46 protein-coding genes (1 of these 46 only partly in view) are annotated in these 56,871 nt (G+C 71.7%); 22 read left to right on the top strand and 24 right to left on the bottom strand.

Features of this window, described 5'->3' with window-relative positions; genetic code table 11:
* A protein-coding gene (locus VGL85_RS07995) for a type I secretion system permease/ATPase (protein WP_331587832.1) crosses the window boundary here: on the bottom strand, positions 1-610 show its 5' portion. 1,079 nt of this gene lie to the left of the window's left edge; 610 of the gene's 1,689 nt are visible here — the first part of the coding sequence; its start codon is at positions 608-610; its stop codon lies off the left edge, out of view.
* A 274-nt stretch (positions 611-884) separates the two neighbouring features.
* Between VGL85_RS07995 and VGL85_RS07990 the strand changes: the two genes are divergently transcribed.
* Entirely contained in the window at positions 885-1,676 is a 792-nt protein-coding gene (locus VGL85_RS07990; RefSeq protein WP_331587830.1) for a DUF6270 domain-containing protein, read from the top strand.
* Here the strand turns inward: VGL85_RS07990 and VGL85_RS07985 are convergent.
* From VGL85_RS07985 to VGL85_RS07975, 3 genes are all read right to left on the bottom strand, one after another.
* Complete coding sequence (locus tag VGL85_RS07985) at positions 1,673-2,914, bottom strand: hypothetical protein (protein WP_331587828.1); 1,242 nt, start codon at positions 2,912-2,914, stop codon at positions 1,673-1,675. The genes VGL85_RS07990 and VGL85_RS07985 overlap by 4 nt on opposite strands.
* 62 nt (positions 2,915-2,976) lie before the next feature.
* The gene (locus VGL85_RS07980) at positions 2,977-4,011 is read right to left on the bottom strand and encodes a hypothetical protein (RefSeq protein ID WP_331587826.1); all 1,035 of its coding nucleotides are present in this window, start codon (positions 4,009-4,011) and stop codon (positions 2,977-2,979) included.
* Positions 4,008-5,990, bottom strand: a complete 1,983-nt coding sequence (locus VGL85_RS07975) for a hypothetical protein (RefSeq protein WP_331587824.1) — start codon at positions 5,988-5,990, stop codon at positions 4,008-4,010. The genes VGL85_RS07980 and VGL85_RS07975 overlap by 4 nt, the downstream gene beginning before the upstream one ends.
* Before the next feature lie 148 nt (positions 5,991-6,138).
* On the opposite strand from VGL85_RS07975, the gene VGL85_RS07970 reads away from it, so the two are divergent.
* The 3 genes from VGL85_RS07970 to VGL85_RS07960 are packed head-to-tail and all read left to right on the top strand — an operon-like array spanning position 6,139 to position 10,453.
* Complete coding sequence (locus tag VGL85_RS07970) at positions 6,139-7,191, top strand: hypothetical protein (RefSeq protein WP_331587822.1); 1,053 nt, start codon at positions 6,139-6,141, stop codon at positions 7,189-7,191.
* 11 nt (positions 7,192-7,202) lie between these two features.
* Positions 7,203-9,311 (top strand): glycoside hydrolase family 99-like domain-containing protein, encoded by a 2,109-nt coding sequence (locus tag VGL85_RS07965; RefSeq protein WP_331587820.1) that lies wholly within the window; start codon positions 7,203-7,205, stop codon positions 9,309-9,311.
* Positions 9,308-10,453 (top strand): glycosyltransferase family 4 protein, encoded by a 1,146-nt coding sequence (locus tag VGL85_RS07960; protein WP_331587818.1) that lies wholly within the window; start codon positions 9,308-9,310, stop codon positions 10,451-10,453. The genes VGL85_RS07965 and VGL85_RS07960 overlap by 4 nt, the downstream gene beginning before the upstream one ends.
* On the opposite strand, the gene VGL85_RS07955 is transcribed toward VGL85_RS07960, so the two are convergent.
* A complete protein-coding gene (locus tag VGL85_RS07955; protein ID WP_331587816.1) occupies positions 10,450-11,838 on the bottom strand; it encodes a hypothetical protein in 1,389 nt (462 codons plus the stop codon). The genes VGL85_RS07960 and VGL85_RS07955 overlap by 4 nt on opposite strands.
* A 136-nt stretch (positions 11,839-11,974) precedes the next feature.
* Here VGL85_RS07955 and VGL85_RS07950 point away from each other — a divergent pair, with 136 nt between their 5' ends.
* Entirely contained in the window at positions 11,975-12,772 is a 798-nt protein-coding gene (locus tag VGL85_RS07950) for a class I SAM-dependent methyltransferase (protein ID WP_331587814.1), read from the top strand.
* On the opposite strand, the gene VGL85_RS07945 is transcribed toward VGL85_RS07950, so the two are convergent.
* Positions 12,661-14,196 carry a hypothetical protein gene (locus tag VGL85_RS07945; protein ID WP_331587812.1) on the bottom strand — a complete coding sequence of 512 codons (1,536 nt, stop codon included), beginning with the start codon at positions 14,194-14,196 and terminating at the stop codon, positions 12,661-12,663. The genes VGL85_RS07950 and VGL85_RS07945 overlap by 112 nt on opposite strands.
* 91 nt (positions 14,197-14,287) lie before the next feature.
* On the opposite strand from VGL85_RS07945, the gene VGL85_RS07940 reads away from it, so the two are divergent.
* On the top strand, positions 14,288-15,154 hold the full coding sequence (locus VGL85_RS07940) for a GNAT family N-acetyltransferase (protein WP_331587810.1): 867 nt from the start codon (positions 14,288-14,290) through the stop codon (positions 15,152-15,154).
* Positions 15,154-15,912 carry a hypothetical protein gene (locus VGL85_RS07935; RefSeq protein WP_331587808.1) on the top strand — a complete coding sequence of 253 codons (759 nt, stop codon included), beginning with the start codon at positions 15,154-15,156 and terminating at the stop codon, positions 15,910-15,912. Before VGL85_RS07940 ends, VGL85_RS07935 begins: the two co-directional genes overlap by 1 nt.
* Here the strand turns inward: VGL85_RS07935 and VGL85_RS07930 are convergent.
* Both VGL85_RS07930 and VGL85_RS07925 read right to left on the bottom strand, forming a co-directional pair.
* Positions 15,881-16,264, bottom strand: a complete 384-nt coding sequence (locus VGL85_RS07930; RefSeq protein ID WP_331587805.1) for a hypothetical protein — start codon at positions 16,262-16,264, stop codon at positions 15,881-15,883. The genes VGL85_RS07935 and VGL85_RS07930 overlap by 32 nt on opposite strands.
* Positions 16,261-17,334, bottom strand: a complete 1,074-nt coding sequence (locus VGL85_RS07925) for a glycosyltransferase family 2 protein (RefSeq protein WP_331587803.1) — start codon at positions 17,332-17,334, stop codon at positions 16,261-16,263. Before VGL85_RS07925 ends, VGL85_RS07930 begins: the two co-directional genes overlap by 4 nt.
* A 178-nt stretch (positions 17,335-17,512) precedes the next feature.
* Between VGL85_RS07925 and VGL85_RS07920 the strand changes: the two genes are divergently transcribed.
* The 4 genes from VGL85_RS07920 to VGL85_RS07905 are packed head-to-tail and all read left to right on the top strand — an operon-like array spanning position 17,513 to position 22,606.
* On the top strand, positions 17,513-18,349 hold the full coding sequence (locus tag VGL85_RS07920; RefSeq protein ID WP_331587801.1) for an ABC transporter permease: 837 nt from the start codon (positions 17,513-17,515) through the stop codon (positions 18,347-18,349).
* A 13-nt stretch (positions 18,350-18,362) separates the two neighbouring features.
* The gene (locus tag VGL85_RS07915) at positions 18,363-19,106 is read left to right on the top strand and encodes an ABC transporter ATP-binding protein (protein ID WP_331587799.1); all 744 of its coding nucleotides are present in this window, start codon (positions 18,363-18,365) and stop codon (positions 19,104-19,106) included.
* Positions 19,107-19,149: 43 nt separating this feature from the next.
* Complete coding sequence (locus VGL85_RS07910) at positions 19,150-21,381, top strand: hypothetical protein (protein WP_331587797.1); 2,232 nt, start codon at positions 19,150-19,152, stop codon at positions 21,379-21,381.
* Positions 21,382-21,388: 7 nt separating this feature from the next.
* A complete protein-coding gene (locus VGL85_RS07905; RefSeq protein WP_331587795.1) occupies positions 21,389-22,606 on the top strand; it encodes a glycosyltransferase in 1,218 nt (405 codons plus the stop codon).
* Here VGL85_RS07905 and VGL85_RS07900 read toward each other — a convergent pair.
* The 5 genes from VGL85_RS07900 to VGL85_RS07880 form a co-directional block, all read right to left on the bottom strand.
* Entirely contained in the window at positions 22,603-23,808 is a 1,206-nt protein-coding gene (locus tag VGL85_RS07900; RefSeq protein WP_331587793.1) for an MFS transporter, read from the bottom strand. The genes VGL85_RS07905 and VGL85_RS07900 overlap by 4 nt on opposite strands.
* Before the next feature lies 1 nt (position 23,809).
* A complete protein-coding gene (locus VGL85_RS07895) occupies positions 23,810-24,007 on the bottom strand; it encodes a hypothetical protein (RefSeq protein WP_331587791.1) in 198 nt (65 codons plus the stop codon).
* A 50-nt stretch (positions 24,008-24,057) separates the two neighbouring features.
* Entirely contained in the window at positions 24,058-24,573 is a 516-nt protein-coding gene (locus VGL85_RS07890) for a hypothetical protein (protein ID WP_331587788.1), read from the bottom strand.
* 3 nt (positions 24,574-24,576) lie between these two features.
* The gene (locus tag VGL85_RS07885; RefSeq protein WP_331587786.1) at positions 24,577-24,984 is read right to left on the bottom strand and encodes a glycine zipper 2TM domain-containing protein; all 408 of its coding nucleotides are present in this window, start codon (positions 24,982-24,984) and stop codon (positions 24,577-24,579) included.
* Between the two features lie 75 nt (positions 24,985-25,059).
* Entirely contained in the window at positions 25,060-26,724 is a 1,665-nt protein-coding gene (locus tag VGL85_RS07880; protein ID WP_331587784.1) for a glycosyltransferase family 4 protein, read from the bottom strand.
* A 142-nt stretch (positions 26,725-26,866) separates the two neighbouring features.
* Here VGL85_RS07880 and VGL85_RS07875 point away from each other — a divergent pair, with 142 nt between their 5' ends.
* Positions 26,867-28,087 (top strand): hypothetical protein, encoded by a 1,221-nt coding sequence (locus VGL85_RS07875; RefSeq protein WP_331587782.1) that lies wholly within the window; start codon positions 26,867-26,869, stop codon positions 28,085-28,087.
* Here the strand turns inward: VGL85_RS07875 and VGL85_RS07870 are convergent.
* Complete coding sequence (locus tag VGL85_RS07870) at positions 28,058-29,530, bottom strand: pyridoxal phosphate-dependent decarboxylase family protein (protein ID WP_331587780.1); 1,473 nt, start codon at positions 29,528-29,530, stop codon at positions 28,058-28,060. The two genes, VGL85_RS07875 and VGL85_RS07870, sit on opposite strands and share 30 nt — an antisense overlap.
* Before the next feature lie 201 nt (positions 29,531-29,731).
* On the opposite strand from VGL85_RS07870, the gene VGL85_RS07865 reads away from it, so the two are divergent.
* Complete coding sequence (locus VGL85_RS07865) at positions 29,732-31,246, top strand: tetratricopeptide repeat protein (RefSeq protein ID WP_331587778.1); 1,515 nt, start codon at positions 29,732-29,734, stop codon at positions 31,244-31,246.
* A gap of 16 nt (positions 31,247-31,262) precedes the next feature.
* Here VGL85_RS07865 and VGL85_RS07860 read toward each other — a convergent pair whose 3' ends face one another.
* The 4 genes from VGL85_RS07860 to VGL85_RS07845 form a co-directional block, all read right to left on the bottom strand.
* Positions 31,263-31,625, bottom strand: a complete 363-nt coding sequence (locus VGL85_RS07860) for an STAS/SEC14 domain-containing protein (protein WP_331587776.1) — start codon at positions 31,623-31,625, stop codon at positions 31,263-31,265.
* An 81-nt stretch (positions 31,626-31,706) separates the two neighbouring features.
* On the bottom strand, positions 31,707-33,098 hold the full coding sequence (locus tag VGL85_RS07855; RefSeq protein WP_331587774.1) for a sulfatase-like hydrolase/transferase: 1,392 nt from the start codon (positions 33,096-33,098) through the stop codon (positions 31,707-31,709).
* A gap of 70 nt (positions 33,099-33,168) precedes the next feature.
* Positions 33,169-34,104: an alginate O-acetyltransferase AlgX-related protein gene (locus tag VGL85_RS07850; RefSeq protein WP_331587772.1), complete on the bottom strand. Its 936-nt coding sequence runs from the start codon at positions 34,102-34,104 to the stop codon at positions 33,169-33,171.
* A gap of 57 nt (positions 34,105-34,161) precedes the next feature.
* Complete coding sequence (locus VGL85_RS07845) at positions 34,162-35,292, bottom strand: phosphatidylinositol-specific phospholipase C1-like protein (RefSeq protein WP_331587770.1); 1,131 nt, start codon at positions 35,290-35,292, stop codon at positions 34,162-34,164.
* A 140-nt stretch (positions 35,293-35,432) separates the two neighbouring features.
* Between VGL85_RS07845 and VGL85_RS07840 the strand changes: the two genes are divergently transcribed.
* From VGL85_RS07840 to pbpC, 4 genes are all read left to right on the top strand, one after another.
* Positions 35,433-36,269 carry a hypothetical protein gene (locus VGL85_RS07840; protein ID WP_331587768.1) on the top strand — a complete coding sequence of 279 codons (837 nt, stop codon included), beginning with the start codon at positions 35,433-35,435 and terminating at the stop codon, positions 36,267-36,269.
* A gap of 369 nt (positions 36,270-36,638) precedes the next feature.
* On the top strand, positions 36,639-37,070 hold the full coding sequence (locus tag VGL85_RS07835; protein ID WP_331587766.1) for a hypothetical protein: 432 nt from the start codon (positions 36,639-36,641) through the stop codon (positions 37,068-37,070).
* Positions 37,071-37,368: 298 nt separating this feature from the next.
* Positions 37,369-42,234, top strand: coding sequence for an alpha-2-macroglobulin (locus VGL85_RS07830; protein WP_331587764.1), 4,866 nt, complete (start codon positions 37,369-37,371; stop codon positions 42,232-42,234).
* Positions 42,231-44,264 carry a penicillin-binding protein 1C gene (gene pbpC / locus VGL85_RS07825; protein WP_331587762.1) on the top strand — a complete coding sequence of 678 codons (2,034 nt, stop codon included), beginning with the start codon at positions 42,231-42,233 and terminating at the stop codon, positions 44,262-44,264. The genes VGL85_RS07830 and pbpC overlap by 4 nt, the downstream gene beginning before the upstream one ends.
* On the opposite strand, the gene VGL85_RS07820 is transcribed toward pbpC, so the two are convergent.
* A complete protein-coding gene (locus VGL85_RS07820) occupies positions 44,261-45,355 on the bottom strand; it encodes a hypothetical protein (RefSeq protein ID WP_331587760.1) in 1,095 nt (364 codons plus the stop codon). The two genes, pbpC and VGL85_RS07820, sit on opposite strands and share 4 nt — an antisense overlap.
* Before the next feature lie 101 nt (positions 45,356-45,456).
* Here VGL85_RS07820 and VGL85_RS07815 point away from each other — a divergent pair, with 101 nt between their 5' ends.
* Positions 45,457-46,044: a GDSL-type esterase/lipase family protein gene (locus VGL85_RS07815; RefSeq protein WP_331587758.1), complete on the top strand. Its 588-nt coding sequence runs from the start codon at positions 45,457-45,459 to the stop codon at positions 46,042-46,044.
* 54 nt (positions 46,045-46,098) lie between these two features.
* Here VGL85_RS07815 and VGL85_RS07810 read toward each other — a convergent pair whose 3' ends face one another.
* The 3 genes from VGL85_RS07810 to VGL85_RS07800 form a co-directional block, all read right to left on the bottom strand.
* Entirely contained in the window at positions 46,099-46,641 is a 543-nt protein-coding gene (locus VGL85_RS07810) for a hypothetical protein (RefSeq protein WP_331587755.1), read from the bottom strand.
* A 43-nt stretch (positions 46,642-46,684) separates the two neighbouring features.
* The gene (locus VGL85_RS07805) at positions 46,685-47,689 is read right to left on the bottom strand and encodes a dipeptide epimerase (RefSeq protein ID WP_331587753.1); all 1,005 of its coding nucleotides are present in this window, start codon (positions 47,687-47,689) and stop codon (positions 46,685-46,687) included.
* A gap of 144 nt (positions 47,690-47,833) precedes the next feature.
* Positions 47,834-48,529 carry an XRE family transcriptional regulator gene (locus tag VGL85_RS07800; RefSeq protein WP_331587751.1) on the bottom strand — a complete coding sequence of 232 codons (696 nt, stop codon included), beginning with the start codon at positions 48,527-48,529 and terminating at the stop codon, positions 47,834-47,836.
* Between the two features lie 171 nt (positions 48,530-48,700).
* Between VGL85_RS07800 and VGL85_RS07795 the strand changes: the two genes are divergently transcribed.
* The gene (locus tag VGL85_RS07795; protein ID WP_331587749.1) at positions 48,701-49,822 is read left to right on the top strand and encodes a hypothetical protein; all 1,122 of its coding nucleotides are present in this window, start codon (positions 48,701-48,703) and stop codon (positions 49,820-49,822) included.
* On the opposite strand, the gene VGL85_RS07790 is transcribed toward VGL85_RS07795, so the two are convergent.
* Both VGL85_RS07790 and VGL85_RS07785 read right to left on the bottom strand, forming a co-directional pair.
* Complete coding sequence (locus tag VGL85_RS07790) at positions 49,819-51,411, bottom strand: serine hydrolase (protein WP_331587747.1); 1,593 nt, start codon at positions 51,409-51,411, stop codon at positions 49,819-49,821. The genes VGL85_RS07795 and VGL85_RS07790 overlap by 4 nt on opposite strands.
* Before the next feature lie 2 nt (positions 51,412-51,413).
* On the bottom strand, positions 51,414-53,435 hold the full coding sequence (locus tag VGL85_RS07785; protein ID WP_331587745.1) for a serine hydrolase domain-containing protein: 2,022 nt from the start codon (positions 53,433-53,435) through the stop codon (positions 51,414-51,416).
* 144 nt (positions 53,436-53,579) lie between these two features.
* Between VGL85_RS07785 and VGL85_RS07780 the strand changes: the two genes are divergently transcribed.
* From VGL85_RS07780 to VGL85_RS07770, 3 genes are all read left to right on the top strand, one after another.
* Positions 53,580-54,293: an XRE family transcriptional regulator gene (locus VGL85_RS07780; protein ID WP_331587743.1), complete on the top strand. Its 714-nt coding sequence runs from the start codon at positions 53,580-53,582 to the stop codon at positions 54,291-54,293.
* Positions 54,294-54,357: 64 nt separating this feature from the next.
* Positions 54,358-55,701 carry an MFS transporter gene (locus tag VGL85_RS07775; RefSeq protein WP_331587741.1) on the top strand — a complete coding sequence of 448 codons (1,344 nt, stop codon included), beginning with the start codon at positions 54,358-54,360 and terminating at the stop codon, positions 55,699-55,701.
* 131 nt (positions 55,702-55,832) lie between these two features.
* Positions 55,833-56,871: TonB-dependent receptor plug domain-containing protein (locus tag VGL85_RS07770; protein WP_331587739.1), on the top strand; the 1,039-nt coding region annotated here is incomplete at its 3' end.

Here is a 56,871-nt window from a genome sequence, read left to right as displayed (position 1 = left end):
GCATGCCCATGGCGCGGACCACCTCGCCGTTGCGGAGCGCCGCCTCGGTGAAGGCGTAGCTGCGCAGCTGGGCGTCGCCCGCCTCGCGCTGGGCGGGCCGCATGAGCTGCTCCTGCCAGAGCGCCAGGCCGAGCAGGGCGAACGCGCCCACGGTCGCCAGGATGCCCACGGCCGGGTCGATGACGTAGAGGGCGATGATGAACACCGGGATCCAGGGCACGTCGAAGAACACCGCCGCCGCCGCGCCGGTGAGCGTCTGGCGGAAGGTGTCGAGGTCGCGCAGCGCCTGGGAGCGCGCGCCCTGCTCGCCACGCAGCGAGGCGTCGAACAGGGCCGAGAACAGCTTGCCGGACACCCGCTGGTCCAGCATCACCCCGTAGTTGATCAGGATCTTCGCCCGGAAGTCGTCGATGGCGCTGGAGACCGCGAAGGTGAACAGGCAGATGGCGGTCAGGACCACGAGGGTCGGCACGCTCTGGCTCACCAGCACCCGGCCGTAGACCTGGTAGGTGTAGAGCGGCAACGCCAGGTAGAGCAGGTTCGAGAAGAAGCTGAAGCCTGCGGCCACGGCGAACGGATGCTTGGCGTCGTTCAGCGAACGCGTCAGCACGTTGTCCGGCTGATTCGAGAGAAAGGTGAATAATTTCATGCGCGCCGAGCCGTGCCGTCCGTTCGTGCAGCCAGTATAGTTGAGGGTGGCCTAAAAGGGTGAACGCGGATCGACTGGCGCCGATCGGCATTCGCTGCGACCGGGTTCGCCGGAGCGCGCGGAGAGATGATCGGCGCCCCGGCCCGTGTCAATGCGGCTCTGGCGCGCGCTTGTCCGGCGCATGCTAGAAACCGCGACCTGAGGCAGGTTTGCACCGCCCTGGCCGGGAGTTGGGATGACACGGGTCGCCATAGTGGGCAGCTGCATAAGCCGCGATCTGTGGCGGTTCCGTGGCGCAGGCGACACAGAGCCGGTCGCGGAACTGCTCTACGTCTCGCGCACCAGCCTGCCGAGCCTTTTTGCCACACCTCTGCCCGCCTTCCGCCCGGCCGCCCGGCCGCCGGCGACCCTGCGCCCCCAACCGCACCGGGCGGTCCTGGCCGACCTGCAGAAGACCGCGCTGGCCGCGCTTGTGGCCTTTCGCCCCACCCACCTGATCTTCGACTTCATCGACGAGCGGTTCGACCTGCTCTCGGCCGGGGCGACCCTGGTCACCGACAGCTGGGAGCTGGAGGCCAGCGGCTACCGGCGCCAGGCTGCGTTCAAGGGCGCGCGGGCGGTCCCCAGGCTCTCGGCGGCCTGCGAGCGGCTGTGGCTGGAGGCGGCCGGGCGGATGGCCGCCTTCGTGCGGGCGACCCCGCTCGGCGAGGCGCGCCTGATCCTGCACGCGGCCCGCTGGGCCGAGCGGCGGCGCACGGCCGGCGGGCGCATCGCGGCCCTGGACCGCATGGAGCTCCTGCCCGGCCGGCCCGCCGATATCGCCGCCCACAACGCCCTGCTCGCCCGCTATGAGGCGGCGTTCACCGCCCTGATGCCGCCGATGGACCGGATCGCCGCGCCGTCCCATCGCCTGGCCGACGACAACCACCTGTGGGGCCTCAGCCCCTTCCACTATGTGCCGGCCTACTACGAGGCGGTCTGGGGCCAGTTGGAGGCCCTGGGCGTGCGGCCGCGGGCGGCCGCCTAGGCGCCAGGCTGGGCGCGGGCGGCCTGGCGCGCCCAATGCTCCAGCGGCGTCATGCCCTGCGCCACCAGCTCCGGGCTCTGGGCCAGGTAGGCGGCGGTGGGGAAGCCCGGCCGCGCCTCGGTCACCGCCCAGGCGCCGCCCTGCAGATAGTCGGTCAGCGGGTTGATCGCCGGGTCGAGGGCCTCGCCGCGGGCGGCGATGTGATGGGCGGTGTCGAACCAGGGGCTGGGCGCGCGGCCCTCGGCGGCGCCGCCGGTCAGGAAGTGGGTCAGCGGCTCGGTCCCGGCCTCGACCACGTCCGGGTTCTGCTCCAGGTACCAGCGGGCGTCGAACAGGGGGTGCGGCGACAGCCCCATGCGCCAGCCCTGGGCCAGGTAGTGGACCAGCGGCGGGACCTCGGCGTCCTCGCGCGGCGCCTGGCGGCGATACCAGGCCGGGTCGAACAGGGGATGCGGCGAAAGCCCGTCGCGCCAGCCTTTGCGGACGTAGTGCGACGCCGGATCCTCGCCCGCGGCGAGGTCCGGCTGCTGGGCGGCGTAATACAGCACATCGAACGCCGGGTGCGGGTTGCGGCCCTGGGCGGCGCCGACCTTCACGAAGTGCTCCAGCGGCGAGACCAGGGCGCCGCCGAGCTCGGCGGCGTTGCGCTGCTGGTAGTAGGCCGGCAGGACCAGCGGATGAGGGCTGAGGCCGGCCGGCGCGCCATAGGCCAGATAGTGCGCCAGCGGCGCGAGGCCGGACGCGGCCGCCTCGGGATAGGTCGCCAGGTACCAGGCCTGATCGAAAAGCGCCGCCGGCTGGGCCAGGGGATCGGCGCGGCGCCTCACATAAGCCTGCATGGCCGCCATGTCGTTTCCACGCCAGACACCGGCGTCGGCGATGACCCGCGCCTGTCCCGTCGGACCCAGGCGCATCAGCAGCTTTTCGAGGCCGCGGGTGAGGCGGTCGCGGCGGCGCAGGGGCTGGGCGCGCGCCTGGTCGAGATAGCGGCGCCCGGCGGCTTGGCGCAGGGCCGCCTCCGCCTCGGCGCGGGCCTTCATCGCCGCGCCCAGCGCCAGGGTGAGTTCGGTGCGCGCCAGGGCCTCGCGCACCTGGGCCTGGTGGGTCAGCTCGTGGGCGGAGGCCAGGTCGGCCCGCAGGCCCGCGACCTTGCGCGCCACAGCCTGCGCCTTGCGCGCGATATCGGGGCCGCGCGCCGCCACGGCGGATTCGGCAGAGGGCGTGGCGGACTTGGCCATGGCGGTTGTCTCGGGTGCGGGCTCCCCCCTGTCAAGCAGGGGTCTGTCAAGCCGCCGCGCCGCTAAAGCCCTTCGCGCTCCAGCCACTGGCTATAGCCACCCTCGCCCGCCTGGAAGGGATTGGGGAAGCCGGACTGCAGGTCGGCGCGCTGGCGATAGAGCACCCGGTGCGCCTTCTCGATCGGCAGGCCGTCGGAATAGGTCCCATAGGCCCACCAGCGCTCGGGGATCGAGGGCTCGCTGGCGGCCGCCACCTGGCGCTTGTACCAGCCCCAGACCTCGTAGACCGGGAAGTTCTCGGCCCCGTACTTCTTGGTCATGGCGTCGCCCATGGGGCCGAGCTTGGTGAAGTGCCAGAAGCGCAAGGGAGCGCCGTTCACCAGGATCGCGCCGTCCTTCTGGACGGAAAGCTTGCGGGTCGAGAGGTTCCAGCTGGCGACATTGTAGCCGGGGTCGCGGACCACCTTGACCTTGTCGAACAGGGCCGGGACGTGGTCGCACCAGCGCTGGTCGACGAACAGGCCCGAGGGCATGTCGTCGTAGCACCAGTCGAGCAGCCGATCGTTCCACCACCTGGCGAACCGGGCGCCCTCGCCGGTGGTGCGGATCGCCACGAAGCCCAGGTTGAAGATGCCGGTGCGCGAGGCCGACAGGTCGTTGTCGGCGATGGCGTCCGCGGTGTCGTTCGGGTCGATCAGGTGCGGGGTGAGCAGGATGTCGTGGTCTTCCAGCCAGCCCAGCAGCGGATCGAGCTTGGAGAACAGGGCGGTGTCCGGATCGAGGTAGATCACCACGTCGGCGTCGCCGAACGTCCCTTCGCAGGCCTGGTGGATGAAGGGCCCCTTCACCGCCGTGCAGACCTCGACGATGTCGTGCTTGAACAGCCAGGCCGGGAATTCGGGAATGCCCAGGTCCTCGGCCCACACCACCCGGTCGAAGGGCTCGGTTTCCGGGTCGAAGCGCAGGCCGGCCGGCGGCCGGTCGGTGATCAGGGCGACCAGCGCCCAGTCCGGATGGAAGCGGCGCAGGGTCTGGAACAGCACGCGCGCGCGGTTCAGGTAGGAGAAGGTGAAGCTGGAATAGCAGAGGACCTTCATCCCACACCCTCCAGCAGGTCCACCGTGAGGCCGCTGAAGGCGAGGTCGTAGACCTGGGGCTTGCGCGCCGCGCGCGACAGCTCAGCGATCTCGCCGCTGGCGAAGGCGCGCGAAAGCGCCGCCTCGTCCGCCAGCACCTGCCCGTGACCGCCATCGGCGACGAAGGCGGCGATGTTGCCGCTGTCCGGCCCGGTGACCACCGCCGCGCCCGCCGCCACCGCCTCATAGGCCGCGAAGGAGAAGGTCTCGCGGCACAGCGGCCACATCACCACCAGGTCGGCCTCGTGCCTGATCAGTGCGTCGCGCATGGCCAGCGGGCTGGCCTCGGTGACCGTCACCTTGTGGAACTCGATCTTCGAGCCGGCCGGCGCGCGGCCGCCCAGGTGCAGGAAGTGGTAGCGCGGGTCGGTGGCGTGCGCCTCGGCCAGGGCGTGGAAGATCTCCCAGCCCTTGTGCGCGGCCGGCATGCCGGCGAAGGCGACGCGCAGCGGCCGCTCGGCCGGCGGGACGAACGCCGCGCCCTTGGGGACCAGGCGGGCGTGCGGCAGCACCACCGTAGCCGCCGCCGGATAGGCCGAGCGCGCCGCCCAGAGGTCCAGGGTCGGGCGCGCCGGGCTCACCACCGTCAGCGACAGGCGCTCGAACAGGCGCGCGTGCTCGGCCTCGTGCCGCGCGCGCCAGGGGCCGTAGACGCAGACCCCGCAGGCCTGGCTGTCGGCCGGCGGGGCGGCGCAGTCCTCCACGTCGTTGCGCATCAGGTGGAAGCCGGCGCAGAGGCTGGCGAAGTCGTGCAGCCAGAAGTAGCCGGCCGAAAGGCCCGCGGCGGCCAGGATGTCGGCGGTCTCGCCGGCCGCGTGGCCCAGCAGGCTGTGGATCGCGAAGCTGCGCTTGCCCGGCTTCACGGCGCCCGCCGCCTTGCCCAGCGCCTGGGCGACGGTCTTCGGCGCATAGGCCCCCAGCGCCTTGCCGTTCAGCAGCACGCCGAGCTGGCCGACGTCGGCCTTGGTCCGCACCACCGGCCAGGGCTTGGCCGGGAACAGGTGCAGGTGGTCGCGCCCCAGGGCGGCGATCCGCGCGTCCTCGCGCTGCAGGCAGAGCTGAACGCCCCCGGTGTTGGCGACGTAGTCGTCGTGGCTGAAGGTGATGTGCAGGTCGGAAAGGCCGGTCCGCGCCGCGGCCAGGCCCTTGGCGAGCTGCGCGCCCGCGCCGAGCTTCAGGCGCGCGGAGGCCCGGATCACCGCCGCCACCCGTGCGTCCGGCGGGACCAGAGCCTTCAGGATGTCATAGCGGAAGCCGAGGTCGGTCTTGCCGCTGCGCCCCTCGGCGCGGCCGGCGCTCAGGAAGTGGACGAAGGGGTTCACCTCGGCGGCGGCGATGTCCGGATAGCTCTCCAGGTAGTCCTTCACCGAGAAGGTCGCGCTGGGGTCGCGCCCCTCGCGCCAGCCGGTGGAGAGGAAGTGATCCAGCGGGTCGGAGCCGCCCTTCGCCACGTCCGGGTTGGCCGCGAGGTAGAAGGCCGTGTCGAACTCCGGCTGGGTCAGCCGCCGTTCGCGCATCCGGGTCTCCGTCTCGTCGGCGACCGCCTCGCCGGTCTGGCCGCCGCCGACCAGCGCCCCAAAGCTCCAGGCCGGCGCCTCGCCGCGCCGGGCGCGGCGCAGCAGGTAGTCGTCGGCATGGGGCGAGCGGGCGACCTCGCGCCCCTCGTAGCGGCCCCGGGTCAGGTAGTGGTGGAAGGGGTTCCAGCCGGCCTTCACCAGCTCCGGATAGGCTGCGGCGTAGGCGGCGGTGCAGAACCAGGGCGCGGGGTCGCGGCCCTCGCGCCAGCCGCTCTCCGCGTAGTGGCGGACGATGTCGAGGCCGCCGGGCAGGTCGACGTTCAGCGTGCGGTAGAAGTCGCCGTCGAGGGCGGTGGCGATGACCGCGCGCACCTCGGACGGGTCGGCTCGGGCCAGGGTCAGAACGGGGGCCGAGGCGGCCATGCGGCGCGAATTCCTGTGCGAGAGCAACGGCTCTGTGCAACAGAAGGGGGCAGCGATCAACCGGCCCCCTTGGTTGAACGGGGGCCTTGCGGGCCCCTGCCCGCGCCCTTAGAGCCAGGACGTCTGCGAAAGGCCCTTCGACCCGTCCATGCCCCGCGCCAAGGCCAGCTCCGCCCGATCCGAAACCGGCCGCACGGCCTATCTCGTGCTCGGCATGCACCGCTCGGGCACCTCGGCGGTGACCCAGGTGCTGGCGCTGGGCGGCTGCGACTTGCCGCAGAACCTGATGGGCGGCGACGAGCACAACGCCAAGGGCTATTTCGAGCCGTGGAAGATCGCCCTGCTGAACGACGGGCGCCTGCGGGCCGGCGACACGGCCTGGGACGACATCTTCGCCTTTCCCTATCGCCCGCTGGCCGCCAAGCCGGAGCGCCAGTGGCTGAACCGGGCGCTGGGCCTGTTCGAGGAGGAGTATGGCGAGGCGCAGCACCCGCTGCTGAAGGATCCGCGGATCACGGTGCTGATGCCTTTCTGGCGCCAGGTGCTGGCCGACCTCGATGTCGCCGCGCGCTGCGTGATCGCTGTGCGCCATCCACTGGCGGTGGCCGGCTCGCTGTCGCGCCGCAACGGCTTCCCGGCCGAGAAGTCGGTGCTGGTCTGGACCGCCTACATGCTGGCCGCCGAGGCCTACACCCGCGACCTGCCGCGCGCCTTTGTCAGCTTCGACGGCCTGCTTTCCGACTGGCGCAAGGAAGTGAAGGCGATCGAGGCCGCCCACGGCGCGCCGCTGCCGAACCTGACGCCGGAGGCCGGCGCGGCGATCGGCCGGTTCCTGACGGCGGAGCTGCGCCACAACGAGGCCCAGGGCGACCTGGCCGCGCTGGGCTGGGCCGGCGCGCTCGCCGCCCAGGTGCTGGCCTGGTTCGAAGCCGCCGCGGCCGGCAAGCCGCCGCCGCCCGCCGCCCTGGACAAGGCCGCCCGCGAACTGGCCCGGCGCGCCGCCGACATCGGCGCCCTGGTCTCGCCGGCCACCCGCGACCTCGACGCGGCCCGCGCCGAACTGCTGGACCTGCGCCAGCGGCTGGCCTTCGAGCAGAAGCGCGCCAAGGGGCTGGAGGCCGAGATCGAGGCCCTGCGCCGCGACGCCGCCGAGGCGGCCGAGGCCGCCGTCCGCCTCGACGCCATCCTGGCCGAAGGCTGAGCCCGACCGGCGTGCCCGCGAACGCCTCCGATCCCGCCGCGATCCTGGCCCGCCGCCGCGCCCTGCGCGACGAAGAGATCCGGCTGGGCGAGAATCGCTGGAAGCGGTTCCAGGCCGCCGCCCGCGCCCGCTATGGCGGCCGCGAGGCGCGCCGGCTTTCGCCGGGGCTCGCCAGGCTGTTCGCCCGCGCCAAGACGCCCGGCCGGGTGCTGCTGCTCAGGGCCTCCGGACTCTGGGAGGACGGCCTGGAGGTCGCCCTGGGCTCGACGCCCGGCCCGACCATGCCGCTGGCCGCCTATGTGGCCGCCGGCCCCGACCCCGCCGCCCAGCCCGCCGCCCTTTTCGACCAGAGCTGGTACCTGGAAACCGCCCCGGCGCTGGCCGGCAGCCGCTGGCCGCCGCTGGCCCACTACCTGGTAGTGGGCGACAGTCACAACCTGAGCCCGCACCCGCTGTTCGACGGCCCCGCCTACCGCGCTCGCCATGGGGCGGAGATGGCGGCGCGCCGGCTGACCGGGCTAGAGCACTTCCTGTTCGAGGGCGCGGCCAAGGGCGCCCAGCCGCACCCGCTATTCGACACCCGCCACTATGTCGGCCAGTCGGACGAGCTGGCGGAAACCGGCGAGAACCCGCTGATCCACTATCTGCGCGCCGGCTGGCGCGAGGGGCTGGAGCCGCATCCGCTGTTCGCCGGGAGCTGGTACCTGGACCGCTATCCGCAGGCCGCGGCGGCCGGGGTCGCGCCGCTCACGCACTATGTCACCGCCGGCGCCGCCGAGGGCCTCGACCCGCATCCGCTGTTCGACACCGCCCACTATCGCCGCCAGCGCTATGGATCGGCCCGCGGGATCGCGTTGATCGACTACCTGGCCGGCGGCGCCCGGGCGCGGCGGAGCCCCAGCCCGCACTTCCAGCCGAACCACTACCTGGAGCAGGCCGGCGACCGGCCGCAGGCCTACGCCAACCCGCTGCAGCACTATCTGACGATCGGCGCCTTCGAGGGCCTGTGGCCGGCGCCCGACTTCGACGAAGCGGCCTATTTCGCGGCCCATCCGGCGGCGGCGGAGACCGGCGTCTCGGGCCTGGAGCACTGGGCGCGGACCCGCAGCGAGCGCCCAGCCCCGGGCGTGGCGGCCGGCGCTGCGATCTCCGCCGAGGCCCTGTTCGCCGAACTGCGCCGCGCCGCCGATCCGGACCCGGCGGCCTATGACAACGCCGCCTACGAGGCCCTGCGGCCGGCCGGACGCAAGCCGGGCCGGGCCGCGCCGGTCCAGGTGGTGGCGTTCCGCCGCGCCGCTGCGCCCGACTGGGCCGCCGTCGCGGCCGCCCTGCCCAGCTACCGCGGCCACCTGCAGCCGCGCCTGCCGAGCGATGGCTTCGCCGACCCGGCCGATCCGGCCGCCCTGGCGCGCGACATCGCGCTGGCCCGGCGCTATGGCCTGGCCGGCTTCTGCCACGAGGCCGCGAGCGCCGCGCAGCTTCAGGCCGTGACCGCCCAGGACTTCGCCTTCTGCCTCGCCTGGACCGGCGCGGCGGGGGCCAAGGCGGTGCTGGCGGCCCTGGCCAGGCCTCAGGCGCTGCGCGTCGATGGCCGGCCCATCCTGGTGTTGCCGGCGGAGGCCGACGTGGCCGCCTGGCGCAAGGCGGGCGCGCTGTTCCTGGTCCAGCGCGGCGGCGCGCCGGCCGCGGGTTTCGACGCCCGCCTGCCCGACCTGGAGACCGCCCGCCCGCCCGAGGGCCCGCCGGGCGCGGTGATCAACCCGGGCTTCCGCGGCCTGGTCCACGACCACCTGAGGCTGGTCGCCGAACGCCTGGCCGAGCCGCTGGCCGAGGACGCCTTTCCCTTGGTGGTCGCCGCCCACGACACCACGCCGCGCTCGCAGGACGCACCGGCCGTCTGGCAGGGCGCGAGCCCCGGCGCGCTGCAGGCCTGGCTGGAAGCCGCGAGCGAGGCGGCGCGCGGCCGTCCGGCCGACCGGCGGCTGGTTTTAGTCCACGCCTGGAACGACTGGGAGACAGGCGCGGCGATCAGCCCTGACCGGCGCTTCGGCCACGGCTGGCTGGAGGCGGTGGCCAACGCCGCCGACGCCGACCTGCTGGCGCCCAAGGCGTCTGCGTGAGCGCCGAGCTCACCATCGTCGGCTATCCCTTCCAGCCGACCGGCATGGCCGAGCACGCGCGCTCGATGTTCCGCGCCTTCGCGAGCCAGGGCGTGACGCCGCGCCTGCTGGACGCCGCCGCCGCCGCCAACCGGGCCTACGACCCCGACCTCGAGCGCGACTTCGCCCCGCACCTGGTCACCACCCTGGGCGAGGGCGTCAACCTGTTCGGGGTCAATGGCGACGAGGCCGGCCGGGTGATCGACCAGTTCGGCGAGGCCGCTTTCGCCCGCGGCTACAACATCGCCTATCCCGCCTGGGAGCTGGCCCGCTATCCGGCGGAGTGGGCCAGGGTGCTGGCCCGTTTCGACGAGGTCTGGGCGCCCTCCACCTTCGTGCAGCAGGCGCTGCAGGACGCGCTCGGCAAGCCTGTCCAGCACATGCCCCTGCCGGTGGACCTCAAGCTGTCGTGCTTCCTGGGCCGGCGGCATTTCGCCATCCCGGAGGACGCCTTCGTGGCGGTGTTCTTCTTCGACTTCGCCTCCTTCGCCGAGCGCAAGAACCCGCAGGCCGTGCTCGAGGCCTTCGAGCGGCTGGTCGCGCGCCGGCCGCAGGCGGACCTGTTCTGCCTGATCAAGTCGCGCGGGGGGCACGACACCGAGGACGCCCAGGCGGCGCTGGAGGACCGGCTGGCCGCGCTGGGCGGCCGCGCCCAGGCGATCTGCGGCGACCTGTCGGACAATGAGATCAAGAACCTGGTCCGCTGCGGCGACGTCTTCGTCTCCCTGCACCGGTCCGAGGGCTTCGGGCGCGGCATGGCCGAGGCCATGGCCATGGGCCGCCCGGCCATCGCCACCGGTTGGTCGGGCAACCTCGACTTCATGGTCCCGGGAACCGGCCTTCTGGTGGATCACGAACTGGTCCCGGTGGCGGACGGCGCCTATCCGCACGGCGAGGGCCAGGTCTGGGCCGAGGCCTCGGCCGAGCACGCCTCGCGGCTCATGGAACAGCTCTTGGATGATCCCGCCGAGGCCCGGGCCATGGGCGCGCGCGGCCGCGCCTTCATCGCCGAGCACTATTCCGTGGAGGCCGTCGGGCGACGGGCGCTGGCCCGCTTGCAGGCGATCCCGGCCTTCGCCGGGATGAACGGAATCCGGGCCTAGGCCTTGCGCCACCTCGGCGGATCGAGGGCCACATAGAGCGCCCCGGTCATGGCCGCGACGTCCAGCAGGTAGAGGTAGCGGTAGTCGCAGGCGACCGAGATCACGAAGAAGCTGGCGGTGAACACCAGCGCCCCGCCCATCAGCCCGATCATCGCCCAGTCCGCCGGATCACGGCGGCGCAGCAGCCAGCCGATCATCGCCGCCGCCACGATCGCCCAGGTCAGGTGCGAGAAGACCGGCGTGTCGTAGAAGGCCCGCGCGTACTTGGCCACGCCGACGTCCTGCGGATCGACGCCGGTCAGCATGTCGAGGTCCTGCAGCATCCCGGCCGGGCCGGTGACGCCCACGGTGACCGGCAGGCAGCGCTGCAGGTCCGGCGTCAGGAAGGTCCAGTGGAACACGCCAAGCCGGTGGCGCAGGTAGGCCGCCGGATAGTGCAGGATGATCCGCCGCCACTGGGCGTTCATCGCCGCGTCCGGCACGTGCCACAGGGTGCGGCGGTAGGCGTCGTTGGCGTCGAGCGTGTCGACCCGCTGGGCGGAATAGACGCCGGCGGCCTGATCCTCCAGCAGGGCGGCGGCGGCCGGGTCGGCCTTGGCGATCTCCTTGAACCTAAGCCGCGGCGAGCGGACCTTGGCGCCGACGACGTCGTAGTGCTCCAGGATCAGGGCCGCGGAATTCAGCCGCAGCTTGGCCGGGACCTCCGGCGGCTGGGCCGCGCGGTTGAGGCCGAACGCCAGCAGGCCGATGGCGGCGAGCGCGCCCAGGCCCCAGGCGGCGGCGGCGCGCCAGTCGCCGCGCCCGTCTGCGCGACAATAGGCCGTCCAGGCCAGCACCCCGGCGGCGGCCACGGCCAGCACCGCGCCGTTCTGGCGGGTGATCGTCGCCAGGGCCAGGCAGACGACCGCGCCGGTCACCGGCAGCCAGCGCCGCCCGTCGCGCCAGCCCTGGGCGGCGTGGGCGATCATCACGAAGCCGGCGATGGCGAGGTTCGCGAACAGCACGTCGCGCCAGACGATGCCCTGGTAGATCAGCAGTTGCGGGGTGAGGATCAGGGCGACGCCCAGGACCGGCGCCCACCACCGCGACCGCGGCCGCAGCCGCGCCAGCGACATCAGGCTGAGGAACAGCAGCGCCGCCGAGGCGGTGATGTAGAGCCCAGTCCCCGCCACCAGGTGGTCGAAGGGCTTCAGCAGCCAGGAGGCGGCGGCCGGCGCCCAGGTCTGGCGAACCCCGGTGCGCGCTTCGGTGAGCGCCACGACCGAATCGACCGAGAGCTGGCCCGGGACGTTGGCCGCCAGGCTGAGCAGCAGGCCGGCGAACATCACCCAGCGGAAGACGGCGCCCGCCTTGGCTTGGGATGTGGGCTGGATCGCCTCGCTCAACCGTCGAACCCCGCTTGCTCCTGCAAAGGCCCTGAGTAGAAGCCCGCCCGTGCGATGGGAAGCGGCAAAAGCCCTAGGGCCGGACCCCACGGCTTGCTAAGCCTCGCGGCTCGAAGCGGACGGAGGGATTTCTGGGATGAGCGGCGCGCGCGACCTTGCGGCCTTGCTCGCCCGATTCCCCAAGACGCGCCCGGCGCTGCCGCCGAAGCTGGCGGCGATCTACACCCGCCAGTACCTGGAAAACCGTGGCGGCGAGACGCCGGCCGCCTCGCTGTCGCAGCGGCTGGAGCGCTGGCTGCACCACCAGGTGGCGGTCGACGTGAAGGGGGCTGTCCGCCCGCCGCCGACGCTGGAGCTGGGGGCCGGCACGCTGAACCAACTCGCCTACGAGCCCGGCGGCGGCCTGTACGACATCGTCGAGCCGTTCGGCGAACTGTTCGCCGGCTCGCCCCTGATCGGCGGCGTGCGCGACGCCTTCGGCGACATCCGCCAGATCCCGGCCGACCGCCGCTACGAACGGGTCACCAGCGTCGCGTCGCTGGAGCACATCTGCGACCTGCCCTTCGTCCTGGCCCGGGCCGCGCGCCTGCTGACCCCGGACGGGACCCTGCGCGCCGCCATCCCCAGCGAAGGCGGCCTGCTCTGGCGGCTGGGCTGGAGCCTGACCACCGGCCTGGAGTTCCGCCTGCGTCACGGCCTCGACTACGGCCTGCTGATGGCCCACGAGCACGTCAACGACGCCCATGAGGTCGAGACCCTGGTCCGCGCCCTGTTCGCGGAGGTGCAGGTGAAGAGCTTCGGCCTCGGCCGGCAGCTGTCGCTCTACCGGTTCCTCTGCGCCCGCCGGCCGCGGCTGGACGTCGCCGCCGCCTGGGAGGCGCGCTTCGGCCAGGATGTCCTGCGCCAGGGCAGCGGCGGGTCGACCGCGGCGTAGATCAGGCCGGCGATCGCCGCCAGGTCGGTGAAGTAGAGATAGCGATAGTCACAGGCGATCGAGATGATGAAGAAGCTCGCCGCGAAGGCCACCCCGGCCAGCTGCAGCGCCGCCAGGATAAGGTCGCCCGGCTGTCGTCGCCACAGCAACAGCCCCGCCAGCACCAGGCAGATCGCCGTATAGAACAGGTGCGAATAGACCGGCGTGTCGAGGAACCAGCTCGAATAGTTGGCCAGCATCACGTCGGACTGGACGTAGCGATGGGCGAGCCCCAGCGGGGCCATCTTGTCGCCCGGCGCGTCGACGCCGACGTAGATCGGCAGGCACCAGTCGATCACCGGCGGGGCGACCAGCCAGCGGAAGTCCTCCCAGCGGATGCGGAGATAGAGCGCCGGATGCTTCAGGACCAGGTCGAGCCACTGTTCGTTGAAGGCCGCGTCGGTGATGTCGTTCATCGCGTCCTGGATCGCCAGGTCGCGATCGAGGAAGTCCACGCGACGGCCGGAATAGTCGAGCTTGGCGCGTTGATGCAGGATCACGTTGGCGGGGTAGTTGGCGACGTCGAGGACGTCGGTGCGGTAGTGGGGATCGAGCGCGACGGCGCCCAGGATGTCGTAGGTCTGGACGATGCGGATGCCGGTGGCGAGCGCGGTCTCCTTCGGCGCCTTGGGCGGCTCGGACAGCACCGTCTCGGCCTGGCCGACCAGCACCACCGCCACCAGGGCGCCCAGCGCCCAGACCGCGCCGCGCCGGAGGCTGCCGCGCCCGGGATTGGCGACTCCGGGATTGGCGACTCCGGGATTGGCGCCGGCGGCGATGACGCCCAGGGCGAGCGCGGCGAAAGCGCCGGCGATCAGGCCGTTCTGGCGCACCTGGTCGCCCGCCGCCATCAGCACCAGGGCCGCGATCAGCAAGGCCCAGCGCCGCCAAGGCCGGTCCCAGACCCGTGCCGCGTGGGCGATCAGGACGAAGCCGGCCACCGCGCAGTTGGCGAACATCACGTCCTTCCAGACGATGCCCTGGTAGACGAGGAGCTGGGGCGTCAGCGCCGCCAGCGCCGCCATGACCGGCGCCCACCAGCTCACCTTCGGCCGCAGGTTCCCCAGCGCCGCCAGGCTGCCGAAGAACAGCGCCCCGCTCACCGTCACATAGAGCGAGGTCCCCGGGATGAAGCCGTCGAAGAAACCCAGCACCCAGGCGTAGAGCGCCGGGCCCCAGGTCTCGCGGATATGGAAATGGCCCTCGTAGAGCTGGGCGACCGAATCGTAGCTGAGGTGGCCGGGCAGGTTGGCCCCCAGCATGACCAGGAGGCCCACGGCCAGCACCGCGCGGAAGGCCTGGCGCGCGCTGACCTCGACGCCCAGCACCCGCCCGGCGTCGAACGCGAATTTCCGCTTCGCCCTGCGGCCTTCGGCTTCCCCCATGGGTGGCTAGGTACGGTGCGCGCCAGGCGATGAGAAGCCCAAAAGACGCCGCCGCTTGGCCCGGCCGGCCATTCGTGGTGGAATCGCGCCCATGACTGCCGAGGCGCTCGACATCCGCCCGGCTGGGACTTCGCCCGCCCAGCTTCGGTCTTACGAGAGCCTGCTGAACGCGAGCTTCGCCACCGGCAAGTTCAACGAGGCGGCCATCGCCTGGCGCTATCGCGACAACCCGGCCGGCCAGGTGGTGGGCGCCGACGCCTGGGACGGCGAGCGGCTGGCCGCCCACTATGTGACCTGCCCGCTGGAGGCGCGGATCGACGGCCGGGTGGTGCGCGGCCTGTTGTCGATGAACACCGCCACCCATCCGGACTACCAGGGGCGCGGGCTGTTCACCAGGCTGGCGGAAGCGGCCTATGCGGCGGGAGCGGCGGCGGGCTACGGCTTCGTGATCGGGGTGGCCAACGCCAATTCGACGCCGGGCTTCCTGCGCAAGCTGGGCTTCCAGGACGTCGGCCGGCTGGAGGCCGGGATCCTGGCGACCCTGCCGCGCCGGTTCTCCGACGCCGCCGTCCAGTACCAGGGCGCCTGGCGCTCGGAGTTGCTGCGCTGGCGCCTGGCCAATCCCGACGGCCGCTACCTCGCCGCCCACTACGGCCAGCTGGTCGGGGTCTGGGCCAGGACCCAGCTGCCATTCGTCAAGTGCGCGGCCTTCCTGCCGGGCGAGGCCGCGGCCCTGGACCTGGGCGAGACGGTGGGCCGCGGCGCGCCGCTGGCCGCCACCCTGTTCCTGGGCCTGGAGCCGCGCGCCGCGCTGACCCGCCACGGCTTCATGGCCATTCCGGAAAGCCTGCGGCCCTCGCCGCTCAACCTGATCTGGCGGGCGCTGGGCGAGGGCGCGCCCGGCGCGCTCAGCCGCGACGCCGTGGCGATCAACTTCCTCGACTTCGATCCCTACTGATGACGCGCGTCTGGATCCTCGCCCATTTCGACGACGAATATTGCGGCCTGCCGTTGATCGACCAGGCGCGCGCCAACGGCGAAGATCAGCTGTTCCTCTATGTGGCCGACTATGCCGCGGACGCGAGGCGGAGCCGCCGCCTGGGCGAGACCCGGGCGCTGCTCGGCTGGCTGGGGATCGACCCGGCGCGCGCGGTCCACGTCGGCCGCGGGACCGGCGCGATGGACGGGGCGGTCCACCGGGCGCTTCCCGCCGCCTACGCCGCCATCCAGGCCGCCTTGGCCGGCGTGACAGTCGAGGCCGTCGTCTGCCCGGCGTGGGAGGGCGGCCACATGGATCACGACATGTGCTGCCTCCTGGCGTCGGAAGTCGCCGCGGCCTGCGGCGGCGCGCCGGTCGAGATGATCTCGCTCTACAACGGCAAGGGCCTGCCGGCCCCGTTCTTCCATGGCGGCCGCGCCCTTCCGGAGAATGGCCCCCGCACGCTCTGGGTCCTGCCGGGCCGGGAGATGGCCCGGTGGATGCTGGCCGTGCGCTTCTTCTGGCGCGAGCGGGCGTGGCTGGGCCTGTGGCCCGCGATGTTCTGGACCTACCGCCGCTACGGCTTCGGCCAGCAACGGCTGGATCCCGCCCGGGTGCGCGGACGCCCGCACGACGGCGTGCTGCTCTACGAGCGGATGTTCAAGGTTCCCTACGCGGAGGTCCGCGCCGCGGCCGACGGCTTCCTCAGCCGATCTTCACGCCCTGGCCCTGCATGATCACCGTGAAGCCCGCCAGCATCAGCACGTAGCCCAGGGCGAAGCGCCAATCGAGCGGCTCCTTGAACACCAGCCACGCCACCAGCGGCACCAGGCCGGAGCCGACGATGGAGAAGGCGTAGGCCAGGCTCAGCGGCACGCGGGTCAGGATGTAGAACCAGAACAGGGCGGTCAGGCCATACCAGGCGAAGGCGCCCAGCAGCGGCAGGTTGCTGATCAGCCGGATCGGCAGCGGTCCGGACAGGCGCGCATTGGTCACGGCGGCGAACTTGAACAGGGTCTGGCCGACCGGCAGCGCCAGCGAGAAGCCGGCGCAGAGCAGCATGTCCTTCCAGCTCATGGCGCTGCTCACAGAGCGACCTCCTCGGCTTCCATCCGCGCGATGGTGCGCAGATAGGGGTGGATCGGGCGCGTGGGCGGGTTCAGCACGTCGAAGTTCAGCGCCTGCATCAGGAGCTGCGCGCCCAGCATGATCGGCAGGGCCGCGGCCATGACCACGCCGGCCGAAGCGGCGTGGCCGTGGTGGTCGGTCGAGACGTAGTGGGCCGCGTAGCCCACCCCGAACAGGATCGAGAACACCCCGAACACCAGCTCCAGGCTCGCGGCGTTGAAGTCGCGCACGAAGTACTGGCCCAGCATCCGCTGCAGGAAGTTGGTCAGGTGCTTGAAGGCGAAGGGCCCGATGATCGCCCCGATCCGCAGGTTGGAGACCTCGCCCGCGTAACGCGCCGGCATGGGTACGTCGCGCACCACGGCCCGCAGCGTGCCCAGGTGGTAGAGCAGGTCGGTCTCGAAGAAGAACCGCCGCGACACCCGCTTGGCGATCGCCATCTTCGCCACCTGGGCCTCGATGGCGGTGTAGCCGTTGGTGGGATCGAAGATGTTCCAGTAGCCGGTGGACAGCTTGGCCGCGAACGACAGGGCCGCGTTGCCGAACACCCGGACCGGCGGCATCTCCGCCAGGTGGCTGATGGAGGTGAAGCGGTTACCCTTGGCGTAGTCCGCTTCGCCCAGCAGGATCGGGGCCACCAGGTGGGGCATGTAGCCCAGGTCCATCTGGTCGTCGCCGTCCACCTTGACCAGCACCTGGCCGCCGCGCGCGATGGCCTCGCGGTAGCCGGCCATGGTCGCGCCGCCGACGCCCTGGTTCTGCAGGAGCTTGACCACCACCACACGGGGGTCCCTGGCGTTGGCCTCGACGAAGGCGCCGGAGCCTTCCGGGCAGGCGTCGTCGACGCAGACGATCCCCTCGACCCAGGCCGGCGCCTTGGCGATCACGTCCAGGATGTGCGCCTTGACGTTGTAGCAGGGGATCACCAGCCAGACGCCGGCCGCCTCCAGCGAGGGGTCCGCCTCCCCTGGCCTGCGCCGCCGCCCCTCCGGGACCGCCCCCCTGCGCGCGGTCTTGTCGATCGACGCCATGCGCCCGGCTAACACGGAAGCGCCAAGACTGGCAAAAGACGAGGCGGCAAAAGACGTGCTGGCGAGGCGGGTTGGGCGAAAGACGTCTCGGCGCCATCCTTGCGCCGCCTTAGGCTTGCCTGTTACGAGCGCGCCTTCGTCGGGAGCACCCGGTAAAGCGGGAATCAGGCCGGGAACCATGGACACCGCCACCCACATGCTGCGGACCGGACGGCGCGGGCCGCTGTTCGAGGCCCGGATGGCGCTCCGGGACCTGCTCGCGTCCCTGGAGCGGATCGACCTGGCGCGCTCGCTGGCCTGGCACGACGTGGTCTCGCGCTATCGCGGCTCGCTGCTGGGCCCGCTGTGGATCACGCTCTCCATGGGCTTCATGATCCTGGGGATCGGGGTGCTGTGGGGCGGCCTCTTCCGGGTGCCCGTGCATGAATTCATACCCTTAGTGGCGGTGGGCATCGTGTTCTTCGGCTTCGTCACCACCACCATCAACGAGGGTTGCGAGACCTTCGTCCAGGCGGCCGGCATGCTGTCGCAGACCAGCCTGCCGATGTTCACCTTCGTCTGGCGCACGGTGCTGCGGAACCTGATCAACCTGGGCCACCACGTGGTGATCGTGGCCGCCGTCCTGGTCTGGGGCGGGCTCTGGGCCGGGGCCAACTACCTGGGCGCGGCGCTGGGCTTCCTGTTCCTGGTGATCAACGTGGCCTGGGTCTCGATGCTGGTGGCGATCATCTCCGCCCGTTTCCGTGACATCCCCCAGGCGGTGGCCTCGGTCACCCAGGCGGCGGCGATCATGACGCCGGTCTACTGGCCGCCGGACCGGGTCCCGGCGCGCTACCACTGGATCCTCGACCTGAACCCCTTCTACCACCTACTGGAGGCGGTCCGCCTGCCGTTGCTGAGCAAGGCGGTGGCGCCGCACACCTATCTGGTGCTGGCGGTGATGGCCCTGATCGGCTGGGGCCTCGTGTTCGCCCTGTTCTCCAACACCCGCCGCCGGATCGTGCACTACCTATGAGCCCCTTTTCCTCATGACCGGCGTCTCCATCTCCTGCCGGAACCTCAGCCTGCGCTTCCCCGTCTACGGGGTGGACGCCAAGTCGCTGAAGAAGCACCTGGCCAAGATCGCGGTCGGCGGGCGGCTGGGCTCGCACCACGGCTCGACCGAGGTGACCGCCATCTCCAACCTGAGCCTGGAGCTGAAGGCCGGCGACCGCCTGGGGCTGATCGGCCACAACGGCTCGGGCAAGACCACCCTGCTGCGCGCGCTTTCCGGCGCCTATGAGCCCGACGACGGCTCCATCGAGGTCAACGGCCACATCGCCGCCCTGCTGGACCTCAACCTCGGCATCGACCCCACGGCGACGGGGTTCGACAACATCCGCCTGCGCGGCCGCATCGCCGGCCTGTCCACCAAGGAGGTGGACGAGCGGCTGGACGAGATCGCCGAATTCTCCGGCCTCGGCCCCTTCCTGGCCATGCCGGTGAAGACCTATTCGGCCGGCATGCAGGCCAGGCTCGCCTTCGCCGCGGCCACGGCGGTCGAGGCCGACGTGCTGCTGATGGACGAATGGATCGCGGTGGGCGACGCCGACTTCCAGAAGCTCGCCCACAGGCGCCTGCTGAAACTGGTGGAGCGGGCCGGCATCCTGGTGCTGGCCAGCCACGACGTGGAGCTGCTCAGGCTCTACTGCAACAAGGTCATGCGCATGGAGAGCGGCGTCGCCTCGCCGGTCACCGACATCAAGAAGCTCGACGAGCTGATGGCCGCCTAGCGCCGGCGCTGGTAGGTCTTAAGACGCGCGCGCAGGAATTCCCTTGGACGTCATCTTCACCATCGTCTCCCGCAACTACGCGGCCCAGGCCGCGACGCTGATGGAGAGCCTGGCGGTCCAGGAGCCGAAGGCGCGCCGCATCGTGGTGGCCACCGACGGCCCGATCCCGCAGCTCGAGCGCGCGGCCGAGGTGGTCGACGCCCGGGACTTCTGCCCGGCCTACGACGCCATGAGCGTCTACTATGACGCGCTCGAGCTGAACACCGCGGTCAAGCCCTACGTCTTCAAGGCGCTGCTGTCGGACGGCTCCGGCAAGTCGGCCACCTACCTCGACCCGGACATTGTCGCCTTCCGGCCGCTGGATCCCGTGCGCCGGGGCTTGGCGGAAGCGCAGCTGGCGCTGACCCCGCACTTGACCCGGCCGATGCTGGGCGCGGCCATGCCCAACGACCACGCGATCCTGCGCTCGGGCTCGTTCAACCTGGGCTTCTGCGCCGCCCGCGCCGAGCCCAGGACCGTCGAGCTGATGGCCTGGTGGGCCGACCGCTGCGAATTCGATTGCCGCGTGGCGCTGAAGGACGGCCTGTTCACCGACCAGCGCTGGATGGACCTGGCGCCGGGCTTCGTGGACAGCCTGGCGGTGCTGCGCGACCCCGGCCTCAACCTCGCCTACTGGAACCTGGAGGGCCGAACCCTGGCCAAGGGCGCGGACGGCTGGACAGTGGACGGCCAGCCGCTGGTCTTCTTCCACTATTCCGGCTTCGACCCGGCCCGGCCCGACGTGCTGTCGAAGCACCAGGACCGGGTGCGCGTGGTCCGGGGTTCTCCGCTGGCGGCGCTGCTCGCCGACTACGCCGCGGCCATGCTGCGGAACGGCCACGAGACCAGCCGCGCCATTCCCTACGCCCACCTGCGCTTCCCCTCCGGGCGGCTGGTGACAGGAGCCGCGCGCCGTCGCGCCCTGCGCGCCGCGCGCGAGGGCCACGACTTCTCCGCCGGCCTCACCGACGCCGTCGAGGCCTGGGCCGACGCGCCGGATCCGGAGACCTCCGCGGCCGGCCTGCCGGACCTGACGCGGACCATGGCCCAGGTCTGGCGCGACATCCCCACCGGCTTCCAGATCGACCACGAGGCGGGCCGCCTGGGCTTCCACGCCTTCTTCGCCGAGCACGCCGCGACGCTGGGGGCCGACGCCCCCGCCGGCTCGGCGGCCGAGGCCCTGCTGGCCGCCTGGCGCGCCGGCGCGCGGGAGCCCGACGCCGCGATCTGGGGGACGGAGACGCCCTGGACCGGCCCGGCGTCGGGGGCGCTCGACTGGCTGCGCGAGCCCTGCGCCGACGGCCTGCCGCGCGCCGCCAAGGCGCTGTTGGCCGCGCGCGGCGACCTGCGCGCCAAGTTCGCCGGCGACGCGCCGGGGCTGATCGCCTGGTGCCTGGGGGCCGAGGCCGCCGCCGGCCGTTTCGCGCCGGACCTGCTGCCCGCCGAGGTGATCGCGGCCTTGGCGCGCGACCCGGCCCCGCTGCTGGCCGCCGCGCGCCTGGCCGAGCCGGGGGCCAATGACCTGAGGCGGCGGCTCTCCGCCGGCTTCGGCGTCGCCGCGCGCGCCGGCTGGCCGCAGACCCTGACCGAGGCCCTGCGCGCGCCGCACCTCGCGGCCGCGGCCAACCAGCCCGCGCCGTTCATCGCCCTGTTCCTGGAGATCTGGGAGAGCCGCGTCGACCTGCAACGGCTGTTCCCGCTGCGCAGCGCCGCCGAGCGGTTCAAATACCTGCGCTGGCTGGTGGGCGGGGGCTTGGCCGAATACGGCGTGGAGTTCGACGCCCTGCCCGCCGCCGTGCGCCTGCACCCGCAGATGCAGCTCGCCCGCCTGACCGTGCGCCAGCGCCAGCCGGCGGCGCGCGCGCAGACCGCCAGCCGCGTCGCCGAGCTGTGGGTCGTCGAGGGCGCGGAACTGGCCCGCGAGGCCGCCGCCGACCGGCTGGTCTATGAGGCCGGCGCCGGGCGTTTCCTGGGGCCCTCGGGTCCCGCCGCGGCGCCCGCCCAGGCCGACCTGGTCCGCTTCCTCACCCACCCCGACTTCCTGCCCGCCGACGCTGTCGCACTACATGCCCGCGGCGTGCGCTGGAGCCGCGCGGTCGGCGCCTGGGACGCGGAGACCGCCGCCGCCCTCGGCCCGCGGACCATCGGTCTCGGCTTCGTGGACGAGGTCTGGGCGCCCGGCGCGGCCGCCGGCCTGTTCCGGCCGGTGAAGACCCAGGCCGCGGTCGCCGCATGAGCGCCCGATGCCCGGCTTAGTCACGGCCGCGCGGGGCTTCTGGCGCTCGGCCCTGCCGGAGCCGGTGCGCAAGCTGGCCGCGCCCGCCCTGAACACCGCCCTGCAGGCCTATGTCCGCGCCGCCGCGCGGGCGCCGCACGGGGCTGACGCGCCCCAGGGGCCCATCAAGGTCGTGGGCTATTTCCAGGGCAGCCACGGGATCGCCGCCTCCGCCCGCCTGGCGGCCCGCGCCTTCGAAGCCTTGGGCGTGCCGGTGGAGCGGGTGGACGTCACCGACGCCAAGCTGGACTGGTCCGGGCGGCTGGCCGAGCCCGTCCGAGCCAGCGCCTGGATCTTCCACCTGAACCCGCCGGAGATGCTGGCGGCCCTGGCCTGCCTGGGGCCAAAGCAGCTCATCGGGCCGCGCTACGCCTACTGGGCTTGGGAGCTACCGCGCGCGCCGGCCCGCTGGCGCGCCGATGCGGCGCTGGTCGACGAGGTCTGGGCGCCCAGCCGCTACACCGCCGCCGCCCTGGCCGGCGCGGCTTCGCCGGTGCGGGTGGCGCCGCATCCGCTGTTCCTGCAGGACTATGCCGCCGTCGCGCCCGCGCCGCGCCGCGCGGCCTTCCAGGGGGTCGCGGTGTTCGACTTCAACTCGTCCCTGGCCCGGAAGAACCCGCAGGGCGCGATCGCCGCCTGGGCGCGCGCCTTCGAAGGCGACCCGGACTGCGAGCTGACGCTCAAGACCCAGAACGGCGGCCTGTTCCCGGCCGAGCTCGCGGCGCTGCGGGCCGCCGCGCCGGCCAATGTCCGCGTCGTCGACGAGGTCTGGCCCTACGCCCAGGTGCAGAGCCTGATCGCCGGCGCAGACGTGCTGGTCTCGCTGCACCGCGCCGAGGGCTTCGGCCTGACGCCCGCCGAGGCCCTGGCGCTAGGGACGCCGGTGGTGGCCACCGGCTGGTCGGGGGTGCTGGATTTCCTGGACGAAGGCTGCGCCCTGCTGGTCCCGTCGACGCCGACGCCGGTCGCCGATCCGCAAGGGGTCTATCGCGGCCAGAGCTGGGCCGAGCCGGACGCCGCCGCCGCCGCGGAGGCGCTTTTCCGGCTGCGCACCGAGCAGGGCCTGGGCCGCCGCCTGGCCGAGGCCGGCCGCGCCCGGGTCGCCGAGCGCCTGTCGCCGCAGGCCTGGTTCGCGACCTTGCCCGAATCCGTGCGCGCCTCGGCTGAGCGGCTGAAGCGCGCCTAGGCCTCTTCCGGTGGCCGGACCGCCTGGAACCGCCAGAGCAGGATCAGGTCGTAGGCGGCCTTCAGGCCCCCGCCGATCACCAGCGGCCAGGCGAATGCGCTCATGGAGAAGATCAGCCCCGCCAGCGCCGGGCTGAGCGCCGAGGCCAGGCTGCGCGGGACATTGGTGACCCCGGCCGCGGCGGTGCGTTCGGCGGGCGTCACGATGGCCATGACGTAGGAGCTGCGGGCCGGCGAATCCATGCTCGACAGGAAGGCGCGGATCACCAGCAGCACGAAGGCCACGCCGGCGTTGGGCGCGAAGGCCACGGCGACGGCGCAGAGGTTGGCCGGCAGGTGGGTGAAGACCATGGTGCGGATGAGGCCGATCCGCCGGGCGAGCCAGGGCGCGGCGAGCTGGGAGGCGGCGGTCAAGAGGCCCGTCCAGAAGAAGAACTGCCCAGCCATGCCCAGCGACAGGCCGAAGCGGCGGAAGAGCCAGAGGGCCAGCAGCGAATTGACCATGAAGCCGCTGCCGAAGGAGTCGAGGCTGAAGAGGGCGGCCAGTCCGAACACCCGGCCCTTCGAAGGTCCGAGCGGCGCATGCGCGTCCGCCGAAACCGGCGTGGCGGGCAGGCTGCGGTAGAGGACAGCGGAAACCAGGCTGAGCGCGCCATAGAGCAGGAAGGCGCCCTCGGTCAGCGCCGTCTGGGAGAGGCCGGTGGCGGCCCGGAGCGGCGCCATCAGGCCGAGGCTGAGCGCGCCCAGCGCGCCCAGCGCCGCGCCGGCCAGGTTGTAGCGGGCGAACCGCTCGGTGCGCCGGCCGGCCGGTCCGGCCTGGGCGAGCAGGGCCTGTTCCAGCGGCAGGAAGACGCTGACGTCGCCGTTCGACGGGTTCAGCGTGCCCACGAACCCCACGACCATCAGCGGCCAGAAGGCGTGCGCCTGGGAAAAGCCGACCCCTGTCGCCGCCATCAGAATGCAGGCGAAGAGCAGCAGCCGCCTGGCCGGCGCGCGGAAGCCCATCAGGCCCACCGCCAGCGTCAGCGCCGCCGAGCCCAGCAGCATGGCGGTGGTCAGCACGCCCACCCGGAAGGCGCTGAAGCCCAGGCCGGTGAGGTAGACCGGCAGCAACAGGGAGCAGAGCCCGTCGCCGAAGCCCCGCAGGCCGCGCGCGGCGGTGAGGACCCAGGCGTCGCGCCGCTCACCGTCCCGCTGCGCCACCTCAGTACCGGCGGGTGGTGATGTCGGTGAAGGGCGCGCCCTCGCGGACGGTCTTGTTGCGGTAGATCACCGCCCCGATCAGGTTCGGCCGCCGTTCGACGGCGCTGAGGAACTGCGGCCACAGCTCGGCGGGCACCCAGAGGCACGGCGCCCGCGGGTCCTCGTCGATCGCCACGTCCACCAGAGCCCGCGCGTCCATGGCGCGAGCCTAGCGCGGCGGGACGGTCGCGGCGACCGGCTTGCGGCGGCTTAGTTGGCGATCCCGGTCGGCACGCCGTCCTTCATCGGCGGGGCGGCGCACTTCCCGGCGCGGGCCTGCACGACGTAGAACAGCGCCCGGCTCTGGGCGAACACGAAGTGCTCGCTGAGCGGGGTGGTCGGCTGGCCGGTGATCAGGCTGGGCGCGGGCGCGGCGGCCGGGGTGCTGACCAGCGCGGCCTGATTCCAGCGTGACAGGCTGGGGCCACAGGCGGCCAGCACGGCATTGGCCACCGGCGGGGCGTCATCGCTGGAATGGGCGAGCGCATAGCCCCATCGATGCAGGCAGTCGTCCAGGGCCGCGGCGGGATCGCCGGCGACGACGGGCGGCGGCGGGGTGGCGGCGCTGGTTCCGGTCCCTGTCTGGGCAGACGTCTTCGGAAACGGCTGGCAGACCGCGCCGTCGGCGGCCATGCCGGACGAGGCGTCATTGCAGGCGACGAGGCCGGCGGCCGCGAACGCGACCGCCAGCGCCTGGGGCTTCAGAAGCCGCTTCAGGCCGGCCATGGCCTAGTCGCACACCTGGGTGGGCGCATAGACCAGCTGGCCGTGGGCGTCATAGAAGGACCGCGTCTCGGTGCGGCAGCGCCCGCTGCCCGAATAGGCGGCCGGGGCGTAGCCAGGGCTCGCCGCCGGGCGGCTGCGGTAGTAGGCGCGGCGATGGTCGCAGTTGGTCCGGGCCAAGTTGTTGCCCACCACCGCGCCGGCCCCGGCGCCGATGATCGTGCCGCCGAGGCGGCCGCCGCCACGGCCAACCGCATTGCCCAGGAAGCCGCCGGCGACGGCGCCCAGCAGGGTGCCCACCACCTTGTGGTCATGCGAGCGTTGTTCGCAGCTCGAGGCCTGCGCCGTCGCGGGCGCGAGCGACGGCGCCGCCAGGGCGGCGACGAGGCCGGTGACGATCAGGGTCCGGCGCATGGGATCTCTCCTCGGTCTTGCCAATCAGGCCAGGCCGCAAGAACGCATCGGGGACCGAAGGGATGCGCCGGACGCTCAGTCCAGCCAGTCGAGCGCGCCCATCTTGGCGAGCCAGACCAGCCCGAGTTCGACCGCCATCCGCCGCGGCGGCGGGAAGGCGTGCAGCACTTGGCGCGGGGTGGCGGCCTGGCCGGACGCCAGCAGGTCGAAGGCCTGGGCGCACTCCTCCAGCGGCGCGCGCAGGTGCTGGAAGGCGCTGTCGAGCCGCGTGGCGGTCCCGCGGATGTCCGCGGCGGTGACGCCGGGCACCGGCTTCAGCGGGCGGTCGAGCGACCAGGCATGGGTCGGGAAGCCCGAGAAGGCCACATAGGGGTCGCCGCGCACCGGGTCCTGCTTCTGGCGGACGACGGGATCGGGCGCGGCGCGGCGGACCTCGCCCAGCTCGTCGGCCAGGGCGGCGATCTGGCGGGCCACCACCGGCCAGTTGAAGATCGTGCGCACCCGCTCGCGGCCGGCGGCGCCCATCCGCTTGCGCAGATCCGGCGACCTGGCGAGTTCGGCGATGGCGTCGCCGGCCCGGCCCACATGGACGGCGGTGTGCTGCGCCACCTCGCCCACATAGCTCTGGTAGGTGGTCATCTCGAACAGATGCCGCATGACCATGTTCATGCCCTGGCCGGACGGCGGGCCGCCGAGGGTCGGGATCAGGAAGCCCTGCTCGCCGTCGCGGACCGTGAAGCGGTAGCCATCCCAGTCGCTGACCACCACAGGCAGGCCGGCCGCCATGGCCTCAACCGGGGTGATGCCGAAGGTCTCCTGGATGTTGTCGACCAGCGAGATGAAGATGTCGGCCCCGGCCCACAGCTCGCCCACCAGGGTCTTGTCGTTGCCGTCCAGGAAATGGGTGGCGACGTCGGGGGCATGGTTGCGCGCCGCCTCGGCGTAGAAGTCGCGGTCCCGGTCGGGCGAGGGGAACCACCCGGCCATGGCGAAGGCGATCTTCTGGCCCGTCAGCTTCACCGCCCGCTGGACCGCGGCGAACATCGACTGCGGATAGGCCTTCTCGAAGAACGACAGCCGCCCGACCCAAAGGACCAGCACGTCGTCCTCGGCCAGGCCCAGCCGGGCGCGGACCCTGGCGCGGGCGTCCGGGCGATCGGCCAGGGCGGCGAAGCGCGGCCCGTTGACGCCCAGCGGGATCACCGGCAGGGCCGGCATCGGCGGGCGTCCGCCGCCCGTCCGCTCGCCCAGGAAGTCGCCCCAGGCTTCGAACATGGCGGTCGTGGCGTCCTTCACGCTGGGCGAGGTGCAGATCAGCGCGTCCCAGGGATGGGTGGGCGCGATCAGGCAGGCGGCGATCCCCTCGCGGATGGCTGGCGGCGCGAGCGTGTGGATCAGGCCGATCAGGCTGTAGCTGCGATCGCCGCCGGTGATCCGCCGCAGCCAGGCCAGGTTCTGCAGGTGCGGCTGGCCCTTCAGCACCGCGCCGGCCTCCTGCGCCGCCTGGGTGGAGAGCACGGTAGAGCGGGTGATGCGGATCGGGGCCGCGGGATCGTCCAGCAGCGCCTCGCGCAGGTGCGCCTCGCTGGCCGGCAGCGAGCTCAGGATGTCGATCTGCTCATAGCCGCCGTGGCGCGCCATGGCCTGGAACAGCTCCAGGTTGGCGACATCCTTGCCGAAGACGTTGGACTTCAGTTCCAGCTCGCCCCGCGGGTGGTGGATCGCAAGCCTAGATCCCACGGCAGCGTCCGCGGCTGGGGGCTGGGAGAAGGGCGTCGGACGCGGTCACCGGGATTCCCTGTGCTGGGGGTTCGGGGCTAGATACGGGCCGGTCCGACCTTGCTGTCCGGACGCGAGCGCCTTTGGGGCGCACCGGGAACGCATGCAGGCCGAAACCGACGAGGAGCAATACCAGCGCGGCGCGGCCTTGCAAAAGGAAGGGCGCTTCGGCGAGGCCGCGACGGTGTTCCGCGAGCTGGCCGACCGGGTGCTGACGCTGAAGCTGGCCCTGGGCCTGGGCGTCTGCCTGGGCGAGACCGGCGCCTTCGCAGAGGCGGCCCACTACCTGGGCTTGGCCGCCGGGCACGCGCCGGACAATCCGGTCATCCGCCGTCTCGCAGGCGTCGCCTTCGCCGAGGCCGGGGACGCCGGCCGCGCCGAGCCGGAGCTGCTGGCCGCCCTGTCCCTGGCTCCCGACGACGCCGAGGCGAAGATGGCGCTCTGCAGCTTCTACCTGTCTGTCGGGCGCTATGCCGAGGGCTGGCCGCTGATGGAGGCCCGCGTCGGGCTGCACGCCGATGTGGTGCCGCCGGTCAGGCTGCCCTACCCGGAATGGCTGGGCGAGCCCCTGGCGGGCCGCTCGATCCTGGTCTGGGTCGAGCAGGGCTTCGGCGACAAGATCCAGATGGCGCGCTTCGTCCCGGCGCTTAAGGCGCGGGGCGCCGCGCGGGTGACGCTCGGCTGCCCGCCGGCGCTCACCCATCTGTTCACCACCCTGGAGGGGGTCGACGAGCTGGTGACGGTGGCCGTGCGCCAGAGCGTGTCGGTCGCGCCGCACGACTGCTGGAGCCGCTACCTCTCGCTGCCGAACCGGCTGGGGGTGACGCTGGAGACCGTGCCCACCGCACCCTACCTCACCGCCCCGGCCGACCGGCGCGCCGCTTGGGCCGGCTTCCGCCCCGAGGCGAGCCTGGGCGGCCGGCGCGCGGGCCTGGTCTGGCAGGCCAGCCCCACCGGCTTCAACGCGGCCAACAAGGGGCTGGCGCGCGCCGACGCCCAGCGCCTGCTCGACCTGGGCGCGGTCAGCCTGCACCCGGAAGACACCGGCGCGGCCGACTTCGCCGACACCGCCGCGATCCTTGAAACCCTGGACCTGGTGATCTCCATCGACACCTCGGTCGCCCATCTGGCGGGCGCCATGGGCAAGCCCTGCTGGACCCTGCTGCCGGCGCTGAAGTGCGACTGGCGCTGGCTGCGCGAGCGCACCGATTCGCCCTGGTATCCGACCCTGCGCCTCTATCGTCAGGCCCAGCCTGGCGACTGGCGCGAGACTATCGACCGGGTGATCGCCGACCTAGCGGCCCCCGACCTGGGCGCGGCCTAGGGCCAGCACCCCGTCGACCAGGGCCGCGATGTCCGCCGGGCCGGTTCGGTGGTTGACGATGGCCGCGCGGATGGCGGTGCGGCCGTCGATGGTGGTGGTCGACGGCGCGACGCGGCCTTCCTCATGCAGGTCGGCGACGATGGCGGCGTTGTCGGCGCCCTTGTAGGCGAAGCAGACGATGTTCAGCGACACCGGCGCCAGCAGCTCCAGCTCGCCCTCGGCCTCGACCCGCGCCTTCAGGTCCTGGGCCAGGTCGCAGGCCCGGCCGATCACCGCGCCGATGGCGTCCAGGCCATAGGTCTTCAGGCTGAACCAGACCTTCAGCGCCCGGAAGCCGCGCGACAGGTCCGGACCGTAGTCGCAGGGCCACCATTCGCCGCCCGCCAGGCCGCGCTCGGCATGGCGCAGATAGGCGGCCTCGCTGTAGGTGAAGGTGCGCTTGTGGGCGGCTGCGTCGCGCGCCAGCAAGAAGCCCGCGTCATAGGGAACCTGGCCCAGCTTGTGGAAGTCGAGCGCCAGGGTGTCAGCCCGCTCGATGCCGGCCAGGCGCGGCGCGACCTTCGGGCTCAGCACCCCCAGCGCGCCCAGCGCCCCGTCCACATGGAAGGCGCAGCCCTCGCGCGCGGCGATATCGGCCAGGCCCGAGAGGTCGTCGATGGCGCCGGTGTCCACGCTGCCGGCGGTGCCGACGATCAGGAACGGCTTCAGCCCCGCCGCCCGGTCGGCGGCGATGGCGGCTTCCAGGGCCGGCAGGCTGATCCGGTTGTCGGCGTCGGTCTCGACCAGCCGCAGGCGATCCCAGCCCAGGCCGTTCATGTCCATGGCGCGGACGATGCAGCTGTGCACGCCCCTGGAGGCGTAGGCCACCACGCGTACGTCGCCGTGGATGCCGGTGTGGCGCACCTCGGTCCCCAGAGCCCGGTCGCGGGCGATCAGCACGGCGCAGAAGTTGGCCATGGAGGTGCCGGTCAGGAAGATGCCGCTGGCGTCGGTGGGGAAGCCGAACAGCTCGGCCATCCAGGCGCCGATCTGCCGCTCGACCTCGATCGGCATGTGATCGCGCCCGCCCAGGTTGGCGTCGAGGCCGCCGGCCAGCATCTCGGCCAGCATGCCCACCGCCGTGCCGCCGCCCTGCACCCAGCCCATGAAGCCGGAGTGGCGGTTGCCGCTGCCGAACGGGGCGACGTCGGCCATGAACTGGGCGTGCGCCGCCTCCAGCGAGCCCGGCGCGCGCGGCAAGGGCGCGCGGCAGCGGGCGCGCTGCGCGGGGCTCGGCGCCTGCCAGACCGGCCGTTCGCCGAGCGTCGCCAGGTTGTCGAACATGTCGTCGAGCATGCGGTGGCCCTGGGCGCGCAGTTCGTCCCAGTCGGCCGGATCGAGGCTGGTCGGCGGATCGAGGCTGGTCCGCGGATCGAGGTTGGTGGCGTTGTCCGTTCGGCTCATGGTCTCCCGTCCGGGTTTCCTGTTTGGCGACTCGCCCCCGAACCCCAAGACGCCGCGAAGGTCCCTTATCCGCCACCGGTCCGCGCCGGAACCCCCTGTCTGCAACCGGCGGATGAACCGCGCGGCCCACGAAGGCCGATTTGCTTGCGCGAGCGGCGCAGCCTTCCGCATAAGGGCCTTCTGGAGCCAGGAGACCTCGGCTTGCCGCTGACCGACGACATCAACGAGCTGATCGAGCACGAGACCACCCAGGCCCAGCTGATGCTGCGCCGGCTGACCGAAGAGATGCCGAAATCGGTGGACGCCCACTACCTGTTGGGCATCTCGCACCTGCGCCGGCTCGAGTTCGGCCCGGCGCGCGCGGCCTTCCTCGATGTGCTGAAGCTCGACCCCAAGCACAACGACGCCCTGCGCAACGCCGCCTTCTGCCTCCTGGCCAGCGGCGACTATGAGGGCGCGCTCGAAGGCTTCCAGCATGCGCTGAAGATGACCGCCAACGCCGGCAGCATGCGCCATGTGGCGCTGCTGCTGCATCGCCTCAGCCGCACCCAGGAGGCCGTGAAGACCTACGAACGCCTGCTCAGCGTCTGCCAGCCGACCAGCCCGGAAATCCCCATCGCCCTGCAGGGCCTGGCTTTCGCCCTGCGCGACGCCGGCCGGCCGATCGCCGCCGACCAGGTCATGCTGCAGCTGATCGAGCGCTTCCGCCGCGAGCCGGTGGCCATCTCCTCCGGGCTGATCGCGCGCAACAACTCCGACGACTTCCACGAGTGGTCGCCCTATGCGGACAAGGCGCAGCTGGCGGCGGTGCTGACGGCGCGCGCGGCCAAGGACCCGGGCGGCCGCTTCCCGGAGACCTTCGTCCTGCCGAAGGACCGGGCGGCGCTGGAGGCCTTCGCCAAGCGCAAGGACGCGCCGGCGCTCTACATCGTCAAGCCGATCCGCGGCTCAGGCGGCCAGGGCATCCGGGTGACCGCCGACATCAAGGGCGAGCTGGACGCCGAAGACGTGGTCGTCCAGCGCTACATCGACCGGCCCTTCCTGATCGAAGGCCACAAGGGCCATTGCCGCATCTATTGCCTGGTGACCTCGGCGAGCCCGCTTCGGGCCTATGTCTATTCCGAGGGCATCGTGCGGATCGCGCCGGAGCCCTACGATTCCGACCCGGCCAAGGCCGCCGGGCCGTCCATGCATGTGACCAACACCGCGCTGCATCTGGGCCATCCGGGGCTCAACGTCAGCACTGACGCCAGCCAGGACGACGTGGGCTCGATCCGCAGCCTGTCGGCTCTGCTGCGCCGGATGACCGCCGAGGGGATCGACGGCGAGCGCGTGTTCGCGGAGATCAAGGCCCTGGTCGAGTGGCATGTGCGGATGCTGGCCGCCGAGGGCCTGTTCGTGCGCCAGGCGGCCGGGCGGCCGGCGCGGGCCTTCCCGCCCAAGCTGTTCGGCCTCGACGTGCTGGTGGACGCCGAGGGCCACCCCTGGCTGATCGAGATGCAGCGCACGCCCGCCGCCAAGGGCGCGGCCCTGGTCGAGAAGATCAATCTGGAGATGTACCGCACGGTCTTCCATATGGCGCACGCCCCGCTGATCGACGATGCGACGCCGGCCGACCGCGTCCAGGCGCTGCGCAGCGACGACGCGGCGCGCCGCGAGCGCGAGGCGGAGATCGAGATGGCCAACAGGGGCAAGTTCGTCCCGCTGGACCTCTGAGCCGCGGTAGCCGCGGTCACGCCTCGTCGGCGCGTATCCAGGACCGGGCCTCGGCGAGCTGCTCGTCGCGGAACACCTTGACCTTGGCGCCGGTGAACAGCGGGCTGAGGTGCGAGACGCCGCGGATCCAGGCCTGGTCGGCGACCACCGCGACCCGATCGACCTTGCGGGCCAGCGGCAGGCCCAGGCGGATGTCGGCGAACAGGGCGGCCGGCTCAATGCCGGTGAAGCCCTCGATGATCTCGATCACCCGGGTCTTGCCGCCGTCCAGGTCGGTGCGCATCCGGTCCATGTTGGCCGCGAGCTCGTCCTCGGTGATATGGCCGGAGACCCGCAGTTCGATCACCGGGGACTCGGGTTCGCTGGCGTAGGTGATCATGCGTCGGGCTCCTTCGCGGCGCCGGTTGCGCGCCTTCGCAAGGCCTAACGCCCGGACCCGCGTCGCCTGTTCCGGAACCGCTTAGTCCTGGATGTGGGCGAGCTGGCCGCGGAGCGCCTTGAAGACGGGCGGGATGTCGGCGTGCTTGAAGGGAGCGAACTGCTTCTTGGCCGCGTCCAGCCGCGCCTTCATCGCCTTGGCGACCTCGGGATGGTTGGCCGAGACGCTGTAGTTCTCCGGCCGCTCGCCGCCAGGGCCGCCCCGGTGGTCGTAGAGCTCCTCGTAGCCCAGGGCGCCGACCGGCAGCATCAGGCCGCGGTAGTAGAGGGCGTCCACATACTTCCAGTCCTGGGTGCGCACCGCGACCGGGACCTCGTTGTCGAACAGCACCAGTTCCTCGTGCGGCGAGGCCGCGCCTTTCTCCAGCACCGCGGTGATGTCGCGCCCATCCAGGGTCACGTTCGCGAGCGGCGGCCGACCGGCCATGGCCAGGAAGGTGGGCAACAGGTCCACGCCGCTGATGATCGAGGACACCCGCTTGCCGGCCGGCAGCCGTCCCGGCGCCCAGGCGACGAATGGCACGCGATAGCCGCCGTCGTAGCCGCCGCCGCCCTTGCGCTCGCGCAGGTTCCCCGGCGAGCCCTCGAACCAGGGGCCGTTGTCGGAGGTGAAGATCACCACCGTGTCGCGCTCCAGCTTCAGCGCCCGCAGCTTGGCCATCAGCCGGCCGACGATGGAATCGATCTCGGAGACCACCGCGCCATAGGGCCCGGCGAAGGTCTTGTCGTCGAAACCCGGGTGCGGATGCTCCGGCAGGTGCGGCGAGGACAGCGCCAGCTCGACGAAAAACGGCTGGCTCGCGTGCGCCTCGATGAACCGCTCGGCGTGGTCGTAGAACTGCTGCTGCAGATTGGGGAAATCCACCGGGAACTTCGTCGTCTCGTCGGAGCCCGCGTGGCTCTCGAACAGCGACAGCGGCGACATGTCATGGCTGTAGGGGATGCCGAAGAAGGCGTCGAAGCCGTGCTTGGTGGGCGGCCAGGCCGCGCCCCGATGGCCCAGGTGCCACTTGCCGAACAGGGCGGTGGCGTAGGCCGGCTTCAGGGCGTTGGCGATGGTGACTTCCGACAGCGGCAGGCCGCGGTCGTCCTGCTGCATGATGACCTCGTAGCCGAGGCCGGTGCGCACCGGGTAGCGGCCGGTGAGCAGCCCCGCGCGCGACGGGCTGCAGAGGTTGGCGGGCGCATAGTAGTCGGTGGCGACCACCCCCTCGCGCGCCATCCGCTCCAGGTTCGGCGTCGAAAGCCCGCCCGGGCCGTAGATCGAGACGTCGCCGTAGCCGAGGTCGTCGCACAGCACGACGATGAAGTTCGGCGGACGGGCCCCACCAGGCGCCGCCGCCGCGGCCCGCGGCTCGACGCCGGACAGCAGCGCGGTCGCGGCCCCGGCCGCCAGCAGGCGTCTGCGGTTCATGCGAGCCCTCCCGTTCCTTTTCCTTGCGCCGACTAGACCGCCTTGCCCGCCCGGAAGGCAAGCCGGCGCCTCAGGTCTCCGGCACGCCGGCCAGGAAGCGTTCGGCGCATTCCCAGATGACGATGTCGCAGGCCTTCTCCTCGACCAGGTCCCAGAGCACCGGCTTCGACCAGACGAAAACCACCTTGGCGAACACCACCGAGAGCGCCGCCGCCAGGCCGGTGTCGAAGGCGTAACTGTCGCCGAACAGCAGCACGGCGCGCGGGTCCTGGGCCCGCGGGTTCACCACCGTATAGGTCTCGCCGGTGTTGCGCCCGGTGGTCTCGAAGCTGCGATTGGCGTCGACCACCTCGCCCGCCGGGACGACGCGGGCGTAGGTCTCGTGCGGCGGCGGCTCGAAGAAGTGGACGCTGAGGTCCTGCCGCCCGGTCATCCGCTCGACCGGAAAGGTCAGGCTGGCGATATCAAGGGCCACGCCCATGCGCTGAAGCAAGGTCGCGGCGGCCACGCAGCAGCCGGACGAGGTCCAGTGCGAATTGTGCCGGAAGTAGGCGGGCGCGAGGCCCCGGACCGCCTTCAGCTCGGCGACCGGATAGACCAGCCGGGCCTCGGGGCCGAGGTGCGCCGCCAGCGCCATCATCGGCCGGCGCTCGCCGGTCGGCCCGCCGGGGCCCCAGCGCTTGTCCGGATAGATCACCTGCTTTTCCGGGACGATCAGGTTCCAGAGCATCACCCCGCGCGCCGCCGCCTGCGCCTGGCGCTCCTCGAACAGCGCGCGCCAGTTGGGGGCCCATTCGGGCTCGATCCTCAGCTCGCCCAGGAACTGCCGCTCCCAGCGGTTGGCGCCGTTGCTGATGAACAGGAAGCCGTCGTGGCCGGCCACCGCCACATTGCCGCGCGAGGCGACGCCGGGCGCAAGGCCGCTGGCCGGATGGCCGGGGCCGGTCTGCGCCTCCAGCTCGGCGTCTAGGCGGCGAATCTCGTCGAGGCGCATCGGCTCGGGCATGGCCAAGCCATAGCGTGGATTGTCGGCGATGGAACCGGGCTCGCCGAGCGGCGGCTCCTAAGGCTTGACCGGCGTGTCCTTCAGGCCCGCGTCCGAGCAGGATTTCGGCGCGTTCACCGGATTGCAGCGCACCGAGGCCTTGCCGGGCAGGGCGGCGGTGTAGCCGGTCCAGCGGGCTGGCTCGTACCAGGGATAGTCCGTGCTCACCATCTGGGCGCCGCTCGCCAGCGCCCGGTCGCGCACCGAGGTGTCGCCGGTGCGGCCTTCCTTGGTGTCGGCGTCGGAGCGGGTGCGCACGATGTAGCCCTGCTTGACCAGGGCGGCGATGGCGGCCGGGTCGGCGTCGTTATGCTCCACGAAGCCCGCGTCGGGGTCGCCGGGCTTAGCGTTGGTGAAGATCATCCGCCCCTTCAGCGCCGGGTGGCCCTCGAGGTAGGGGGCGGTGACGTTGCGCTGGTCCAGCAGGAAGACGACCTTGCCGCGCGCCGCCTTCAGCGTCGGCCAGCCGCCGTGTGACACGGCCTCGGGAAGCGTCGCGTACTTGCCCCGCACCTGGTCGGGGGTGATCACCTCGCCGGGCTGGAACACCGAGCGGATCTCAGCGTCGAGCGCGTCCATCGCCTGCGGCGTGAAGGGCTCGGGCGAGACCATGCCGGGGATCGCCGGGATCGGCTTGTCGGTCTTGGTCTCCACCAGGATGAACAGCGGCACGTGGTCGGGATGCGCCTTGGACCAGGCGCGGATTTCCTTCAGGCAGCCGGTGAACGGCTGGCAGGTGGAGATGTAGTCCAGGTCCTGCACGTGCATGACCTTGAAGCCCGGCTTGGCGAAGACGTGCTGCGGGTCGTAGGCCGCCGCCCCGCCGGCGTTCAGGGTCGCGCCCCAGGGATGGGCGAAGCGGCCGCCCTGGCTGTCCACGAAGACGTCGAGCTCGATCTGGCGGATGCCGTGGTCGAACTGCTGGGTCAGCGGCGCGTGCTGGTAGTCCAGCCCGTCGAAGGCCTTGGGATTGGCCACCTTGAGCATCTTGGCGACGCCCGGCGTCAGCCCGGCGTGGTAGCTGTTGTGCGTGCCGATCACCTGGATCTGGTTGAGGCGCAGGCTGTCGTCAGGGCCTGCGGCCAGGGCCGCGCCGGCGGTGACAGCGACGGCGGCCGTCGCCGCCAGCAGGTGATGGATCCGGAACATCTCGCCTCCCCGTTTTGCCCAGGCTTACGCCTGGGGAAGGCCCGTTCCTAGCCCCGAGATGTGACAGGCCGTCGACGCGGATTGCGAGCTTGGCAGGGCGCCAATTGACTTGACGCAGTAAGCGCCCCAGCCTCCGGCTGATGGCAGGGGATGAAGACGAACAGGAATGGATATCGGCTCCGGAGGCTGCCGATCTTGTCCATCCCCAGTACGGAAACCGGGGCCTTGCTGAGCAGGCAATCATTGTCGAGGCGGCTGGAGCGCGCATCTCCACGCGTCGCGCACGTCTAGAGGTCGAAACGCTTCACGATGACGAGCCCCCGATTGTCGAAGGGCCGGATAGGCTCGATGAGCTGTTCTGGCGCATCTTCAACTCGGAAGCGTCCCTTCGCGTTCGGGAGGACTGGACAGTGGGAACTTTCATCCTTCAGCGCGAAGTGGCACTTGGAACCCAAGTTATCCGGGCATTCGGCGTCGAGTTCTACGAACGGGACATTCGCTCGGTGTTCCGGTTGCCCGAACGGTCATTCGCGGTATTTCCCGAAGGCGCCCTTCAGGCGAGTTCTCGGCAGGTCTCAAAAGCGCCGCCGCCAATAGTCCCGCTTGAGGGTCGCTCTGCGCCAGCGACCAAGCGGGGGGACTCCATCGGCGATTTGCTTCAGGGCACTCTAGAAGGACGCGAGATAGTCTCAAGGCTGGCGGCTGACGCAGCGCCCCCAGCGCTGATCGCAGACCATATTCCGAATCGAACTGGGGAGCGGAAGACGACTCCCAAGCCCTTCGTGCCTGATGATCGGCTGACAGCTTGGTATGAGAAGCGCGCCGCCCAATTTCCCGCCGAGGTTCACCGGCAAGTGAAAGTGGCGGCCGAGAAGCGCTTCCACAATTTCCGGGTCGGGAAGAACCAGCTTTACGACGTGATGCGGGCCATACGGGGAAAGCTAAAGGCCGGAAATCCTACATTTTCCCGGCAATAGCCGGGAAATTGGTCGGGAAATTGTGCGCAATGTTGAACGTCTCAGTGGCGGTCAATTCTAGCGCTTCGGATGATTGGCTCCGTTGACGTTCGGCAATCCCGCCGACGCCAGCGGGAGACCGGCAGATGCGCCAGCCGCAAGCGCCATGACCTAGGTAGGCCCAGATACGCAAAGACCCGCCAAGCGCGATGCTGGCGGGCCTTCCCATCAACCGGGCCGTGACGGCGGAGCTGAAGCTTGGAGAAGCCCAGAATCCCACGTCGCGGCCCTAGAGGCAATCAACCATCGTCCTAGGCCGCCCCGAAGGCGCCCTGGTCGATCAGTATAGCTTCTCCGCTGCGATCCACCCGAACCTGCAGGCCTGGGCCGATGGCGATTGAACTGCCTCGGGAACTTGTCGTCGAGTTCGAGGGCTGCGATGGCGGCCTTCACTTGATGCCTGCTCGGCCAGGCCCTCCCGAGTCGATGTTGTTCCAGGGCGGGCTGTTCCACGTTGAGATGTTCAACTTCGACGGGCGGATCATAGCGCCGCCGTCGCATGCGGGCCGAGCGATACGGGTTTTCGTCACACCCTTGGACCAAGGGCGCTTCAAGAAAGGGCGGCTCAACTACATCGGTAGCGTCTCCGACCGATCGGACCAGGACCTCGGCCTCGGCGCCCAAATCCACATTCCAACGGACGACTGGCTTCCGACGATCACCTGCCTGGGCTCGATCTGGCGGCGCCTGACGCTATTGCTGGTCGAGGGAGCCGAGGGAAAGATCGCGGAATTTTCGTTCGCAGGCGCCCCTCCTCGATAGTCTCCACTCTCCTCGCGAAGACAGCTTGCCTTGTAGAGAACAAACAACGAACATGGCAACGGCGCCACACCTCAAGAACCTTCAGATAACAAGCTCTGCAACCGATTGACGGCCTCCGCAACCGGCGCGAATGCTGGTGCAAATTCAGGGGATCGAGATGCCGACTTGGGCCGCTCGCCAGACGGTTCTGGCGGCCTTGGCGTTGTTGGTGGTGGGCTTCGGAGGCGGCTTCCTCACCGCCCGATTGGCCGGTCCCAAATTCACCTCCGGACCCAGTGCAACAGCCACAGCAAATGGCATGTTCTGGCCCCTGTTCGGCAAGCCGCGCGCGGCCAACGCGCCCCGCGCCGCGCCGCGCAAGCCCGACGGCTTCGCGGTCTGGACCAGCCGGATGGACGCGGCCAAGCCGGGTGGCGCCGACTGCATCCGCATGTCGCGGCCACTGGACCCGCGCCGCTCCTACGGCGACTTCGTGGCGGTGAGCCCGGACCTGGGCCGTCCGCCGGCGGTCACCGTGGCAGGCGACGAGCTCTGCGTCGTGGGCATCGGCTTCACCAGCAGCACCGTCACCCTGCTGCACGGCCTGCCCGCCGCCGACGGCTCGACGCTCGAGGCCGACGAGCAGGTGGCGTTCCAGCCGGGTTCCAAGCCGGTCTATGTGGGCTTCGCCGGCTCCGGCGTGATCCTGCCGCGCGAGGACGCCGACGGCCTGGGCCTGGAGACGGTGAATGTCTCGCGGCTGCACCTCGAAGTGTGGCGGGTCCCCGACCGCAACCTGGTGCGCAAGGAGATCAGCGCGCCCGACCCGACGCCCGAGGGCCAGTACGACTATGAGGAAGGCCAGGACGGCGTCGGCAGCGACGGGCGCAGGATCTGGTCCGGCGACATGGACGTGCGCGGGACGCCCGACCAGCGGGCGGTCACCGTCTTCCCGCTGGGCGCGGTGCTGAAGACGCTCGAGCCCGGCGCCTACATGGTCAAGGCGGCCGACGCCTCAGGCCTGCGCGGCGCGCCGCAGCGGCCCGGCATGGCCGAGGACCGCAACCCCGCCCGCGCCCGGCGCTGGGTGATCTTCACCGACATGGCGCTGCAGGCCTACGACGGCTCCGACGCCCTGGACGTCACCGTCCGCTCGCTGAAGAGCGCCAAGGCCATGGGCGGCGTGCGCGTGGCCCTGGTTGGCAAGGACGGCGGCGAGCTGGCCTCGGTGGCGAGCGACGTCTCCGGCCGCGCCCACTTCGCCCGCGCCCTCCTGGCCGGCGAGGCCGGGGCGGCGCCGGCGCGGGTGATGGCCTATGGCCCGCGCGGCGACTTCACGGTCATGGACCTGGAGCGCGCGCCGATCGACCTGTCCAAGCAGGACGTGTCCGGCCGCGCCATCCCCGGCGCCCGGCCGCAGACCGGCAAGGCCGCGCTCGATCCGTCGGCCGCCGTGGACGGCTTCCTCTACGCCGACCGCGGCATCTATCGGCCGGGCGAGACGGTGCATCTGGTGGCCCTGCTGCGCGACCGCCTCGCGCGCTCGGTGAAGGACCGCCGCGGCGCCCTGGTGATCCGCCGCCCGTCGGGCCTGGAGTTCGCCCGCTATCGCTTCGCCGCCAGCCCTACCGGGTCGGTGAACGCCGACGCCGTGCTGCCCGGCGTCGCCCCGCGCGGCGTCTGGAAGGCCAGCCTGGAGATGGACGGCGCCGAGACCCCGTCGGGCGAGGTGAGCTTCCAGGTGGAGGACTTCGTGCCCCAGCGCCTGGCGGTGACCCTGGCCGCCGAACCGGAACGGCCGGTGGTGAACGGCGAGACGCGGCCCGTGCAGGTGGCCGCCCGCTTCCTCTATGGCGCCGTGGCCGCGAGCCTCCCGGTGCGCTCCGAGGCCCGGGTGATCGCCGACCCAAACCCGTTCCCGGCGTTCAAGGACTACCGCTTCGGCGACCAGCAGAAGCCGTTCGCGGAGAAGCTGCTGCAGGGCCCGCCCTCGGTCACCGACGGCGCCGGCCATGCGGTGCAGAACTTCCATTCGGAGGACCTGGGCGGCTCGACCCAGCCGCTGATGGCGCTGTTCACCGCCTCGGTGTTCGAGCCCGGCGGCCGGCCGGTCAGCGAAGAAACCAGCCTGAAGGTGCGCCTGGCCCCGCTCTATATCGGGGTGAAGACCACCACGGCCGGCAGCGGCGACGAGCCGGTGCAGACCTTCGAGATCATCGCCGTGGACGCCTTCGGCCGGCGGGTCGCGTCCAACGTCCACTACAAGCTGATCTCCGAGCGCTGGAACTACGACTGGTACGAGCAGGGCGGCCGCTGGGCCTGGCGGCGCACCAGCCGCGACATCCCCGTCGCCGAGGGCCTGGCGTCGGTCGGCGCGAGCGGCGCGGCGCGGGTCTCCCGGCGCCTGCCCTGGGGTGACTATCGCCTGGAGCTGGACGCCGGCGGCGCGCGCACGGTGATCCGCCAGAGCTCCGGCTGGTCGGAGCCTGCCGACGGGGTCGAGCCGCCCGACGCGGCCCGCGTCTCGGCGGTGCGGACAGGCTACCAGACCGGCGACACGGTCGAGATCCGCGTGCAGGCGCCGTTCCCCGGCGAGGCCGAGGTGGCGGTGGCCACCGACCGGCTGATCGCGTCGAAGTCGGCGAGCGTGTCGAAGGACGGCTCGGTGATCCGGCTGAAGACCGACGCCGGCTGGGGCGCCGGCGCCTATGTGCTGGTGACTGTGGTGCAGCCGCGCGATCCGGTTTCCAGCCCCAAGCCGCGTCGCGCGCTGGGCCTGGTCTACATCCCGCTCGAGCCGCCGGGCCGCAAGTTGTCGGTGGCCTTCGCCACGCCGCAGATCCTGGACTCCAAGACGCCGGTCACCGTGCCGCTGACGGTCAAGGGCCTGTCGGGCGAGCGGGCGCACGTCACCCTGGCGGCGGTGGACGAGGGCGTCTTGCGCCTGACCCACCAGAAGAATCCGGACCCGATCGGCTGGTACTTCGGCAAGCGCGCCTTCAGCCTGGCCTACCGCGACGACTACGGCCGCCTGCTCGACCCCAACCTGGGCGCGGCCGGCGCGGTCAACTTCGGCGGCGACGAGTTCGGCGGCGCGGCGCTGTCGGTGGTGCCGATCAAGACCGTGGCGCTGTGGTCGGGCGTGGTGGAGACCGACGCCCAAGGCCACGCGACGATCCGCCTGCCGCCCGGCGACTTCAACGGCCAGCTGCGGCTGGTGGCGGTGGCCTGGACCGACAAGGCGGTGGGCGCCGGCGCGACCGAGATGACCGTGCGCCAGCCGGTGGTGGCGGAGCTCAGCCTGCCCCGCTTCCTGGCCCCTGGCGACCGGGCCCAGGCGACGCTGGAGCTCGACAATGTGGCCGGCAAGCCCGGCGCCTATCGCGCCGACATCTTCGGGACCGGCGGGTTCTCAGCGCCGCCCGGGCGGAGCTACACGCTGGCGCTGGGCCAGCGGATCGCCCAGCACCTGGACATCGCCGCACCGCGCTCGCCGATGATCGGCTCGGTGGAGCTGAAGGCGACCGGTCCCGGCTTCGCCGCCGACAGGCGCTACCCGCTGCAGACCCGGCTGGGCTGGGGCAAGGTCACCCGCGCGACCAGCGTGCTGCAGAAGCCCGGCGAGGCCTTCACGCCGCAGCCCGCCCTGCTCAGCGGCTTCGCGGCCGGCGGGGTCAGCATGACGGTCTCCTATTCGCCGTTCCGCGGCTTCGACCCGGCGCCCATCGCCGCGGCGCTTTCGACCTATCCCTACGGCTGCAGCGAGCAGCTGGTATCGACCGCCTATCCGCTGCTCTACGTGGCCGACGCGGGCGCGGCGCCGAAGCTGAAGGCGCCCAACGCCGCGCTGAACTACGCGGTGGCCAAGCTCCTGGACCGCGAAGCGCTGGACGGCTCCTTCGGCCTGTGGCGGGTGGGCGACGGCGAGGCCGATCCGTGGCTCGGCGCCTACATCGTCGACTTCCTGCTGGAGGCGAAGGCCCACGGCGCAAACGTGCCCGAGGACGCGCTGGCCCGGGCGCTGCAGGCCATGAAGCTGGTCTCCAAGCCCGACGGCTTCTCCTCGGTGGGCTATGAGATGCAGGCGTCCTACGGCGGCCCGAACGCCGACAACAAGCGCCTGCGCGAGGAGAACGCGCGCCGCCGCAGCCGCGCCGCCGCCTATGCCCTCTACGACATGGCCAAGGCCGGCCAGGGCGACCTCGCCCGGCTGCGCTGGTTCCACGACGTGGGCTTCAGGACCGAGGCCTCGCCGCTGGCCCGCGCCCAGGTCGGCGCGGCGCTGGCGGCCATGGGCGACCGGCCCCGCGCGCACGACAGCTTCGTCCAGGCGGTCGCGGCCCTAGGCTTCAAGGACCCGGCCGACTGGTACCAGAGCCCGCTACGCGACCTGGGCGGCGTGATCGCGCTGGCCTACGAGGCGGGTGAGACCGGGATCGCGCGGAGCCTGCAGGGCCGGCTGGAGGACACCGTCAAGGCGCCCGACCAGCTCAACACCCAGGAACAGGGCCACCTGCTGCGCGCCGCCCACGCCATGCTGGCCGCCTCGGGCCCGATTTCGATCCAGGCGAGCGGGGTGACGCCGATGGCCGGCGGCGCCCGCTACGGCGTGGGCCGGCTGGCCGCCGCGCGGCTGGTCAACACCGGGCGCGGCGCGCTGTGGCGCACGGTGACGGTCTCGGGCCTGCCGACCGCGCCGCCGGCCGCCGACGCGCAGGGCCTGCGGCTCGAGAAGCGGTTCCTGACCCTGGACGGCGCCCCGGCCAACCTGGCGGCGTTGAAGCAGGGCGAGCGGATGATCGTGCGGCTCTCCGGCCAGTCGGGCGACCAGCGCTCGATGCTGACGGTGATCGACGACGCCCTGCCCGCCGGCCTGGAGATCGAGGCGGTGCTGAGGCCGTCCGACGCGCAAGGGGCGCCCAACGACGACGGCAAGGTCGCCGCAGGCCGCTTCGCCTTCCTTGGCAAGCTGAACGAGCCCTCGCTGCAGGAAAAGCGCGACGACCGCTATGTGGCCGCGCTCAGGCTGGACGGCGCGAAGCCCTTCGTCCTGGCCTATGTGGTCCGCGCGGTGACGCCGGGCGACTTCTTCGCCCCCGGCGCGGCGGCCGCCAACATGTACCGGCCCGCGGTCAACGCCCACACCGCGGCCGGCCGGCTGAAGATCGCGCCCGCCACGCCATGACACTGACCCCGCTTCGGCGCCGGCTGTTGCTCGGGGCCGGGGCCGTCGCGGCGGTCCTGGCGGCGGGCGTGGCCTTGAGCGCGGCGACGCTGCCGCTGGGCAAGCTCGCGCGCTCCTCGCCCGTGGTGCTGGACCATCGCGGCGTCTGGCTGCGCGCCCTGCCGGTGGAGGACGGCCGCTGGCGGCTGCGCGCCGACCTCGAGCGCACCGACCCGGTGTTCATCCAGCGGCTGATCGCGCTGGAGGACCGCCACTTCTGGTTCCACCCGGGCGTCGACCCGGCGGCCCTGGTCCGCGCGGTGGCCTCCGACGTCAGCGCTGGCCGGGTCCGTTCCGGCGGCTCGACGCTGACCATGCAGCTCGCGCGGCGGCTGGAGCCGCGCCGCCGCACCCTGGGCGCCAAGACCCTGGAAGCGGCCCGCGCCGTGGGGCTGGAGGCGCGGCTGGGCAAGAAGGGCGTGCTGGCGGCCTATCTGACGCTGGCCCCCTATGGCGGCAGCCTGGAGGGCGTGCGCGCCGCCTCCCTCGCCTACTTCGGCCACGAGCCCTCAAGCCTCACCAACGCCGAGCAGGCGCTGCTGATCGCCATCCCCCAGGCCCCGGAGCTGCGCCGCCCGGACCTGCATCCGCTGGCCGCGCGCAAGGCCCGCGCCCATGTGCTGCGCCGGCTGGTCGCCCGCGGCCTGATCAGCCCGCAGGCGGCGCGCGAGGCGGCCGCCGAGCCGATCCCGCGGCGCACCGTCTTCCCCGAACGCGCCTGGGCCGCGGCCGGGGAGATCGCCCGGGCGGCCCCGCCGTCGCAGCCCACCATCGTCTCCACCCTCGACGCGCGGCTGCAGACCCGCATCGAATCCCTGGCGGCGCAGACCGGCGCGGGCCAGGGCGATGAGTCGTCGGTGGGCGTGGTGGTGCTCGAAACCCGGACGCGGGCGGTGCGCGCCCTGGTCTCCTCCGCCGGGCGGGACCGGCCGGGCGGCTGGGTCGACGCCACCCGCGCCCTGCGCTCGCCCGGCTCCTCGCTGAAGCCGTTCATCTACGCCTTCGCCTTCGAGCAGGGGCTGGCCGCGCCGCAGACCCGCCTGGCCGACGCGCCGCTGGCCTTCGCAGGCTACGAGCCGGAGAACTTCGACCGCACCTTCCACGGCGACGTCACTGCCGGCCAGGCGCTGCAGTACTCGCTGAACGTCCCGGCGGTGGCCATGCTGGCCAAGGTGGGGCCCGACGCCTTCGAAAGCCGCATCGAGGCCACGGGCGCGCGGCTGGTGCGCCCGCACGCGGGCCTCGTCGACCCCGGCCTGGCGCTGGCCCTGGGCGGCGAAGGCGTCACCCTGCGCGACATCGCCATGCTCTACGCCGCCCTGGGCGACGGTGGCCTTGCTAAGCCGCTGGTCTGGACCGAGGCCGGCCTGCCGCACGCCCGCCACCAGGGCCATCGGCTGGTCTCCGCCGACGCCGCCGACCAGGTGCTGTCGATCCTGCGCGAGAGCCCGCCGCCGCCCGGCCGCGCGCCGCCCGCGCTTAGCCTCGGCGCGCCCAAGCTGGCCTTCAAGACCGGCACCTCCTACGGCTTCCGCGACGCGGTGGCGGCCGGGGTCGGCGACGGCTGGACGGTGGTGGTCTGGACCGGCCGCCCGGACGGCGGCGTTCGCCCCGGCATGACGGGGCGCGAGGCGGCGCTGCCGCTACTGTTCCAGGTGTTCGACATCCTGGAGGCCAGCGCGCCCCAGGCCCAGGCGCTCGCCCCCCAGAGCGCGCCGCCGGCGCTCAGCCAGTTCGACAACGGCAGGGGTGGCCCGCAGCTGCTGTTCCCGCCGGATGGCGCCTCGGTGATGGTCGATGGCTACGGGGCGAAGTCGCGCGGCCTGGAGCTCGCCGCCCGCGGCGAGGGCCTGCGCTGGTATGTGGACGGCGTCCCGCTGGCCGAGGCCAACGGCCAGGTCGTCTGGCGGCCGGACTTTCCCGGCTTCTATCGCATCACCGCCATCGACGGCCGCGGCCGCCAGGCCACCGCCCGGGTGAAGGTGCGCTAGTTGTTCGCCCCGCTGGCGGCCTTGCCCGACGCCGCGGCGCGCTCGGCGTTGCGCGCCCCGGCCAGGATGCCCGGCAGGGCGTAGTTGCCCTCATTGCAGGCGTATTCGTAGATCACTCCTTGCAGGGGCGAGAACTCGTACTCGCCGCCCCAGGGCTGGTCCCAGGTGGAGGGCGCGCTCACCGTGAACGAATAGCGCAGCCGGTCCTTGGCCGTGCGCGTGAAGCGCTCGGTGATCGTCAGGTCCCTCCAGGCGCCCTGGAAGGCCTGCTTCTGCGGGATGTGGTTGGTCTCGACCACCAGGGTGTCGCCCTCCCAGCGGCCGACGGAATCGCCGAACCAGGGCCGCACATTGTCGGTGCGGTGCTGGGCGTTAAGGCGCACGACGCGCACGTCGTGGACCATCTCCACCTGGATCGCCACGGCGTCCTTGGTCTGCACGATGTTGTAGTCGTTGTTGTAGAATCCGTTGGGCAGCATGGGCGGGCCGACATTGCCGCCGAACATGATGCAGCGCTCGGAAAGCGGCCGGTTCTCCGGATTGTCGAACGAGCCCAGCGGGCCGCGCGCGCCCTCGCCGGCCTCGGTGGCATAGCCGGCGATCGCCGCCGCCGAGCCGGACTTGCGCGCCGGCGGCCGGCCGTCCTTGGTGGTGAACAGCGAGGTGCGCGGCTGGCCGCCCACCCGCATCACCCGCTGGCCCGGATCCAGCCAGCCGCGGTTGTAGCCGCCGACGTCGCCGCCGGCCGCCAGGAAGGACGGCTTGCTCTCCAGCCCGTTCGGCGCGTTGATCGGCGCGTTGGGATCGGTGCGCTTGTTGCCCACCGCGATCTCCCGCTGCTCCTCGTTCTCCAGCGCCTTGACCTCTTCCGGCGTGTAGACGGCCCGGTCGCCGAATTTCGACTCGCGCACCGTCGGGGTCAGGGTCGCGTTGGACCAGTAGCCGCCGATGTCCGGTTGGCCGAAGGCGGTGCGCGGCGCCTTGTAGGCGGCGGCCGGCTCGGCACGCGAGGCGATCGGCGCGAGCGCCAGCCCGGCGGCGAGCGCCAGGATCGCGGCGGCCGGGGACGGCCTGAAGGCGGTGATGGTCATGGCGCGCTCCCTTGCGTTCGGCCTGTCTTCGCAGGTCTGCTAGGCTGGCGATGATCGGACGGATTCGAATCCCGTTCCACAAGCCATTCCGCCGCAAGCCGATGCATAGACGCATTCTCCTTTTGGGTTGCCTCGCCGCCGCGGCCGCAGCCTCCGCCGCGCAGGGCCAGCCGGCGCCCGTCGTCACCCTGTTCGGCGACTCCATCGTCGCCGGCTATGGCCTGGCGCCGGCCGACGGCCTGGCCCGCCAGCTCGAACTGGCCCTGGCCGCCTTGGGCGTCAGCGCCGTGGTGCGCAACGCCGGCGTGCCGGGCGATCCCTCGCCGGGCGGGCTGGCGCGCCTGAACGCCTCGGTGCGCAGGGACACCGCCGTCTGCGTCGTCGAGTTCGGCGGCAACGACCGCAGGCTGGGCCTGCCGCAGGCCATGACCCACGACAGCCTCGACGGCATCGTGCGGCAGCTGGTCGCCCGCGGCGTCAGCGTGATCGTGGCGGAGAACGGCGGCCTGGGCCGGATGCAGCGCGACATCGCCGAGGCGAACGGCGCGATCTTCTATCCGAACCTCTTCGCCGGCGTCGGCCCAGGCCTGCGCCAGCCGGACGGCGTCCATCCGAACGCGGCCGGCGAACGCATTATCGCTCAGGCGCTGGCGCCTGTGGTCGCCGAGGCCCTGCGCGCGCGCCGTTGAAGCTTAGGTCTGGCCAGATGCTGCAACGCTTGCGGGGTTCAGGCGACCCCTGGGTCAGGGCCGCTTGGCCGTCGTCGGCTGCCGCCAGAAGATATCCACGAGGTCCGGCGCCGGATCGGTCCATGGGACGATGACCAGGTCCCCGGTCGCGAGCGCCGCGGTCTCCTCCCGCGCCAGCAGCGCCACGGCCAGGCGATCCGCCTGACCACCAGGAGCGCGCTCTGCGAATTCCTCGCCGGTGACAAGGATGGGGCCGGGCCTCGGCTCGCCGGCCTCCCAGGTCACCCCGACATAGCCGCAGACGCTCTGCAGCGGAGACCGGCGTCCGGTCAGGCAGGCGCCCATGACGACCCCGAGGGCGCGCCCCTGCGCGGGGCAGGACGCCGAAACCATGACCCGCTTGAACATCGCCGGTTCGATCCCGGCGAGCGGCCGAAGGGGCTCGGCGCGACCATTGAGCGGCAGGGCCCAGGCGCCCGCGCCGCCAGCGATCAGGGGCGCCCAGGCCGACAAGCCGCCGGAGATGTCGCGAATGATCCCGCGGGTCTCGTCCAGCAGACCCCAGGCCAGCTGGCCGCGGAGCTGGACGAGGTTCATCCGCGCGTCCTGCCGGCCCTCGAAGCGGAGGTCCTTGGATGGGTCACGGGGATCGGACGCCGCCACCCCACACGGTCTCGTCGCTCCAGATCGCGCCATCGGGATAGGAGACCGACGGCTTACGGTCCCTGGCGAGCCAGAGCGGGCCATCGAGGTCGACGATGTCGCAGGCCTGGGCGACGATGAACCCCGCGGCCATCGCCCAGCTCGAGCCGCCCATGTTGCCGACCATCAGGTCGAAGCCGAGCTGCCGGGCCAGATCGACCATCCGCAGCGCCTCGGTCAGGCCGCCGCACTTGTCGAGCTTGACGTTGATCACGCTGCAGCGGCCCAGCATCGCCTGCATGTCGCCGCTCGACAGGACGCTTTCGTCCGCCGCGATCGGGATCGGCGAGTCGAGCCCGTCGAGCCCAGCCTCCTCGCCCCGCGGCAGCGGCTGTTCGACGAGTTTCACGCCGAGCTCGACGAAGGTCGGAAGCACCGCCTCCAGGCTCGCGCGGCCGTAACCCTGATTGGCGTCGACGCCGAGCCAGACGCCCGGCAACGCCCGGCGCACCGCCGCCACCCGCGCGCAGTCGAGGTCGGGCTCCCCGGTGAGCTTGAGCTTGATGGCGCGCGCGCCCGCAAAGCCGCCGGCCGCCCGCGCCATGGCCTCCGGGGTGTCCGCGCCAGCAGTCATGGTGCTGACGCGCGGCTTCGGCGCGCCGAGGCCGGCCAGTTGCCAGACCAGGCAGCCGGCCTGCGCCGCCTCCAGCTCCCAGAGCGCGCAGTCGAGCGCATTGCGCGCGCCGCCGGGCGGCAACAGCCCCTGCAGCTCGGCCCGCCCGATCCCGGCCTCGATCGGCGCGCGGACGCTCTCGGCCGCCGCGAGCATGTGATCGGCGTCGTCGCCCAGATAGTAGACCCCGCAGGCTTCGCCGCGCCCGAGATGCTCGCCATCGCCGATCGTGGCGACCAGGGCCGGCATGGCCTCGAAGACATAGCCGCTGATCGCGAACGGCTCGCGGAACCGCAGGCTTTCCGTGCGCAAGGTCAGGGTCCGGCCCACCGTCGTCTACTCCCTGGCCTGCGTCGCACCGGGCGCACCGGATTTTCCAGATGCGCAACTACCTTTCCATATATTAAAAGATCGCGCCAGCGGAACAGCCGCGCGGGACCAAGGGTCGCGCCCCCAGAAGATCGCTGCGATGGGCTAGCGGGTTTTCTTCGGCTGCCGGCGCGGCTTGGGCGCGGCGGGGGACTCGTTGGCGGCCCGCAGGTCTTCGAAGGCGCGCATGGCCACCGGCCGCGATTCCGGCGCGACCACGTCTTCCAGCTTCGCGTTCTCGGGATGGGAGTAGACGGTGAGGATCTGCGCCGGCTCACCGTCCAGGGTCAGGTAGCGGTGGGCGAGGGCGGCGTCGAAATAGACACTGTCGCCCGCCTCGAGGACGGTGGTCGCATAGCCTTCGCAGACGAACCGGATCCGCCCCGAAAGCACATAGGTGAACTCCTCGCCCCCGTGGGTCTCGGCGTCCGAGCCGTCGCCGTCGGCGCGTACGTCCACGATGCAGGGCGAGTAGTGCTTGCTGGCGATTTCCGTCGCCAGGAAGTGGTGCAGGTTCGAATTGACGTCGACCGACGGGCCCGAGCCGCTGTGGTTGATCACCCGCCGGCCGCCCTTGCGCATGCTCGGGCCGGGATTGGCGAACAGCTCGCCCACCGGAACCTCGAGCCCGGCGGCCAGCATGCCGAGCTTGCCGTAGGTGAGCGTCGTCTGGGCGTTCTCGACTTTCCAGAGCATGGAAACCGACACGCCGGTCCGTCGCGCCAGCTCGGCGATGGACCAGCCACGTCGCTCGCGCAGCGATTTCACACGCGCCGACAGCAGGGACTTCTCATCGACCATCACGCGATCTCCGTCGCCCAGCGATAAGCCGCGGCGCCCTGGGACGCAACCTATGGGCCCGGGTTGTTTCAGATATTGAAAGGCTTGCACGCCGCGGAGGCTTTCGGCGACAGCCGATCAACGGCATGGTCGATTTTCAGATATGAAAGCCTGGCCTGGAGGGGACCCCAGATGACCGCGAACCATCCGCCCGGCCGCTTCCGGCGACGGGTCCTGCCGGGCCTGGCCTTCAAAGCCGTGGTGATCGGCGGCGGCTACGCCACCGGCCGCGAACTCGCCACCTATTTCCTGCCGAGCGGTCCCTGGGGCGGGCTGGCGGCGATGGCGCTGGCCACCGCGATCTGGAGCCTGGTCTGCGTGGTGACCTTCCTGTTCGCCCTCAAGACCCGCAGCCTCGACTACCGGACCTTCTTCCAGCACCTGCTCGGGCGGTTCTGGCCGCTGTTCGAAGCGGCCTATCTGGCGGCGATCATGGTGATCCTCTCGGCCTTCGCCGCCGCCGCCGGGGCGATCGCCGCGGCGGTCTTCGGCCTGCCGCCGCTGGTCGGCGCCCTGACCCTCATGGGCCTCATCTCGCTCTTTGCGGCCTGGGGCAACGAGTCGGTCGAGCGGCTGTTCAAATATGTCTCGTTCCTGCTCTACGGCGTCTACGCCATCTTCGTCGTGCTGGCGTTCAGCCACTTCGGCGAGCGGATCAGCGCGGCGTTCGCCCAGCCGGGCCCGATGACCGGCTGGATCCCCGGCGGCCTCACCTACGCCGGCTACAACATCATCGGCGCGGTGATCATCCTGCCGGTGACCCGCCACCTCGCCTCGCGCCGCGATGCGGTGGTGGCCGGGCTGCTGGCGGGCCCGCTGGCGATGGCGCCGGCGGCGCTGTTCTTCACGGCCATGGTCGCCTTTTTCCCGGCGGTGCAGAGCCAGATGCTGCCCTCGGACTTCCTGCTGACCCGGCTCGACCTGCCGGCTTTCCGCCTGGTGTTCCAGCTGATGGTGTTCGCCGCCCTGCTGGAGAGCGGGACCGGCGGCGTCCACGCCATCAACGAGCGTATCGCCCACGCCTATCAGCGCCGCGCCCAGCGGACCCTTTCCAAGCGCCTGCGCCTGGCGGTGACGGTGGCGATCCTGGCCGGGTCGGTGTTCGTCGCCGATCGGGTCGGCCTGGTGTCCCTGATCGCCGACGGCTACCGGTGGCTGGCCTACGTCCTGCTGGCGGTCTATGTGGCGCCGCTGCTGACGCTGGGCGTCTGGCGGCTCACCCGCCCTCCGGAGGCGGTTGCGAACGCAGCCTAGCGCGCCGCCGTCCGGGTGAAGTCGAGGTCCTGGAAGTCGAAGCTGAAGTCGGTGGTGGGCGAGACGGGCTTCATGGTCATCCCGCTCACCGTCCCGTCGAATCCGGTGCGGAAATTGACCAGGGCGTCGGCCTTGAGCGACCGGTCGTCCCAGCGCACCACGAAGACGTTGCCCGTCATGGGCTTGAGATCGCCCTGCAGCCCCTGGGTCCGGCTGAACACCAGGCGCAGGCGCTCGCCTTCTCGGCGCACCGTCGCGTCGCCGCGCCAGACGTCGTGGTAGACCCCCACATAGGCGTCGAGCGGCAGCGCCGCTTGGCCGCCGGCCGCCGCGATGGCGGCGTCGGCCTTCTGGTCCGCGCCAGCCCCCAGCTTCGCCTGCTCGGCGTCGCGGGCCGAATAGTAGGCCACCCAGTCGCGCTTTGGCGCGCCTACGAAGGCGTCGAGCAGGCTCATCATGATCGCCGACATCGCGGCCCCGCTCTGCTGGTTGGTCAGCACGATGACGCCCAGGCCCTTCTCCGGGACCAGGGACACGTAGGTCACCATGCCGATCAGGCCGCCGGTGTGCGAGACGCGCTCGACGCCGTCATAGTCCTCCAGGCCCCAGCCCAGGCCGTAGTCGCGGAAGTGGGTGCGGGTCAGGCCCTGGGCGTCCGGCGCCACGGGCTCGATCGTCTGTGGCGTCCACATCTGGCGGTGTTGCGCGGCGCTGAACAGCGCCGAGCCGTCGGGCAGCTTGCCGTCGGCGAGCTGGATCTGCGCCCATGCCGCCATGCCCGCGGCGTTGCACTGGATGGAGCCTGCCGCGTCATAGGCGGTGCTGGGATCGGGCGGGACCGAGGTCAGCTTTCCGTCGATGACCACGTGCGGGCGGGCGACGTCCGGATCGCCGTCGATCATCTTCAGGGTCGCCCGGCAACCGGTGTGCAGCCGGTCGAGGATGCGGGTCTGGACGAAGTCCTCCCAGCTCTGCCCCGTCAGCTGCGGGATCAGTTCGCCGGCCAGGATGTAGAGCAGGTTGTCGTAGGCGAAGCGGGAGCGGAAGCTCGAGGCCGGTGGCAGATAGCGCAGGTTGTGCAGGATCTCGGCGCGCGTGAAATCGCTGGGCGGGAACAGCATCAGGTCGCCGGAGCCCGTGCCCAGGCCGCTGCGGTGGGTGAGGATGTCCCGCACCGTCAGCTCGCGGGTGACATAGGGGTCGTAGAGGCGGAAGCCGGGCATCAGGTCGGCCACCCGGTCGTCCCAATGCAGCTTGCCCTCGTCCACCAGCATCGCCAGGGCGGCGACGGTGAAAGCCTTGGTGTTCGAGCCGATGCCGAACAGGGTCTGGGCGTCCACCGGCTCCGGCCGACCGACCTGGCGCACGCCGTAGCCCTTGGCGAACAGCACCTGCCCGTCCTTGACGATCGCCACCGACGCGCCGGGAACCTGGAACGCGGCCTGGGCGCGCGCGACCAGGCGATCGATGTCCTTCGGCGTCGCCCCGGGCGGCGAGGCCGGGCCCGGCGCGGCCGAAGCCACGGCCGGCAGCAGGGCGAGGCTGAGGGCCGCCGCCGCGAAAGCGCCCCGCGCGCGCCGGAACGTCACCGCTAGTAGGCCGAGCCGGCGGTGATCAGGTGCTGGCTGAAGGCGATCCAGGCGAAACCCACGCTGGCGAGCGCCAGGCCGACGCTGGACAGCTTGGCGAACCAGCCGCGGTCCGAGCGCCAGACGACCGCGACGTTGGCGACCGTGGCGGCGATCCCGACCACGCCGACCAGGCCGACGAGCTGGATCAGGCGGACGATCCAGTCGGTGGAGGCGCTGGCGCCGGAAAGGTCGCTCTCGGCCATGCCGATGAACCAGAGCCAGAGGCCGGCGAAGGCCAGGTCGATGACGCAGACCAGACGGGTCAGGCGATAGAGCAGCGCCGCGCGACCGGTCAGCCCGAAGGTGTGGCCGTAGCGCCAGCGGATGAAGGCGGCCAGCGGCCAGGTCGCGGCGCCGAGCGCCAGCAGCACGCCGGTGAGGTAGAAGGCCGGCGTGTTCCAGGCGTTGGACATCGCCGCGGACACCGGCTGCAGCGCCATCACCGGCGGCAGATCGTCGCTGGCGATCATGACGACCTTGCCGTCGCGGACCAGGACGGCCATGCGCGCGTCGCCGCCCACCTCGCGGTATTGGAACGGCCCGACCTCGCGCCACTGCTTCGGCTTGCTGTTGGGGCCGCGGAAGGCGGAGATGGTGACGACGCCGTCCTTGTCGGCGACGACCTTGGCCTCGCCCAACAGGAAGGCGGTGATCCGCAGCCAGCCGGTGTCGGAGCGGCGGCTCATCACATAGTAGCCGGCGAGCTTCGCGCCGTCGGCTTTCGCGGTCGACCAGGTGGGCTCCTGCGGCGGCGGGGCCGGGAAGTAGCGGTCGGTGAACCCCTTCAGGATCGCGGCGCGGATCGTGTGGGCCGCGCCCTGCGCACCGGCGCTGTTGAACGACAGGAACAGGCCGACGTGGTCGTCCAGATAGAGATGCAGGTCGCTGTGGAAGAAGTTGGTGTCGCCGGCGTGGCCGATCAGCCGGTGGCCGTTGCCCGGCTCCTGATAGAAGCCCAGGTCCATGCTGGGCAGGCCCGGCACCGGGGTGAATTGCGGGCTGTGCATCAGTTGGGCGGTCTTGGCGTCCAGGATGCGCTGGCCCTGGTACTCGCCGTCATTCAGCTGGGCGATCATGAACCGGGCCATGTCGTCGCCGGTGGCGGACAGGGCGCCGGCCGGCGCCAGCTGCACATATTCGAACGGCTGCGCCGGCCCCGACGCCACCTTGTAGCCCTTGGCCATGTCCGGCTTCAGGTTCGCCGGCAAGGGCTCGACGAAGGTCGAGTGGGCCATGCCGAGCGGGGTGAAGATGTGCCGCTCGATATATTGCTCGAAGGGCTCGCCCGAGACGCGCTGGACGATGTAGCCCGCCAGGGAGGCGCCGTAGTTGGAGTAGGCCGGGACCTGGCCCGGCGGATAGATGCGTTCCGGCGCGCCGCGCTTCAGCAGCTGTTCGGTGGTGATCACCGACTTCGAACCATTGCCGATCAGGTCCTTGGCGGCGTCCGAGAACCCTTCGGAGTGGGTCATCAGCTGGCGCATGGTCATCGGCTGGCCCTTGTAGGGCGCGATCTTGAAGTCGAGGTAGGTGTTGATGTCGGCGTCGAGGTCGATCTTGCCGGCCTGCACCTGCTGCATCACGGCCGTCCAGGTGAGGGTCTTGGAGACCGACCCCGGCCGGAACAGCGTCCTGGCCGGATCGACCGGCTTCTGAGCCTTCACATCCGCAAAGCCGTAGCCGCGCTCCAGGATCGGCTGGCCGTCCTTCACCACCACCACGACCGCGCCCGCCACATCGCCCTTGGCGATCGCGGCGGGGACCAGGCCGTCGAACCACGCCCCGGCGTCCTCCGCGGTCAGGGCGTGAGTGGCGGCGGCGGCCGGAGACGATGGCGCGCCGGCCGGCTTGGTGACAGACGCAGCGGCGGCGTCCGGCTTTGGCGGTGTGACCGCCGTGGCTGCGGGGCTCTGGGCGGATGCAGCGCCGACAAGGGCCAGCAGCATCGCACCGACGGCGACCAGTCCCGGAAATACTCGCATGATTTCGCCCCTCAAGGCCGCGTCAAAGCCGCGCCAAATGCGTCTGGATCAGTCCATAGGATTTCTTATTTCGCAAGTTGTTTTCATATATGAACATACTGCCTTGACGAGCGAAGCGAGTGACGCGCGCGAGGCGCTGCAAGGATGTCGATCAAGATGGACGGAGCCATCGCTTCGGCGGAGACCCAGGCCAGGCCAGGCGCGGTCGTGAAGAGCCTGCGCCTCGCAAACGGCTGGACCCTGGCCGAGGTCAGCCGGCGCACGGGCCTGCCCGTCTCGACGCTCTCGAAGCTGGAAAACGACAAGATGTCGCTCAGCTACGACAAGCTGGCGCGGATCAGCAAAGGCCTGGAGATCGATATCGGCGTGCTGTTCTCCAACGCGCCGTCGCCGGCGCCCGGGCGGCTGTCGGGGCGCCGCAGCATCACCCGCGCGGGGGAGGGCCGGCTGATCGAGACGGAGACCTACGAGAGCCTCTATCCGGCGACCGACCTGCTCAACAAGCGGTTCGTCCCGATCGTCTCGGAGATCCTGGCGCGCTCATTGTCGGAGTTCAGCGAGCTGATCCGCCACCCCGGCGAGGAATACGCCTATGTGCTGTCCGGCGTGATCGAGTTGCACACCGAGCTATACGCGCCGGTGCGGCTGGAGAGCGGGGATTCGATCTATTTCGACAGCGGCATGGGCCACGCCTATCTGGCCGCCAGCCCGGGCCCGTGCCGGCTCCTGACCATCTGTTCGGGCGAGGAGTCGCAGCTGATCGCCGCCTCGGGCGGACAGGCGAGATCGGAACCGCCGGCGACGAGCCGCGCGACGGGGCGGGAACCGCGCCGCGTCCGGCGCGCGCGGGGCGGGTGAGCCGGATGGCCCGCTCGCCCGCCGCCTCGAATCGGCTTTTCCAATATGCAAGGCGCGGATGAAGATGACCGGACCCGCAGCGCCCATCGCCGAGACCGCCGAAGAGGCGGCGGCAAGCCCGCCCTGGCCCTCGCCGCGGCGCGCCTGGTGGGCGGTCGGCGTCTTCTGCATCGGCGCGATCCTGTCCTATAGCGACCGCCAGATCCTCAGCCTGCTGGTCGACCCGATCCGCGCCGACCTGGGCCTGACGGACGTGCAGATCGGACTGCTGCAAGGCGCGGCCTTCGCCCTGATCTATGCGGTGGCGGGCCTGGCGCTCGGGCGCGCGGCAGACGTCCTGACCCGTCGCTGGGTGATCGTCGCCGGCGTCCTGACCTGGAGCGTCGCGACGCTGGCCTGCGGCTTCGCCCATTCCTTCGCCGGCCTGTTCGTCGCCCGCGCCTTCGTTGGCGTCGGCGAGGCGGCGCTGACGCCCGCGGCCATGTCGATGATCGTCGACAGTTTCGCCGCGCGCCGCCGTGGCGCAGGCGTCGGCGCCTTCCTGATGGGGATGGTGATCGGCGGCGGCGTGGCCCTGGCGCTCGGCGGCTTCATCCTGCAGGCGGCCGCCTCCGGGGCGCTGAAGGATCTGCCGATCCTCGGCGCCTTGGCGCCCTGGCGCACGGCCCTGGTGCTGCTGGGCCTGCTGGGCTTGCCCGTCGCGGCCCTGGCGGCCACGGTCGCCGAACCGGCGCGCCGCCATATGCTGGGCGTCGGCGAGACGCGCGCATCGTTCGGGCAGGCGGCGCGCGGCCTGTATGCCCTGCGCCCGACCCTGGCCGCGCTCTACGCCGCCATGGGCCTCAGCAGCCTCGGCGACTTCGCAATCCTCGCCTGGGCGCCCACCCTGCTGATCCGGCGCTTCGGGCTCAGCGCGGGCGAGATCGGCGCCGTGCTTGGCATCATGGTCATCGCCGGCGGCGTGTTGGGCACCTTCGGCGCCGGCCTGCTCGCCGACCGCATGGTGCTTCGCGGCGGCCGCCCGGCGCGGCTGACGCTGGCGGTGTGGGCCATGGTCCTGGGCGCGCTCAGCACCCTGTTCGTCGTCGCTCCCAGCCCGGCCTTCGTCTACCTGCTGGCGGGCGGCTGGCTGCTCGGATCCACCACCGGCCAGTCGGTGGGCATGACCCTCTTGCAGGAGGTGGTCCCGGGCGACGCGCGCGGCCTCAGCGTCAGCCTGGTTTCACTGATCAACGTCGGCCTGGGGCTGGCGCTCGGCGCCGCCCTGCCCGCGCTGCTCGTCGAGCACCTGTTCCACGATCCGAAGAGCGTCGGGGCGGCGGTCACGATCGTGACCCTGCCCTGCGCGCTGGCGGCCCTCTGGCTCTATCGGCTCGCCCTCGTCGCCGCCCGCCGGGCCGCGGCCTGATCCCTCCGTCGCAGGACGATTTCACGCCAAAGCCACACCCCACAGGAACGATGCGTTCAGATTTGAAAAGCATTTGCCAAGTCTGAAAAACTGACGTTCAACTTCGCCAACGCTTTGCGCAGGGGGATACTATGAGCGCCGTCTCGAAGCTGACTTGGCTGGCGGGCGTCGCCGCCGTTGCGATCACCGCGCCCGCGACGAGTTTTGCCGCTGCTGCCGCCGCCGATTCGCCTTCGGTCCAGGAACTGGTGGTGACCGCCGACAAGCGGGAGGAGAACGTCAAGGACGTCCCGCAGTCCGTGACGGCCATTTCCGGCGCGAGCCTCGACATCCAGCGCGCGGTGTCCTTCCAGGACTACGTCACCCAGGTTCCCGGGATGAACCTCGTCTCGTCCCAGCCGGGATCGGCGCGCCTGACCCTGCGCGGCATCAACGCCGGCGGCGACAGCGCCACCATCGGCACCTACGTCGACGAGACGCCCTACGGTTCGGTGACCGGCCTCGCCAACGGCGCGGTGCTCGCGCCCGATCTCGACACCTTCGACATGAAGCGCCTGGAGGTGCTGCGCGGCCCACAAGGCACCCTCTATGGCGCGAGCAGCCTGGGCGGCCTGCTGAAGTTCGTGATGAACGCGCCGGATCCGTCGCACTTCGAAGCGCGTGGCGAGATCGACGGCGAAGGCCTGAACTCGGGCGGTGACGGCGGCTCGGTCAAGGCCTTGGTCAACATCCCCCTGACCTCGACCGCGGCCTTCCGCGCCAGCGGCTACTACAGCGAGCAGCCCGGCTACATCGACGATCCGCTGCGCGGCGCCAAGGACGTCAACTCCGCCCGCTACGACGGGGCCCGGTTCGGCTTCCTCTACAAGCCGATGGACAACTTCTCCATCCGGCTGAGCGCCGTCGGCCAGGACATCTCAAGCCGCGGCAGCAACACCGAAGACCTCAATCCGACCACCCTGCAGACGCTCTACGGCGACCTGACCCAGAGCCGCACCTTCTCCTCGCCCAACGTGCTTCAGTACCGCATCTACAATGCGACCATCACCTATGACTTCGGGGCGGCGAACCTGACCTCGGCGACCAGCTACGGCAAGCTGCACCAGACCACCAACGAGGACGCCACCGCCCAGCTGGGCGCCCTGCTGTCGAGCGTCTTCAAAACCAACG

Source organism: Phenylobacterium sp. (assembly GCF_036501465.1).
Taxonomy (GTDB): Bacteria; Pseudomonadota; Alphaproteobacteria; order Caulobacterales; family Caulobacteraceae; genus Phenylobacterium.
Note: the sequence above shows the minus strand (reverse complement) of the source record. Positions and strands in the feature narration are given on the sequence as shown.

What these genes read in the sequence shown, in the direction of transcription:
- VGL85_RS07940 (WP_331587810.1), top strand. Translation starts at nt 14,288, where the DNA reads ATGACTGCCGAGGCGCTCGACATCCGCCCGGCTGGGACTTCGCCCGCC.
- VGL85_RS07950 (WP_331587814.1), top strand. Translation starts at nt 11,975, where the DNA reads ATGAGCGGCGCGCGCGACCTTGCGGCCTTGCTCGCCCGATTCCCCAAG.
- VGL85_RS07795 (WP_331587749.1), top strand. Translation starts at nt 48,701, where the DNA reads ATGACCGCGAACCATCCGCCCGGCCGCTTCCGGCGACGGGTCCTGCCG.
- VGL85_RS07830 (WP_331587764.1), top strand. Translation starts at nt 37,369, where the DNA reads ATGTTCTGGCCCCTGTTCGGCAAGCCGCGCGCGGCCAACGCGCCCCGC.
- VGL85_RS07970 (WP_331587822.1), top strand. Translation starts at nt 6,139, where the DNA reads ATGCCCCGCGCCAAGGCCAGCTCCGCCCGATCCGAAACCGGCCGCACG.
- VGL85_RS07810 (WP_331587755.1), bottom strand. Translation starts at nt 46,641, where the DNA reads ATGAACCTCGTCCAGCTCCGCGGCCAGCTGGCCTGGGGTCTGCTGGAC.
- VGL85_RS07895 (WP_331587791.1), bottom strand. Translation starts at nt 24,007, where the DNA reads ATGGACGCGCGGGCTCTGGTGGACGTGGCGATCGACGAGGACCCGCGG.
- VGL85_RS07915 (WP_331587799.1), top strand. Translation starts at nt 18,363, where the DNA reads ATGACCGGCGTCTCCATCTCCTGCCGGAACCTCAGCCTGCGCTTCCCC.
- VGL85_RS07935 (WP_331587808.1), top strand. Translation starts at nt 15,154, where the DNA reads ATGACGCGCGTCTGGATCCTCGCCCATTTCGACGACGAATATTGCGGC.
- VGL85_RS07855 (WP_331587774.1), bottom strand. Translation starts at nt 33,098, where the DNA reads ATGAACCGCAGACGCCTGCTGGCGGCCGGGGCCGCGACCGCGCTGCTG.
- VGL85_RS07835 (WP_331587766.1), top strand. Translation starts at nt 36,639, where the DNA reads ATGGCGATTGAACTGCCTCGGGAACTTGTCGTCGAGTTCGAGGGCTGC.
- VGL85_RS07815 (WP_331587758.1), top strand. Translation starts at nt 45,457, where the DNA reads ATGCATAGACGCATTCTCCTTTTGGGTTGCCTCGCCGCCGCGGCCGCA.
- VGL85_RS07860 (WP_331587776.1), bottom strand. Translation starts at nt 31,625, where the DNA reads ATGATCACCTACGCCAGCGAACCCGAGTCCCCGGTGATCGAACTGCGG.
- VGL85_RS07775 (WP_331587741.1), top strand. Translation starts at nt 54,358, where the DNA reads ATGACCGGACCCGCAGCGCCCATCGCCGAGACCGCCGAAGAGGCGGCG.
- VGL85_RS07800 (WP_331587751.1), bottom strand. Translation starts at nt 48,529, where the DNA reads ATGGTCGATGAGAAGTCCCTGCTGTCGGCGCGTGTGAAATCGCTGCGC.
- pbpC (WP_331587762.1), top strand. Translation starts at nt 42,231, where the DNA reads ATGACACTGACCCCGCTTCGGCGCCGGCTGTTGCTCGGGGCCGGGGCC.
- VGL85_RS07885 (WP_331587786.1), bottom strand. Translation starts at nt 24,984, where the DNA reads ATGCGCCGGACCCTGATCGTCACCGGCCTCGTCGCCGCCCTGGCGGCG.
- VGL85_RS07840 (WP_331587768.1), top strand. Translation starts at nt 35,433, where the DNA reads ATGGCAGGGGATGAAGACGAACAGGAATGGATATCGGCTCCGGAGGCT.
- VGL85_RS07850 (WP_331587772.1), bottom strand. Translation starts at nt 34,104, where the DNA reads ATGCCCGAGCCGATGCGCCTCGACGAGATTCGCCGCCTAGACGCCGAG.
- VGL85_RS07945 (WP_331587812.1), bottom strand. Translation starts at nt 14,196, where the DNA reads ATGGGGGAAGCCGAAGGCCGCAGGGCGAAGCGGAAATTCGCGTTCGAC.
- VGL85_RS07925 (WP_331587803.1), bottom strand. Translation starts at nt 17,334, where the DNA reads ATGGCGTCGATCGACAAGACCGCGCGCAGGGGGGCGGTCCCGGAGGGG.
- VGL85_RS07875 (WP_331587782.1), top strand. Translation starts at nt 26,867, where the DNA reads ATGCAGGCCGAAACCGACGAGGAGCAATACCAGCGCGGCGCGGCCTTG.
- VGL85_RS07975 (WP_331587824.1), bottom strand. Translation starts at nt 5,990, where the DNA reads ATGGCCGCCTCGGCCCCCGTTCTGACCCTGGCCCGAGCCGACCCGTCC.
- VGL85_RS07845 (WP_331587770.1), bottom strand. Translation starts at nt 35,292, where the DNA reads ATGTTCCGGATCCATCACCTGCTGGCGGCGACGGCCGCCGTCGCTGTC.
- VGL85_RS07905 (WP_331587795.1), top strand. Translation starts at nt 21,389, where the DNA reads ATGCCCGGCTTAGTCACGGCCGCGCGGGGCTTCTGGCGCTCGGCCCTG.
- VGL85_RS07985 (WP_331587828.1), bottom strand. Translation starts at nt 2,914, where the DNA reads ATGGCCAAGTCCGCCACGCCCTCTGCCGAATCCGCCGTGGCGGCGCGC.
- VGL85_RS07870 (WP_331587780.1), bottom strand. Translation starts at nt 29,530, where the DNA reads ATGAGCCGAACGGACAACGCCACCAACCTCGATCCGCGGACCAGCCTC.
- VGL85_RS07890 (WP_331587788.1), bottom strand. Translation starts at nt 24,573, where the DNA reads ATGGCCGGCCTGAAGCGGCTTCTGAAGCCCCAGGCGCTGGCGGTCGCG.
- VGL85_RS07780 (WP_331587743.1), top strand. Translation starts at nt 53,580, where the DNA reads ATGTCGATCAAGATGGACGGAGCCATCGCTTCGGCGGAGACCCAGGCC.
- VGL85_RS07990 (WP_331587830.1), top strand. Translation starts at nt 885, where the DNA reads ATGACACGGGTCGCCATAGTGGGCAGCTGCATAAGCCGCGATCTGTGG.
- VGL85_RS07785 (WP_331587745.1), bottom strand. Translation starts at nt 53,435, where the DNA reads ATGCGAGTATTTCCGGGACTGGTCGCCGTCGGTGCGATGCTGCTGGCC.
- VGL85_RS07820 (WP_331587760.1), bottom strand. Translation starts at nt 45,355, where the DNA reads ATGACCATCACCGCCTTCAGGCCGTCCCCGGCCGCCGCGATCCTGGCG.
- VGL85_RS07920 (WP_331587801.1), top strand. Translation starts at nt 17,513, where the DNA reads ATGGACACCGCCACCCACATGCTGCGGACCGGACGGCGCGGGCCGCTG.
- VGL85_RS07980 (WP_331587826.1), bottom strand. Translation starts at nt 4,011, where the DNA reads ATGAAGGTCCTCTGCTATTCCAGCTTCACCTTCTCCTACCTGAACCGC.